Genomic DNA, 55,503 nt, shown 5'->3' with positions numbered 1-55,503 from the left:
GCTGCACAAGACCGCCGTGATGGGCGCTCTCAGCCTCTACCTCGACTTCATCAACCTGTTCCTGATGCTGCTCCGCCTGTTCGGTAACCGGGAATAATCTCAGCAATCAGCAAGTCTGATTGGAAGTTTGAAGGGCCGCGATCTACTAGAGATCGCGGCCCTTTCGTTTGCAGCGAGCTCTCAATGTCCGACGTCGTCTTCCGCCCGTTCGCCTGGTCAGACATCCCGGCGATCACGGCCATCTACCGGCCCTATGTCGAGGAGACGGTGATCACGTTCGAGACGGAGCCGCCTGATGAGACCGAGATGGCGGAGCGCTTCGGCAAGCTGAAGGCGCTGGGCCATCCGCTGATCATCGCCGAACGGGACGGCAAGGTGCTCGGATATGCCTATGCCTCGTTCTACCGGCCGCGCGCCGCGTACCGCTTCACCTGCGAGGACTCGATCTACCTAGCGCAGGATGCGGTGGGGCAGGGGATCGGCGGACGGCTGCTCGACGAGTTGATGGCGCAGAGCCGGGCGGCGGGGTTCAAGCAGATGATCGCGGTGATTACCGCTGAGCGGGCGAACTCGGTGCGGCTGCACGAGAAGGCCGGGTTCCGCCATGTCGGGCGCTACGATGCAGTGGGCTACAAGTTCGACCGCTGGCTGGATATCGTGCACATGCAGAAGGCCCTCTAGAGAGGCTTTTCCATCGGGTAGCACACCATGCCGCGATCGGCCTCGCAGGGGCCGGCTTCGAGCCAGCCGGACGCGAGGTAGAAGCGCCGGGCTGTGCCGGTGCTGGTGAGCTTGCCGCGGGTAGCGCCAGCCTGGCGGATGCGGTCTTCCATGTCGGCCAGGAGGGCCTTGCTGACGCCGGCAAAACGGTGGGATGGGGCGACGTAGTTGAGCGCAATCTCGTCTGTGCCGTTGAGGCAGCCGACGGCTGCGACCTCGCCGTCATGCTCGGCGACCAGCAACTGGGCGTTCGGGTTGTCGAACATCCGCAGCACCATTTCGGGCGTCTTGTTGCGCAGCCAGCCGGCGAGGATTTCGGGGTCGTTGCGGTGATCGGTGGTGCAGAGGTCGCGGATCGAGGCGGTGAGCACGGCGCTCATGGCCGCTGCATCCGCCGGCTCGGCCGGGCGGACGGTGATCATTTGACGAGGGCGAGTTCCAGGACGCGCAGCACCGTCGACAGGTCGTGGCCGCGCTTCAGGACGCGGCCGTCCTGGCTCAGCACCATGTACTGGCCCTGCTTGAGACGGAGCTTTGGGTTCTTCTCGACCACGTAGAGCGGGCGCTCGGAGGCGCGCTTGTAGATCGAGAACAAGGCGCGGTCGCGCAGGAAGTCGATCGCATAGTCGCGCCACTCGCCGTCGACGACCTTGCGGCCATAGAGGTTAAGGATGGTCTGGAGTTCTTTGCGCTCGAAGCTGACCGCTGGAACGAAGCGGTTGTGGTTGGCCGGTTGGGGCTCTGCAGGACCAGGGCTCGCGGCTGCCGCGAAATCGATGAGAAGCCCTGATCCAAGCTGCTCGGGTTCGTCCACCATTCCTCGCCTCGTCACCTCAATGTCATGATCGCGTCATTCGCAACGCTTGGCAAGCCGGTCGGGATACATCGGCGTTACGCCGTGGTGACGACGTAAGCACCTGCCGCAGTGGTTAACGTAGAATCCCCAATTCGGTCACAATCCCTCCCACTTGGCGCCAGATTGGCCCGGCACCTTATCCATATTGCCTCCAGTGGCCGGCAAGCGGGCTGACCGAGCCCCCAAACCACGATGCTCGTTTGCCGGCCGCCTCTTACATGCACAGTCATTCTCCTCCCGCCTGCGCAAGCTGGCGGGAGTTTTGTTATGGCGGCGAGGCGCCGCGGCCCGGGACTGGCTGAAGGCTGACGGGAGGTCGGTGCGGGTCAGCGGGTGAAGCTGGCGGCGCCGAGGATGGGGCCGGGGAGGCCGTCGCGGTCTTCCTGGATGAGGATGACGGCGCCGTTGGAGCGGCCGGTCAACGCTTCGGCGAGCGGTAGCGTCAGCTCGGCGCCGGTCTCGTGGTTCCACATGCCCAGCACCTGGCGGCCGGTGACGATCTGCGAATAGGCGACGTGTTTGCCTTCGTTCTCGCCGCGCTCGATGGCGACATCGGCGCGATCGAGGAAGGTGACAAGCCAGATCATGGCGTCGCCATGCGCCGGGTTGGCCGGCACCGAGACCTGCAGCATATCGTTGGCGGCGGCGACGAGCTTGACGTCGAGCGGCAGGGTGGCGCCACCAAGCGCGGTGTTGACCGCGTCACGCTTCGAGCCGACGAGGCCGCCCTTGCCGTTGATCACCATCTGCGGGGTGAAGATGCGCGAGGAGCCCCAGCTCTCGGCATAGTCGCGCTGGTGCTGCGAGTTCTCCTTGGCGCCGAACGTGTCTTCCCAGCCGATATAGTCCCAGTAGTCGACGTGGTAGGCGAGGGCGACGACATCGGGGCGTTTCGACATCTCGTCGAGCATGGCGTCGGCCTTCGGGCAGGACGAGCAGCCCTGCGAGGTGAACAGCTCGAGCACGGCCTTGGGCGCAAGCTTGATCTCGCCGGCGAGGGCTGGAGCGATCAGGGCAAGCGAAAAGGAGGCGCCGCAAAGTAACTGTCTAAAAAGCATGGGAACGGTTGTAGGCACGCCATTTGTCCCGCGCGAGTCAAATCGGCGCGAGCTTACGTGATGGGGAAAAGTGCCGGAAAGTCCCAGGAACTGGGCGCGCCCAATTGCGTTTGCAGGGTGCAAACCCGATCGCAATCCCCGGCACTGGCGAAAGGGTGGCTTAACGACGCTCGCCGGCGAACCCTGCTAGGATGCCCCGATGGACACGATGATCGATACCGCGGCAAAGCTCCACGGAACGATGCGCGAGACCTGGCCCGCCGAACGGCCCATCCCCGCGCTTGCGGGCGAGGCGGAGGTCGGACGGCCCACCGGCGGACTTGCCGAACTGGTCGAGGCGATCGTCGCCAGCCGGACCGAGCCGATCAAGACCATCGTGGAGGTGGGCGGCGAACTGGGCGGCAGCACGCGCTTTTTCCTGAGGCAGTTTCCCGATGCCCAGGTGATCACCATAGATCCGTGGCCGGCGAACTATCGGCATATCAGCAAGAAATGGCCGCAGATCGCCACCCATGCAGAGGCGGACGGGCTTTCCTACTACCGGGTGTTCATGAGCCTCAACTGGGAATGGCGCGACCGGCTGCTGCCACTGCGCGCCACCTCCGGCGAAGGGCTGCCGCAGCTGTTTGCCATGGGGCTCAAGCCCGACCTGATCTACATCGACGGGATGCACACCTTCCATGGGTGCTATGACGACCTGACGCTGGCCTTCCACCTGTTCCCGGGCGCGACGATTGCCGGCGACGACTGGGAGTTCAACCCCGGCCTCGAGCACCATCAGTTCATGGGATACCTGCTGCCGGTGCGCCGGGCGGTCACCGAATTCGCCTTTGCCCACGGGCGGCTCGAAGTCCGCACCGCGGGCAATTGCTATTTCATCGAAGCGCCGGCAACAGCCTAGGCGGCGACGAGGTTACGCAGCACGTAGTGCAGGATGCCGCCGTGCTGGTAGTACTCGAGTTCGTTGATCGTATCGATGCGGCACCGGGTCGAGATCTCCTCGACGCGGCCGTCGGCGCGGACGATCCTCACCTTGACAGTGGAGCGCGGGGTCAGCGTGGTGAGGCCCTCGATCGAGACGGTCTCGGTGCCGTCGAGATGCAGGGTCTGCCAGCTCTCGCCGTCGGCGAACTGCAGCGGCAACACGCCCATGCCGATGAGGTTGGAGCGGTGGATGCGCTCGAAGCTCTGGGCGATGACGGCGCGGACGCCGAGGAGGCGCGTGCCCTTGGCAGCCCAGTCCCGCGATGAACCGGTGCCGTATTCCTTGCCGGCGAAGATCACCAGCGGGGTATCGGACTTCTGGTAGGCCATGGCGGCGTCGTACATCGCCATGACTTCGCCGGTCGGGCCCTTGGTGAAGCCGCCTTCGACGCCGGGGACCATCTGGTTCTTGATGCGGATGTTGGCGAAGGTGCCGCGCATCATGACTTCGTGGTTGCCGCGGCGGGCGCCGTAGGAGTTGAAGTCCTTGGGCGCCACCTGGCGGTCGACCAGGTACTTGCCGGCCGGGGTGCCTGCCTTGAACGAGCCGGCGGGCGAGATGTGGTCGGTGGTGATCGAGTCGAGGAAGAGGCTGAGAACGCGAGCCTCGTGGATGTCGGTGACCGGCGCCGGCTCCATGGTCAGGCCCTCGAAATACGGGGGGTTCTGCACATAGGTGGAGCTGGAGTTCCAGCGATAGGTCTCGCCGCCGTCGACGGCGATGCCCTGCCAGTTCTCGTCGCCCTTGAATACGTCGGAGTAGCGGCCGAGGAACATCTTGGGGGTGATCACCGTGCGAACGATGTCGGCGATCTCCTGGTTGGTCGGCCAGATGTCCTTGAGATAGACCGGCTGGCCATCCGAACCGGTGCCGAGCGGATCGGTGGTCAGGTTCACATTCATCGAACCGGCGATGGCGTAGGCGACGACCAGCGGCGGGGAGGCCAGGTAGTTGGCGCGCACGTCGGGGTTCACGCGGCCCTCGAAGTTGCGGTTGCCCGAGAGCACTGAGGCCGCGACGAGGTCGTTGGCGTTGATGCACTCGGAGATGGCTTCCGGCAGCGGGCCCGAGTTGCCGATACAGGTGGTGCAGCCATAGCCGACGAGGTTGAAGCCGAGCGCGTCGAGATCGGCCGAAAGGCCGGCAGCGTTGAGGTAGTCGGTGACCACCTGCGAGCCGGGGGCGAGCGAGGTCTTGACCCAGGGCTTGCTGGTGAGGCCCTTGGCGCGGGCCTTGCGGGCGACGAGACCGGCAGCGATCAGCACGTTCGGGTTCGAGGTGTTGGTGCACGAGGTGATGGCGGCGATCACCACATGGCCGTCGTCGATCCCGTAGGAGGCACCCTTCACCGGGAAGGCGGCTTCCTCGGGGATGTCGTCGATGCCGGTGGCGCCTTCATCGACGAAGCGGCTCTCGCCACGCGACTCGGGCAGCGCGGTGCGCTCCTTGCGGCCGCCGGCGAGATCCTTCATCGCCTCGGCGAACTTCGGCGCGGCATCGACCAGCGAGACGCGGTCCTGCGGGCGCTTGGGGCCGGAGAGCGAGGGAACGACGGTCGTGAGGTCGAGCTCAAGCGTATCGGTGAACAGCGGATCGGGCGAGGCCGTGGTGCGGTACATGCCCTGGGCCTCGGAATAGGCCTTCACCAGTGCGACCCGGTCGGCGTCGCGGCCGGAGGTCTCGAGGTAAGTGAGAGTGTCTTCGTCGACCGGGAAGAACCCGCAGGTAGCGCCGTATTCGGGGGCCATGTTGGCGATGGTCGCCTGGTCTTCGAGGCTCAGGTAATCGAGGCCGGGGCCGTAGAACTCGACAAACTTGCCGACGACGCCCTTCTTGCGGAGCATCTCGGTGACGGTGAGGACCAGATCGGTGGCGGTGATGCCCTCGTTGATCTTGCCGGTCATCTTGAAGCCGACGACTTCGGGGATCAGCATGGTGATGGGCTGCCCGAGCATGGCGGCTTCCGCCTCGATGCCGCCGACGCCCCAGCCGAGCACGGCGAGGCCGTTGACCATGGTGGTGTGGCTGTCTGTGCCGACCAATGTGTCAGGGTAGGCGTAGAGTTCGCCCGAGGTCTCGTCCTGGCGGGTCCAGACGGTCTGGGCCAGGTATTCGAGGTTCACCTGGTGGCAGATGCCGGTGCCGGGCGGCACGACGCGGAAGTTGTCGAAGGCTTTCTGGCCCCAGCGCAGGAACTCGTAGCGTTCGCCGTTGCGCTCATATTCGAGATCGACGTTCTGGAGGAAGCTCAGCGGGGTGCCGAAGCTGTCGACCATCACCGAGTGATCGATGACCAGGTCGACGGGAACCAGCGGGTTGATCTTCTGCGGATCGGCGCCGAGCTTGGCGGTGGCATCGCGCATGGCGGCCAGATCGACCACGGCGGGGACGCCGGTGAAATCCTGCATCAGCACGCGGGCCGGGCGGTAGCTGATTTCATGCTCGGAAACGCGGGTGCGGAGCCAATCGGCGACGGCTTCGATATCGGCGCGGGTGACGGTGATGCCATCCTCGAAGCGGAGCAGGTTTTCCAGCACCACCTTCATCGAGTGCGGCAGCTGCGAGACGCCCTTCAGACCGTTTTTCTCCGCCAGCGGGATGGAGAAATAACTGTAGGTCTTGTCCCCGACGGTGATCGTGGTTCTGGACTTGAAACTGTCGAGGGATTTCGAGGTCACGGTATCGCCTTCACGCGCTGGTGTTACAAGGCGCCGCCTGGCTCAACTCGGACCGGAAAGGCCCGTGGGACCGGGGGCAAAGGTCGTCTGACTGGAAGGATTCCAATCTACGGCTGGCTTATAGAGAAACTACATGACGCTTGCCAGTGGTGACTTGGGTTCATTAGGCATGGCGGCCATGAACCAGTCGCCGCCCGTTTCCGAGGCTTTTGCACCGCAGCTGCGGGTGCGCGGGCTCACCGTCAGGCGGGGCGAGCGGTTGCTGTTCGCCGACCTGGCGTTCGAGGTCGGCCCCGGCGGGGTGCTGCTGCTGCGCGGGCCGAACGGGGTGGGCAAGTCGACATTGCTGATGACGTTGGCGGGGATTGTCAGGCCGGATGGGGGGGCGATCGAGGGGATCGAGCGCACTGCGATGCATCTGCTCAACTATCAGAGTGGGTTGAAGCCGCGGCTGACGGTGACCGAGAACCTCAAGTTCTGGCGGGCGATGAACGGGGAAACCGGGCTTGGGGTCGAGGCGGCGCTGGAGGCTGTGGGGATTGGCGGGCTCGGGGTCTTGGAGGCCGGTCACTTGTCATCGGGGCAGTTGCGGCGGCTGGGGCTGGCACGGCTCCTGGTGACAGAGCGGCCGATCTGGCTGCTGGACGAGCCGAGCGCGGCGCTCGACGCCGAGGGCGAGGCGCTACTGGGTCGGCTCATCGATGCGCATCGGGCGCGGAGTGGCATAGCGGTCATCGCGACACACCATGACCTGGCGCTGGCTGATGCGACTGACGTCGAGACGCTGGTGCTCGGGGGTGGCGCATGAGCGCGTTCCGGGCGCTGATCGGGCGGGACCTGAAGCTGGCGTTTCGCGCCGGCGGCGAGGCGCTGACGCTGGTGCTGTTCTTCATCATGGTGGCGGTGATCGTGCCGTTCGCCATCGGACCGGACCGGCCGCAGCTCAGCCGGCTGGCGCCGGGGATAGTGTGGATCGCGGCGTTTCTCTCCATGCTGCTGGGGCTCGACCGGCTGTTTCGCGCCGATGATGAGGATGGCTCGCTGACCTTGCTGCGGCACTCAAGCCTGCCGCTCGAAGCGGTGGTTGCCGCAAAAGTGATCGCGCACTGGCTGGTGACGGCGCTGCCGCTGCTGGTGGCGACGCCGGTGCTGGCGCTGCTGCTGTCGATGTCGTGGGCACAGTGGGGGCAGACCGTGCTCGCGTTGCTGATCGGCACGCCGGCGCTGGTGAGTTTCGGAGCGCTGGGCGCCGCAGTGACCGTGGGGCTCAGGCGCGGCGGGCTGATAGCACCGGTGCTGATCCTGCCGCTGGCCATTCCGGTGATGATCTTCGGGGTGGGGATGATGGACCCGCTGTCCGGGGGTGGCGCGACATTGTTCCTCATTGCGCTCAGCCTCGTGGTGACGGCCTTCTCGCCATTCGCGGCTGCGCTTGCCTTGCGCGTGGCCGGGGAATAGAGCGAAGTTCATGTCCGTCGATACCGTCAAACAACCCAACTGGTTCAGCCGCCTGGCGCATCCGGGGCAGTTCCTTGTCTGGTCGCGCTACCTGATCTGGCCGCTCGCGATTGCCACCGCGCTGAGCTTTGCCATCGGCCTGTGGTTCGCGTTCTTCAACTCGCCCGAGGACTACCAGATGGGGGACATGGTGCGCGTCATGTACGTGCACGTGCCAAACGCCTGGCTGAGCCAGCTGGTCTACGGGGTGATGGCGGTTTCGGCGCTGGGCTCGCTGGTGTGGCGGCATCCGCTCGCCGACGTCGCCAACAAGGCGGCGGCGCCGCTTGGCGCAGTGTTCACGGCGTTGGCGCTCTACACCGGCTCGCTGTGGGGCCGGCCGACCTGGGGCACGTTCTGGGAGTGGGACGGGCGGATGACCTCCACCCTCGTGCTGCTGCTGATCTATCTCGGCATCATCGCACTGTGGCGGGCATTCGACGACCAGCTGAAGGCCGGGCGGGTCGTTGCCATCGTGACGCTGGTCGGGGCGCTGAACATTCCAGTGATCAAGTTCTCGGTCGACTGGTGGAACACACTGCATCAGCCGGCGAGCGTCTTCACCGCGTCCGGCCCGAAGATGCCGGGTTCGATCCTGACGCCGCTGTTGGTGATGATGCTGGCGTTCACGCTGCTGTTCGCGCTGCTGCAGGTGGTGCGGATGCGGACCGAGATCCTGCGCCGCCGGGCCGAGACGCTGAGCCGGCAGGCGGCCTTGCAGGGAGCCGCCAAATGATCGGCGAAGGCGCGCATCTCGAATTCATCGTCTGGGCCTATGCGGGCGTCGCCGTGCTGACGCTGGGGCTCATCGCCTATGTGGCGTGGGACGCACGACGAGTGAAGCAGCGGTTGGCCGATCTCGACAAGGCCGGGATTCGGCGGCGTTCGGCAGGATCGAACACTTGAGGCGCATTCTTCTCGCGGTATTGCCGCTGCTGCTGCTGGTCGGGCTGGTGGCCGTGTTCGCGATGAACATGGACCGCGACCCCAGCCTCGTGCGCTCGGTGCTGATCAACAAGCCGGCGCCGGTGACCACATTGCCGGCCGTCGAGGGGCTCGACCGCAACGGCATCATCCCGTCGCTGCTCGAGGGGCAGGTGACGGTGGTGAACGTATTCGCCAGCTGGTGCATTCCCTGCCGCGACGAGCATCCGGTGCTGATGGAACTGCTGAGGCGCACCGGCGTGCGGTTGGTCGGCATCAACCAGAAGGATGCGCCGGAGAATGCCCGGGCGTTCCTTGCCGAACTCGGCAACCCCTATGAAGCGGTGGGCGCCGACAGGGACGGGCGCGCCTCGATCGATTGGGGTGTCTATGGCGTGCCCGAGACCTTCATCGTCAATGCGGCGGGGATCATCACCTACAAGCACATTGGGCCGATGACACTGGAATCACTGGAGCGGGAAGTGATACCGGCGATCGACAAGGCAAAGGCCGGCTGAGCTTTCGGGAACCCCGACCCCGTCATCCTCATTTGTCTCGCGCGGCTCCGAGCGGCGGAGCCATGAGGAGATAGTGCCATGCAAACCAGTGCCAGCCTGCGTTTTGTCGAGCAGGGGATGCGGGTGTTCGATCGCGAGCACCATGAGATCGGCAAGGTCGAATGGGTGCAGTTCGGTGACGACGACCCGGATACCCTGGAGGTCGAGGCCAGCGGGCCGCGCCGGGACCGCGATGACGTCAACCTGTTCGACGTGATCGCCAAGGCGTTCACCAGCGACAACGTGCCCGAGGAACTGCGCGACCGGCTGGTGCACCAGGGTTTCGTGCGGATCGATGCCGACGGGCTGTTCCAGGCGGATCGCTACGTGATGCCGGATCAGATCGACTCAGTGTCGAGCGACGGCATGACGCTCAATGTCACCAAGGACGAGCTGATCAAGCACTAGCTCTGAGCCAGCAACGCCCCCTCCACCACCCTTCGGGTGGTCCGCCTCCCCCCGCCAGGCGGGGGTGGATTACGGCAGCGGGTCCATCGGGGGGATGACCTCGATGGGCTCCTTGGGATCGGGCGCGTACTTGGTGAGCAGCGGCAGCTGCAGCATCGAGAACACGATGGTGATGGGCATGACGCCCCAGACCTTGAACGCCACCCAGAAATTGGTGTCGAACATGCGCCAGACCACCTCGTTGGCGACAGCGAGGAACAGGAAGAACAGGCCCCAGTTGATGGTGAGCCGGCGCCAGCCTTCGGGCTTCAGCTTGTAGACGTCGCCGAAGACGTATTTCAGCAGCGACTGGCCCCAGATGAGGCCGCCGAGCAGGGTGACGCCGAACAGGGTGTCGACGATGGTCGGCTTCATCTTGATGAAGGTGTCGTCCTTCAACAGCAGCGTGAGCGAGCCGAAGATCAGCACCACGACGCCGGTGACCAGCGGCATGATGGCGACCTTCTTCAGGATCAGCCAGCTGAGCACCAGCGACACCACCATGGCGCCCATGAACCAGGCGGTGGCGGTGAAGATGTCGTAGTTGGCGTTGACGAAGAAGAACACCAGCAGCGGGCCGAGTTCGAGCGCGATCTTGACGATCTGCGGGCGGAGCTCGTGCCAGTTCACTTCGGCTGGCTTGCTGTCGTCGGTCATTGTGCAGTCCTCGCGATCGCGGCGGCGAAGTCGCGGGCCGCGAACGCCTCTAGGTTGTCGACGCCTTCGCCGACGCCGATAAAGTGTACAGGCAGGGCGAACTTGCTGGCGATGGCCACAAGGATGCCGCCGCGCGCCGTGCCATCGAGCTTGGTCATGACCAGCCCGGTAACGCCGGCACGTTTGCCGAAGATTTCGACCTGATTAAGGGCGTTCTGGCCGGTCGTGGCGTCGAGGGTGAGGAGCGTGGCGTGCGGCGCCGACGGCTCGACCTTCTTGATGACGCGGATGATCTTTTCGAGCTCGCTCATCAACTCATCGCGGTTCTGCAGGCGCCCGGCAGTGTCGATAATGAGGATGTCGGCGCCCTCGGCCTTGGCGCGTTCCACCGCCTCGTAGGCGAGGCCGGAAGCGTCGGAGCCGGCGGGCTTGGTGACGACGGGGGCGCCGGTGCGCTGGCCCCAGACCTGCAGCTGCTCGATCGCAGCGGCGCGGAAGGTGTCGCCGGCGGCGAGCATCACTTTCTTGCCTTGCGCGCCGTAGAGGCTCGCGAGCTTGCCGATGGTGGTGGTCTTGCCGGTGCCATTCACCCCGACCATCAGGATGACGTAAGGCTTCTGGCCGGCATCGATGTTGAGCGGCTGGGCGACGGGCTCGAGCACATTGACGATCTCGGTGGCCAGCACCTCGCGGACTTCGTCCGACGAGATGTCGCGGTCGAAGCGGTCGCGGCGCAGTGCCTCGGTGACGGTGGTCGCCATGTCGACGCCGAAATCGGACTGGATCAGGATGTCCTCGAGGTCATCGAGCATCGCCTGATCGAGCTTCTTCTTGGTGAAGACGGCGGCGATCGAGCCGGTGAGCTGGTCGGACGACCGCTTCAGGCCGGAGGCGAGACGCTGCAGCCAGCCCTGCTTCTTCGGCGGCTCGGTGGGGGCGACAGGGGTCGGAACCGGTAGGATCGGTGCAGGTTCGGGGGCCTGCTGTTCCTCGATTTCCTCGATATAGGCGGGCGTCGCCTCGGGCGGGCCGGCGGGCGGCTCGGGGGCGACTTCCTCGACCGGTGCTTCGATCGTCAGGCCTTCATCGTGCAGCGCTTCTTCGAGCGCGATTTCCTGATCGGGCGGCAGCACGAGCGGCGCGGCTTCGACGATGTCGTCGAGGATGATGTCGGCGACGAGTTCGTCTTCGACGGTGGGTTCGGGCTTCGAAGGCGGCTCCGGAGGAGCAGGCGGCGCGGGCGGGGCCGCCGGAGCGGGACCCTCGATGGTCATGCCAGCGTCGTGCATTGCCTCTTCGAGGGCGATCTCCTGGTCGGGCGGCAGGACGAGGGGGGCGGCTTCGACGACCTCGTCGAGGACGATGTCGGCTTCCAGGTCTTCGGCGACCGAGTGCTCGCGGGCCGGCGGCGGGGCGTCGCCGCCGCCGAACAGGCGCTGGAAGAAGCCCTTTTTCTTTTCGGCCATCAGGCAGCGGTCCTCAGTGGTTCGCCGACGAGGTTGCCATCCGCGAAATGGGTAATACGGGCTGTCACAATTTCACCGGCCTGATGACCGGGCAATGAACAGGTAATGAACTGCTCCTGGCGTCCGATCCCGTCCTTTTCGACCAGGATGGACTCGATCTGGCCGATCCGGGAGGCGGCGAGCTTTTCGAACTGGGCTTCGCCGAGGGCGCGGAGGCGCGCGGCGCGCTCCTTGGCCACGCGCTTGTCCACCTGCGGCATACGCGCCGCCGGCGTGCCCGGGCGGGGCGAATAGGGGAAGGCGTGGATGTAGGTGAGATTGGCCGTTTCGATGAACTCGAGCGAGTTCTCGAACATCTCATCGGTCTCAGTGGGGAAGCCGGCAATGATGTCGGCGCCGAAGACGATGTCGGGGCGGAGCGAGCGGAGCTTGTCGACCACGGCAAAGGCATCGTCGCGGAGGTGCCGCCGCTTCATGCGCTTCAGGATCATGTCGTCGCCCGACTGCAGGCTCAAATGCAGATGCGGCATCAGGCGACGGTCGGACGCTATGGCGTCATAGAAGGCCGGATCAGCCTCGATCGAGTCGATCGACGAGATACGCAGCCGCGGCAAGTCGGGGACGTGGCGCAGGATCTGCTGGACCAGCTTGCCGAGCGTCGGCGTGCCGGGCAGGTCGGGGCCGTAGGAGGTGATGTCGACCCCGGTGAGCACGACCTCGCGGTAGCCGTTGCCGACGAGCTTCTTGATCTGCTCGACGACGAGGCCCATTGGCACTGACCGCGACGGCCCGCGGCCGAACGGGATGATGCAGAAGGTGCAGCGGTGATCGCAGCCGTTCTGGACCTGGACGAAGGCGCGGGTGCGGCCGTCCATGGCCTCGATCAGGTGACCGGCGGTCTCCTTGACCGACATGATGTCGTTGACCTGGACCTTGTCGTTGAGGGGCAGGCCGAATGCTATGGGGGCATAGCTTTCCGACTTCAGCTTGTCGGCATTGCCGATGACGAGATCGACTTCGGTCATGTCGCCGAAGGAGCGCGCTTCGGTTTGCGCGGCGCAGCCCGTGACGATGATGCGGCGCTCGGGATTGTCGCGCTTGGCCTTGCGGATGGCTTGCTTGGCCTGCCGGACAGCTTCGGCGGTGACGGCGCAGGTGTTGATGATGATGGTGTTGTCGAGCCCGGCCTTTTCGGCTTCGGCCTTCATCACTTCGCCTTCATAGGCGTTGAGGCGACAGCCGAAGGTCAGCGTTTCGATGGACATCAGGCGTCCACCTGGTCCCGGGTCCAGGTGCCGGTGAAGGGCTCGAAGGTGCCGGAGAACTCGAACTCGGCCGGGCCAGTGAGCAGCACATGGTCGTCGGCGCGCCACTCGATGATGAGATCGCCGCCGGGGAGGGTCACAGTGGCCTTGCGGCCGGTGCGATGGGTGCGGGCGCCATTGACCAGGGCGGCGCAGGCGGCCGTGCCGCAGGCGCGGGTGAGACCGGCGCCACGTTCCCAGGTGCGAAGGATGATGTGATCAGGGGCGACGACCTGGGCGATGGAGATATTGGCGCGCTCGGGGAAGATCGGGTGGTTTTCGAGCAGCGGGCCGAAGCGATCGAGCGCGTAGTTCCAGACGTCGTCCTCGACCCAGAAGGTGGCGTGCGGGTTGCCCATTGAGGCGACCGAGGGGGTGTGCAGTACGGGTGCATCAATCGGCCCGATCTGCAGCTCGATGCCAGTGGTGTCGTAGAACTCCTCGGCCAGCGGGATCTCTTCCCAGCCGAAACGGGGCTTGCCCATGTCGACGGTGATGAGGCCATCCGCGTGCTCATCGCCGGTCAAAATGCCGGCGAGGGTTTCAAAGACGAAGTGCTTCTGGCCGGTCTCGGCCGAGAGCGCCTGCACGACGCAGCGCATGCCGTTGCCGCAGGCCTGGGCCAGCGAGCCATCGGAGTTGATGATCTCGATGTAATGGGCGGTGCCCGGGGTACGCGGATCATGGATGGCCATGATCTGGTCGTAGCGGGTGGCCGGGTCGGCATTGATGGCTACGGCGGCGGCCGGGGTAACGCGATCGGCACGACCACGCATGTCGGCGACGATGATCTCGTTGCCGAGCCCGTTCATCTTGAGGAATGGGGCCGTGGACATATGCGTGACCTGCTGGGTCTCAGTTGTGGGTGTATATGGCGGAAGTGACGCCAAATTGCCAGTGGCGGGGCGCAGACCTTGCCGATCGTTGCCGGGTACGCGTCAACGGATGAAGGCTTCGACCTCGTGCCGCACGTCCTCGAGGTGGGTGAAGAGGGCAAAGTGTTCGCCGCCCTTCAATGTCACCAATCGGGCGTGTGGTGCGCTAAGCAGGGCTTCGCCGTAGCGATGGGCGACGACGGCGTCGGCATCCCCATAGAGACCGAGTACGGGCACGGTGAGCCGCTCGAAGGGGAAGGGCAGCATATCGGCGTTCCCGGCGATGTCGGACAAGGTGCCCGGGATGCGATCGACCAGCCGGTCGGCAATGCTCGCCCGTACAGCCGCCAGCATTGCCATGGCTTCGAAGTTGGCGAGGGTCCGCTGGAGCAGCGCAGGATCGGCAATTGCCCGCCGCGCGGTCCGATCGGGATCGGATCTTGCTGCCCTGCGACGCAGTAGTGCCGCAACGCCGGGGATACGTACGAGGAACGCCATGGTGCGCAACCGTGAGACGGTGTTGACCGGCGGCGCGTGCTGCCCGGTGGGAGCCGACACCATGATGAGGCCGCGGCAGCGATCCGGGTGGTTGAGCGCGAAGGCCAGCGCTGAAGGTCCGCCGCCCGAAATCGCCGCGACCCAGGCCGTATCGATCCCCAGCCCGTCGAGCAGGGCGGCGAAAGCGTCGGCCTGCTGATCTGGCGTCGCGCCCGTAGACAGCGGCGTGCCCAGATAGCCAGGTCGCGACAGCGCGAGGATGCGGAAGCGGTCCGGTCCGGAAAGCAGCGCACGACCGAGCAGCAAGGACTGGTCCCAGCCGCCCATTGCGCCATGCAGGCAGATCATCGCCGGACCGCTGCCGGTGTCGGCGTACTCGACCGGCCCGAGCGCGGTCTCGATACGCCTGGGCTCAGGCCCTGCCGCGAGGGCGGTGTGATTCACGTGAGACATTGCCGTTGCCTCAGCCGGCCGCGCGGGCGGCGAGGTGGGCGAGCAGCGGTTTGAGCTCGGGCGGCGGGGCTTGCTCGATGCGGCGGTAGTCACGGCCGTCGATGGTGCGGTCGACGAGCTTGGCTTCGTACATGGCGCGGCGGAGCAGGGCGTGGTCGCCGAACTCGTGCCAATCGCGCAAGAGGTCGCTGATCTCGCGTTCGGTGTAGCTGGTGTCGGGCGGCAGGCGCGACCACAGCACCCAGAGGCACAGCAGCTGCAGATTGAAGCGGGCCGGCCAGCTTTGCAGCACGCCGCCATCGTCGAAATAGCGCGCCGCCTTCTCGACCTGTGTGAGGTCAGCACGGGGTGCCGCTTCGGCCGCGCTGGCCAGGCGGCCGGCGGTGCCGGCATCGGCGCGCAGGTGCTGGTAGTTTGAGAAGCCGGCGGCTTTCGCCAGCAGGTTCAGCAGTTCGACATGGCTGGGGATGCCTTCGTGTTGTGAGAGGCTCTGGCGGAGCGTCTTGGCGAAGGGCGACAGGTCGTCCACCCGCAGGGGGACAGCAGTTCTGGACATCAACTCATCCTCGTAGTGCCAATCCCCCGGAGGAGATGTCGTGGCCGCCGGCTTGCGAGTTGGCACGGGGATAAGTGCTGGGCTCGGATATGAGGCAGGTTTAGCTCCCCGGATGGGGCGGCGACGCCTGGGTGAACTGCAGACCCAGCCAAGATGTAGCGCTGCTGGGGAAAGCGGGCAACGGCCATGTTCAGGTCACGTTCGGCCGGGTTATTTCGTTGCGAAAAGGGGAGTCGTGCTTGGCGGAGATCGCGAAACGTCATCGCTGGGCGGTGGAATTGCTGGCGCCGAGGCGCGGCGAAAGCGTGCTGGAAATCGGTTGCGGGCACGGCATCGCGACCGGCCTGGTGCTTGCCGCGGGCGCTGACGTCGTGGCGGTCGATCGCTCGGGCAAGATGGTCGAGGCCTGCATCAAGCGGAACGCCGGCCTCGGGCGGCTGACGGCGTTCGAAAGCGAGTTCGAGACGCTGGACCTCGGCACATTCGATGCGGCATTCGCGGTGAACGTCGATTTTCCCCGGCATGCCGACCTTGGCTGGGCGCCCGCGTTCCGCAAAGTGCTGAAGGTAGGTGGGCGGATCGTGCTCGTGCTGGAGGCGCCGGCTATCCGTACTGCGGAGCGATTTGCTATGCAGGCTGCAGCGAGCCTCGTTGGCGTGGGGTTCGAGGTCGATACTCTGCTCGTTGAGGGTATCGTTGCCGTGCAAGGGCGGCGGATCGCTTGAGGGCAGTGCGCCCTCTTCCTTGACTCCGCCCCATTTCCTCTCTATCGACCGCGACAATTCATCAGGTTCGAACGCCTGACTGCCGACCGGGACCCGCAAAGGTATAAAGAGATCCCGGAGGCTAACACCCGACAGCGCGATGCGCCCTCGGGTGGGTTTGGCGTTTGCGCCGATGGCGCCGTCCTCGGATGGCGGGATCGACCAAGACTACCTATCTCCGGGTCCGAGGCATCCATGCTGCGGAACCAAAGGAACAAAAATGTTCGAAAGCCTTAGCGACCGGCTTGGGAAAATCTTCGAGGGCCTCAGGGGCCGCGGCGCTCTTAACGAGAGCGACGTGGATGCGGCGCTGCGCGAAGTGCGCCGGGCGCTGCTCGAGGCCGACGTGTCGCTGGAAGTGGTGCGGGCGTTCGTCGAGCAGGTGCGCGAGCGCGCCGTTGGCGCGGAGGTTACCCGCTCGGTGACGCCGGGCCAGCAGGTGGTCAAGATCGTCCACGACGAGCTGGTCAAGGTGCTCGGCGAAACGCAGGTGCCGATCGACTTCAACACCACGCCGCCGATGACCATGCTGATGGTGGGCCTGCAGGGCGCGGGCAAGACCACGCTTTCGGCCAAGCTGGCGAAGCGGATGAAGGAGCGTCAGGGCAAGAAGGTCCTGATGGCCTCGCTCGACGATCGCCGCCCGGCGGCGAAGGAGCAGCTCAGGGTGCTGGGCGAGCAGATCGGCGTCGATACGCTGCCGATCCAGCAGAACGAAAAGCCGGTCGATATCGCCAGGCGCGCGCAGCGCGAGGGCAAGCTCGGCGGCTATGACGTGCTGATCCTCGATACGGCGGGTCGCACGCATATCGACGAAGAGCTGATGGAAGAGACGGCGGCGGTGAAGGCCGCTACCGATCCGCACGAAATCCTCCTGGTCGCGGACTCGCTGACCGGCCAGGACGCGGTGAACCTGGCGCGTTCGTTCGATGCGCGGGTGGATATCACCGGTATCGTTTTGACGCGTGTCGACGGCGATGGCCGTGGCGGCGCCGCGCTTTCGATGCGGGCGGCGACCGGTAAGCCGATCAAGCTGCTCGGTACCGGCGAAAAGATGGATGCGCTCGAGGATTTCCATCCCTCGCGCATCGCCGACCGCATCCTCGGCATGGGCGACATTGTCAGCCTGGTCGAGAAGGCGGCGCAGAACGTCACTGCCGAAGACGCGCAGAAGATGGCGAAGAAGCTCAAGAAGGGCGTCTTCGACCTGGAGGATCTGCGCGGCCAGCTGCTGCAGATGAAGAAAATGGGCGGCATGGGTTCGCTCATGAACATGATGCCGGGCATGGGCCAGATGAAGAAGGCGATGGCCGGCGCCAATATCGACGAGAAGGTGTTCGACCGGCAGATCGCCGTCATCAACTCGATGACCAAGGCGGAGCGGGCGAACCCGGACCTGCTGAACGCCAAGCGGCGCATCCGCATCGCCAATGGCTCGGGCACCAAGGTCGAAGACGTCAACAAGCTGATGAAGCAGCACCGCCAGATGGCGGACATGATGAAGAAGGTGTCGAAGGGCGGCATGGGCTCGCTCGCCGGCATGTTCGGCGGCAAGATGGGCGGGATGATGCCGGGGCTCGGCAACATGCCGGACCCGTCCACCATGGACCCCAAGGAACTCGAGGCGCTGGCGCGTCGTATGGGCATCGACCCGGCGGCGATTCCGCAGCAGGCGGCTCCGCCGAAGCAACTCACCGAAAACAAGCTGCCGACCGATGTCGGCCAGCTGCTCAAATCCGGCTCGGGACTTCCCGGGCTTGGCGGCGCGCCGCGCTTCCCTGGCCTTCCGGGCCTCGGTGGCGGCTTCGTGCCGAAGAAAAAGTAACAGACGAAATCAACTCAAAGGACTGAACCTATGTCGCTGAAACTCCGCCTTGCCCGCGCCGGCACCAAGAAGCGCCCCTACTACCACGTCGTCGTCGCCGATGCCCGTTCGCCGCGCGATGGCCGCTTCATCGAGAAGATCGGCACCTATGATCCCAAGCTCGCCGACAAGGAAAAGCGCGTAAACCTCGTCACCGAGCGCGCCACCCACTGGCTGAGCGTCGGCGCCCAGCCGACCGACCGCGTCGCCCGTTTCTTCGACGCCGCGGGCCTGCTGAAGCGCGAAGCGCGCAACAACCCCGAGAAGGCCGTGCCGGGCAAGAAGGCGACCGAGCGCGCCGAGGCGAAGGCTGCTGCCGCCGCCGCCGCCGAGGAAGCCAAGAACGCTCCCGCCCCCGCCGCTGAAGAGCCGGCAGCCGAAGCCGCGTCCGAGTAAGCCGTGGCGCAAGCGGGCGACAACAAGCTCCTCATGGGCCGCATTGGCGCGGCCCATGGGATCAAGGGCGAAGTGCGCATCCAGTCCTTCACCGAGGACCCGCTGGCGCTGGTTTCCTATGGCCCGCTGTCGACCGACAAGCCGGGGCTGACGATCAAAATCCTCTCGGCGCGCACCACGACGAATGTGCTCGTGGCGCGTATCGAGGGGGTGAACGACCGGAACGCGGCGGAAAAGCTCAACGGGGTCGAACTCTACGTTGACCGCGCGCTGCTGCCGGAGCCGGACGACGAAGACGATTTCTACCATGCCGACCTGATCGGGCTGAAAGCCCGATTGTCGGACGGCTCGGAGATCGGCGAGGTGATGGCGGTGCCCAATTTCGGCGCCGGCGACCTGCTCGAAATCCGCGATCCGCGCTCGGGCGATACCTATCTCTACCCATTCTCCAAGACCGTTGTGCCGGAGGTGCGGGTCAAGGACGGGTATCTGCTGATCGATCCGCCGATCGAGGCGGATCCGGGCGAAGAAGAACCCGATTGAGCTTTTCAGCTCACATCATCACGCTCTTTCCGGAACTGTTCCCGGGGCCGCTCGGCGCCTCGGTGATCGGCCGTGGCATTGCGGATGGGTTGTGGAGCCTTTCGACCACCCAGCTGCGCGATTTCGCCACCGACCGGCACCGGACGGTGGACGATACCCCATCGGGCGGCGGCGCCGGGATGGTGCTGAAGCCGGACATTCTTGCGAATGCCATCGATGCGGTGTCGCCGGAAGGCGATGCTCGGCCGCGGCTGCTGATGTCGCCGCGCGGCAAGCCGCTGACGCAGGAGCGTGTGCGCGAGCTGGCGGCGGGGCCGGGGGCGGTGATCGTCTGCGGGCGGTTCGAGGGGATCGACCAGCGGGTGATCGAGGCCAGGCAGCTCGAGGAAGTCTCGATCGGCGATTATGTGCTCGCCGGCGGCGAGGTCGCGGCCATGGTGCTGCTCGAGGCGGTGGTGCGGCTGATCCCCGGGGTACTGGGTGCGGCGGAGAGCCATGCCGACGAGAGTTTTGAGAACGGGCTCTTGGAATACCCGCAATATACGCGGCCACAGCTGTTTGAGGGGCGCGAGATCCCGGCGGTGCTGACGTCGGGCGACCACGGCAAGGTGGAGAAGTGGCGGCGCGCCGAGAGCGAGAAGCTCACGCGGGCGCGCCGGCCGGATCTGCTGAAGTAGCGCCGGGCTTACTGCGCCGGGGTCATCTGGTGGTCCGAGTGATCCATCGGCATGCTCATCTCGCCCTCGGGCGCAGCGTCGGCTGCGGCGCCGCCGATGTTGAGCACAACCGGCACCTCGCCGGCCTTCTCGAACTTCAGCGTCAGCTGCAGGCACTGGCCCTCTTCGAACGGCGTGCCGACACCCATGAGCATCAGGTGATAGGCGTCGCCGCCCGGGGAGAGCGCGACAGTGCCGCCGGCGGGGATTTCGAGGCCGCCTTCGACTTCGCCCATCTTCATCATGTCGCCCTCCATCTTCATCTGGTGAACCTGGACGGTTTTGGCGGCTTGGGTGCTGCCGCCGAGCAGGCGATCGGCACTGCTGCCCTTGTTCTCAATGGTGAGATAGCCGCCGGAAACCTGTGCCTTGGGCAGCATGGCGCGGGTGTAGGCGCCGGTGATGGTGAGGTCGCCGGCGGTGAACACCTGGCCGGTGGGGCAACCCTCGTGGATGAGGCCATTGTGAGCAAAGGCCGGGGTGGCGACAAGGGCAAGGCCCAGCAGGGCCGGGATGAGGAGACGGTTCATTGAACTGATCTTTCGAATGGAATTGGGGAATTCGAGGCGAGGAAGATCAGGCGAGAGGTGGTCCGCGGGCGTCGAAGGGGCGGATGGAGGTGGCCGGCTGCACCAGCACCGGCATCGCGCCATAGGCAACCGCGGCGACGAGGGTGGCCGGGAGGGCGAGGGTGCAAGGCGGGGGAAGGTCGGCGCCGCCGCCGATGCGGCAGGCGTGGCAGGGAGCGTGCGACTTGGGCTCGTCCGGGAGGTCGCCGCAATAGCTGAGGTCGAGCGCGGCGGTGAGTACATCGGGGCCGGTGGTAGCCGCGGTGACCGGGGTGTGGGCGAAGCTGAGGAAGATCAGCGCCAGCACGACAGCCGCGCGCAGCACCTCGATTCCCATGTTTCGCGCATTCAGCACTGGCGGCTATCCCGGTTGGACGTTGCTCCTCTAGCGCAGGAGGAGGTGCCGCGTCATGCGGCAAATGCGCGGCTTGCCGTTGATCTCGCTACCCAGACCTGACAGAGATAAGGCGACGGTGCGCATCGGGTGATGCGTGAAACGGGAAGCCGGTGGCCTTCGGGCGATGCCGGCGCCGCCCCCGCGACTGTAACGGGCCTGACTTCCACTCAGCGTGCCACTGGTTTGCGACTGGGAAGGCGGAGTGGGAGATGCCCGGAGCCAGGAGACCGGCCGTCAGTGAAACATACGCGAGCGGGACGGTGGGTCCCGAGATGGAGATATTTATGCGCGCGCTACTGGCTCTTCTGCTCATTGCTGTTCCGACGGCCGCCTTCGCCCATACCGGGCACGGCGACGCCTCCGGGGTCCTGCATGGCTTCATGCACCCGGTGGGTGGCCTCGACCACGTGCTCGCCATGGTGGCGGTGGGCGTGTTCGCCTACGTGCTGGGCGGCAAGGCGCTGTGGCTGGTGCCGCTGAGCTTCGTGGGCATGATGGCGGTAGGCTTCATGCTCGGCGTCGGGCAGATCGACGTGCCGTTCGTGGAGCTGGGAATTGCGCTGTCGAGCGTGGTGATCGGCGGCGTTGCGGCGCTCGGCCGGCCGATGCCGGTGGTGGCGGCTTCGGCCCTGGTCGGGGTGTTTGCGGTCTTCCACGGCCACGCGCATGGCGCCGAAATGCCGGTGGATGCCTCGGGCTTCGAGTATGCAGCGGGCTTTATCGTCGCGACCGCGCTGCTGCACACGGCGGGTATCGGGGCGGCGATGGGCGTATCGAAGCTCGTCGGCAAGTACAGCAAGACGGTTGCGCAGGTGGCGGGCGGCGTGTTCGCGCTGGGCGGTGTCGGGGTGCTGGCTGGCTGGCTCTGAGCCTCGTCCGCAGCGACTAGTGTCGCGCGGCTGACATCGAAGTGACATCAAAGGCCCGCGAGCCCTAGACCTGCTCTAGACTCGCGGGCTTTCTTCATCTATAGCCCCGCTCGCTTGAGCTTCGGCTCGGCCAATAATGCATAAAAATCCGTGCAACCAAGACCGGGCGGTCGGCGAAAGCCGGCGAAACGCTCCTTTGAAAAAGACGAACGGAACATCAGATGTCGAACATCATCGAACAGCTCAATCAGGAGCAGCACGAGAAGCTGCTCGCCAAGGGCGCCCATCCGGAATTTACCCACGGCGATACCGTCAAGGTTTGGGTGAAGATCCGCGAAGGCGACAAGGAACGCCTGCAGGCCTACGAGGGCGTGGTTATCGCCCGCTCCGGCACCGGCATCATGGAAAGCTTCACCGTGCGCAAGATTTCGTACGGCGAAGGCGTGGAACGCGTGTTCCCGGTGCTCTCGCCGAACATCGACCGCGTCGAAGTGATCAAGCGCGGCAAGGTGCGTCGCGCCAAGCTCTACTACCTGCGCGACCGTCGCGGTAAGGCCGCCCGTATCTTCGAGAACGTCGGCGCCCGTACCAAGAAGATCGAGGCCGGTGAGCGCGAAGCCGCCATCGAAGCCAAGAACGCCCGCGAGGCTGAGAAGATCGCCGCCGCCGAGGCGCTGGCGAAGGAACTCGCCGAGAAGGACGCTGCCGAGGCCGCCGCTGCTGCTGCCGCCGAGGCCGCTGCCGCGACCGAGGCTGCCGCCGAGCCCAAGGCCGAGTAAGCCGCCACAGTTTCGGCGCTTACGTCACTAGATTTTCAGCCCGGCTCACGAGCCGGGCTTTTGATTCCGGGGTCGGGATGCCCCGGGACGGATTCCAAAGAGGGACATTTGGAATGGACGCAGCTCTTCAGGACGCAGAAGAGAGGGCGCGGCTGGCCGCCGAACTCCGCAACGAGACCCGCAATGTGCTGGTTGAGACCGGCCTGCTCGAATTGCTCAATGCCCGCTTCGGCGAGGCGGTGGTGACCGGCAGTGCCGGCTATGACCTGATGGTGTGGCGCGACATCGACATCCACATGCCGTGCGAGGCGGAACGCTGGGCCGAGTGGGCCGGGCTCGCCGCGGACATCGCCATCCAGTTCGACCGGGCCGGGCTGCAGCTGCACAAGGCGAGCTTCCTCAACGACTATGTTGACCCGCATCCGCTCGGCGCCGGGCTCTACTGGGGCATCGAGTTCAAGGATTTCGCCGGCAATGAATGGAAGTGCGACATCTGGGGCTGGGAGCCTTTCGATTTCGCGGTGCGCCAGGCGCGAGATGCGAATTTGCGTGCGGATCTGTCGAACTGCGACCGGGACTTGATCCTGCGGCTCAAGCACGAGGCACGCGAGCGGCCGGGGTATTACGGCGTGATGGTGGGAAGCTTCGACATCTACCAGTTCGCGCTGGCGGGAGCGGGCGAGACGCTGGACGAGCTTGAGGTGTGGAAGGGGCTGGTGGCCTAGAGGCCACATACTGGCTCCGCGCACCCCCTCCGAGCTACGCTAGTTCGCTTCGCTCACAAGCTGCGCTTGCCTCCCCCGTCGAGGGGGAGGTGGTGGCTGTGGCGATCGGGTGCCCAAGCTGCTTCGACTCCGCTATCAATCACTCCGGCAGCACCACTCGACCGGAGATTTCCGATGCAATCCTTCATCTGCGTCACCTGTGGCGTTGGCCATGCACCGTCCGAGGCGCCGCCGGAGCGGTGCGCGATCTGTGATGACGAGCGGCAGTATGTGACGGCGGCCGGGCAGCGGTGGACGACGCTGGCGGAGCTGCAAGCCAAGCACACGATCGAGTTCAAGGAACAGGAGCCGGGGCTCGTCGGTATCGGGGCGACGCCGCAGATTGCCATCGGGCAGCGGATGTTGCTGATCCGGCAGCCGGGCGGGGGCATCCTGTGGGATTGTACGCCGCTGGTGACTGATGAGGCGGTTTCCCGGATAAAGGAGCTGGGCGGGGTGCGGGCGATGGCGATTTCGCATCCGCATTTCTATTCCTCGATGGTCGATTGGTCGGAGGCGCTGGGTGGGGTGCCGATCCATATCCATGAGGCGAACCGGCAGTATGTGATGCGGACGTCGGAGCGGGTGAAGTACTGGAACGGCGAGCGGCTGGACCTGGGGCAGGGGGTGACGCTGGTGCGTTGCGGCGGGCATTTCGAGGGCTCGACGGCGCTGCACTGGCCGGGCGAGGACGGCAAGGGCGTGCTGATGACCGGCGACACCATCATGGTGGTGCCGGACACGCGCTGGGTGAGCTTCATGTACTCCTATCCCAACCTGATCCCGCTGCCGGCGCGCGAGGTGAACCGAATCGTCGGCTGCGTTGAGGGGTTTGCGTATGACCGCATCTACTCGGCGTGGTGGGATCGGGTAATGACGACGGATGCGAAGGCGCGGGTGCATGCTTCGGCGGAGCGGTATGTGAAGGCGATCGCGGGGTAGCTCGCTTCGTGCTTGTGGCCGCCCCCTCCGCCGCCACGCGGAGGAGGATCAAGGCAGTATCGCTGACTTAAGATATATCTTGAGAGCTATCTTGAACGCTCCGTGGTCGAGGCATATCTTGCGGCTATCGTAAGATATATCTTGGAGTGCAGTCATGCATGATCACGACCATAGGTGGGACCGGAACTGGCGGCGCATGGAGGCCATGGCGCGGCGCGGGTTTCGCAAATTCGGCAACTTCGAAGGCGGCATCAATCCCGGCGACTGGGGCGGGTTCGGAGGCAATTTCCGCATCGGGCGGATGCTGGCCTCGGGTGACCTGCGGCTCGTGGCGCTGTTCCTGATCGAACAGCAGCCACGGCACGGCTACGACCTGATCAAGGCGATCGAGGAGCATTCGCACGGCTTCTATTCGCCGAGCCCGGGCATCGTCTATCCGGCGCTGACCTATCTCGAGGAGGCGGGGTATGTGACCTCGGCCGCCGAGGGCAACAAGAAGCTCTACACCATCACCGACGAGGGTCGGGCGCACCTCAACGACAATCGCGAGGCGATCGCGTCGACACTGGATTTTCTCGCGAAGGCCGGCTCGGGCATGGAGCATCTGCGCGAGCGGATGGCGAGCCAGGACTTTCCCTTCACCCCGGAGGAGGCGGAACAATTCCGCAGCCGATTTCGCGGCATGGGGCGGGAGTTTGGCCGGGGCGGCTGGTTCGGCGATCGCGGCGGCCCGCCGCCGCATCCGGAGCATCCGGCACGACCCGACCGGCCCGAGCGCCCAGCCCGGTCCGACCGTGATATCGACGACGTGGCGCCGGAAGTGAACGAAGCGCGCAAGGCGCTGAAGAAGGCGATCAAGGAAGCGATCCGGCGCGGGCCCGAGGACGACCGTCGAGTGGCGGAGATTCTTCGCCGCGCTGCGCAGGAAATTCGTGGCGGCTTTGATGAGGACGCGACGGATATCGACCTCGGCTAAGATATTGCCGTGATTGACAAGAACTCCCGCCTGCTCCGATGCTTGAGGCAGAATGAGCGGCGGGAGTTTTTACTATGGCGGACCGGTCCGAGCGTGATCGTGAACTGGGGATGGACCGGCTGATCAGCCGGCGGGATTTCCTCAACGGAGTGGCGCTGACCGTAGGCGGTGTTGCGGCGGCGCAGCTGGGCCTCGGCGCCGACGCTGCGCAGGCCGCCGCTCCCTCGGCCTATCCGCCGGCGATGGGGCAACTGCGCGGACACTCCGAAACGGCAATGGGCGTGGCGCACTCACTGCGCGACGGCACGTTCTGGGATAGTGCCGGAGCACCCGAGGCAACCGGTGAAAACTACGACCTGGTGGTGGTTGGCGGCGGCATTTCGGGGCTGGCCGCGGCGCAGCTCTATCAGAAGCACAAGCCGGGCAGGGTGCTGATCCTCGAGAACAATGCCGATTTCGGCGGGCATGCGCAGCGCAACGAGTTCACCACGGCGAATGGCAGGACGGTGATCGGCTACGGCGGCAGCCAGTCGCTGCAGACACCGAGCTTCTTTTCGCCGCTGGTCATGGAAGTGCTGGCCGATGTGGGGGTCGAGCTCGACAAGTTCGAGAGCTACTACGACAGCGGCTGGTATGAGCGGCATGGCCTCGGCGATGCGACGTTCTTCCGCAAGGAGGTGTTCGGCGAAGACAGGCTAGTGGTGCAGACCGAGGTCGCCGCCGACTGGGTGCCGCAGACGCCATTGAACGCCAAGGCGCAGACGAACCTGATCGAACTGATCGACGCCCCAAAGGACTACCTCGAGGGCAAGACGCGGGAAGAAAAGTTCAAGATCCTCGCCGAGACCACCTATGCGGATTTCCTCACCAGGATCTGCGGGTACGATCCGCAACTGGTGGCCTATTTCCAGGAGTCGACGCACGAGTATTTCGGCATGGGGATCGACGGCGTGACTGCGCTCGATGCCTGGGGCAACTGGAACCCCGGGTTCGGCGGCATGGACCTGGGCGAGCACCCGTTCAAGACGATGAGCCCGTCGGGGCGGCTCGTGCTGGTCGACCCGGACGACTACATCTACCACTTCCCCGACGGGAACGCCGGCGTGGCACGGGCGCTGGTGCGAAAGCTGATCCCCCAGGCGCTTGCGGGCACGGGCATGGAAGAGCTGGTCAACGGCCGGCTCGACTATGATGCGCTCGACGCGGCGGAGAACGACACGCGCCTGCGGCTCAATGCCAGCGTGGTGAAGGTGAAGCACGATGGCGATCCGGCTTCGGCTGAGAGCGTCACCGTGACCTATGTCGAGGACGGAAAGCTCAAGACCGTGCGAACCAAGCAGGTCGTGCTCGCGTGCTGGCACCGGATCATCCGCTATCTCAGCGACGAGGTCGGCGAGGCGCAGATCGAAGCGCTGGACGACCAGGTGAAGATCCCGCTGATCTACACCAATGTGCTGGTCAACAACTGGCAGGCCTTCGCCGATGCCGGGATTTCCGGCTTCGAGGCGCCGGGCGGGTTCTGGCTGGGCGCCTCGATCGATTTTCCGGTGAGCGTCGGCGACTACAAGTTCGCGGAGGGGCCGGCCGATCCGGTGCTGCTGCATGTGGCGAAGATCGTGGTGGCCGGGGAGCCGGGAAGCTCGGCCCGCGAGCAGGCGGCGATGGGACGGCAGACGCTTACGGCGATCAGCTTCGAGGATATGGAGCGCGAGGTGCGCGACATGCTGAACCGCGCGCTGGGCGACAAGGGGTTCGACGCGGCGCGGGATATCGGGGCGATCACCTGCAACCGCTGGAGTCACGGCTACGCGCTCGAGTACATGCGGCCGTGGGACCAGTTCTGGCCGGATGGGCCGCTGCCGATCGAGACGGCGCGCAAAGGCTGGGGGCGGATCGCCATCGCCAACTCGGATTCGGGCGCCTACGCCTACGCGCATTCGGCTATCGACCAGGCGGGGCGGGCGGTCGACGAACTACTCGGCGGCGGGGTGATCACCGGCTTTGCCACCTTCCCCGGCCCGCCGGCCGATAAGGTCGAAATCGTCTCGTAGCGTACCGCGCGGCGCGGGCCCGACTATCTCGCCCCGGCGAATGGCACTAACATGCCAGGGCAAGACAGTAGGGCGGGTAGGGACGTGAACGAGATGGCCCCGATCGGGGTGAACCGGGCTGCGGCGACGCGAGGGGTGGTGGCGCGGCTGCGGGAGGTGATCCGCCAGGACCGGATCATGACCGACCCGGTGATGACCTACGCCTATTCCGGCGATGCGAGCCACTATCGGCTGGTGCCCGCGGTGGTGGTGATCGTCAACACCGAGGACGAGGTGCGCGCAGTGATCGAGGCGGCGCGGGCCGAAGGATTGCCGCTGACGTTCCGGGCCGCCGGGACCTCGCTCTCGGGCCAGTCGATCACCGACGGGATACTGGCGGTGCTCGGCGACGGCTGGCGGAAGCTCACCGTGCATGAGGGCGGCGAGCAGGTGACGCTGGGGCCGGCTAACATCGTCGCCAACGTCAACAAGGCGCTGAAGCCGTTCAATCGCAAGCTCGGGCCCGATCCGGCGAGCCAGGCCACCTGCAAGATCGGCGGGGTGGTCAACAACAACTCGTCCGGTATGTGCTGCGGGGTCGCCTACAACACCTACCACACGATGGCCCGGCTGAGGGTGATGCTGGTCGACGGAACGGTGCTGGACTCGGGGGATCCGGCCTCGATCGAGGCGTTCCGCCGCTCGCACGCAGAACTGCTGGAGGGGCTGCAGCGGCTGCATCACGAGGTGATGGCCGATGCCGAGCTGGTGGCGCTGATCAGGAAGAAATACCGGATCAAGAACACCGTCGGCTATTCGATCAACGCGCTGGTCGATTTCCACGATCCCATCGACATCCTGATCCACCTGATCGTCGGGTCCGAGGGGACGCTCGGGTTCGTTTCCGAGGTGACCTACAACACCATTCCGGAGCACCCGTTCAAAGTGACCGGGCTGATCCCGTTTCCCGATCCCTATTCCTGTGGGCGGGCGATTTCGCGCCTCGCCAATGGCGGTATCCAGCAGACGCATGGGGTGACGGCGGCGGAGTATCTGGAACGGCGGGCGCTCGAGGCGGTGACGCATTTGCCGGTGATGCAGCCCTATCTCAGGTTCTTCACCGAGAGCTCGCCGGCGATGCTGATCGATATTTCGGCGGAGAGCCCCGAGGCGCTGGAGCGGGAAATCGCGGCGGCGGTCGCGGTGTTGAGCGAGGAGGGCGCTACCGACATCGATTTTGCCGACGACACGGAACGGGCGCACCTGCTGTGGGACATGCGCAAGGGCTTCATTCCGATGTTTGGGGCAACGCGGCCCAAGGGCACGACGATGCTCACCGAGGACGTCGCGGCGCCGGTCGACCAGCTGGCCGATTTCGTCATCGACATGCGGAAGCTTCTCGACGAGTACGGCTATGTCGATGGCGTGCTGTTCGGGCATGCGCTGGCGGGCAACCTGCATTTCCAGATGGCGGCGGATTTCTCCAACCCGGAGGAGGCGGACCGGTTCGACCGGTTCTCGGTGGCGCTGGGTGAACTCGTCTCGGTGACCTATGGCGGCAGCCTCAAGGCGGAGCACGGCACGGGGCGGGCGATTGCTTCCTTCGTCGAGCTGGAATGGGGGCAGAGCGCCTATCGCGTGATGTACCGGATCAAGGCGCTGTTCGATCCCGAGGGGCTGCTCAATCCCGGCGTGCTGCTCAATCCCGACCCGCAGCTGCATGTGCGCGACCTGAAGCTGATGCCGCTGGCCGACGACGTGGTCGACATGTGCATCGAGTGCGGCTTCTGCGAGCCGGCCTGTCCGAGCCATCACATGACGATGAGCCCGCGACAGCGCATCGTAGTGACGCGCGAGCGGGCGCGACTGCACGCGACCGGTGAGGACCCGGCGCGGCTCAAGGCGTTGGACGAGGGTTTTGAGTATGCCGGGCTCGCCACCTGCGCGGCGGGCAATGTCTGTGCGCTGCGCTGCCCGGTGGGGATCGAGACCGGCAGGATGGTGATCGGCGAACGGGCGCGGCGGCGGACCGACGCAGAGCGGAAGACAGCGCACCTGGTCGGCGGGCACACGCTGGCGGTGGAGCGCGGCATGAAGCTGGCAGTGGGGGCGCAGGCGTTCTCGCGCACCATTATCGGCGATGGCGCGACCGATGCGCTGGCCGGGTTGGCGCGCAAGATGACGGGTGGGGCGATCCCGCGACTGTCGCCGGCGCTGCGGGTGGGACCGGGGGCGCCGAAGCCGGTGCACGTGCCGGACGCGCCGCGTGGGCAGGTGGTGTATTTCCCCTCCTGCGCGACGCGCATGTTCGGGGCGCCGACGCGTGAGAACGGGCTGCTGCCGACGACGGATGCGATGCTCGAGCTGATGCGGCGGGCGGGGTTCGATCCTGTGGTGCCGGAAAAACTCGATGGGCAGTGCTGCGGGCAGCCGTTCTTGTCGAAGGGGTTTCCGGCGGAGGCAGAGCGGGTTGGCGGGTCGACCCGGGCAGCCCTTGATGGGCTGAGCAAGGCCGGAGCGCTGCCGGTGGTGACCGATGCCTCGACCTGCGCCAAGCATATGCGCGAGCATCCGGGCGAAGCGGCGGTGATGGATTCGGCGGAGTTCCTGCTCAAGGAAATCCTGCCGCGGCTGAAGATCACGCGGCCGCTGCCGGCAGTGGCGGTGCACCACAACTGCTCGGCGCAGCGGCTCAAGGAGCAAGACGCGATCAACGTGCTGGCGGCGGTGATCGCCGGGAAAGTGGTGGTGCTCGATGCCATCAGCTGCTGCGGCTATGCCGGGGACAAGGGGCTGTTCGTGCCGGAGCTCAATGAACATGGCACGCGGTTCGGCAAGGCGCAGATCCCGGATGGGTGCGAGATCGGCCTGTCGACGGTGTCGACGTGCGCGACTGGGTTGAGCGAGCGGATGGGAATACCGTTCGTGTCGATTGCGAGCTTGCTGGAGAGGGTGAGCCAGCCGGTGGGCTGAGGGGGCTGCCATGTTCAGTAGCCCAAAAGCCTGCTAGAGCGCCCCCATGACAGAAGTTCTTATCGATAGCATCGGGCAGCACGGCGACGGCGTGGCGGAGATCGGCGGGGAACGGGTGTATGTGCCGTTCACGCTGCCAGGCGAGCGGGTGGAGATTTCGCGCGACGGGGAGCGCGGGACGCTGCTGCGCGTTATCGAGCCCAGCGATGCGCGGGCGGAGCCGATCAGCCCGTATTTCGGGGTTTGCGGCGGGTGTTCGCTGCAGCACATGAACCGTGAGACTTACGCCAGCTTCAAGCGGAGCCTGGTCGAGATCGCGCTGCAGCATGCCGAGGTCGAGACGGTGGTGAAGCCGTTGGTGGATGCGACCGGCACCGGACGGCGGCGGGCGACGCTGCATGTGCGGAAGGCCGGCGCGGGCTATATGCGGGCGAAAAGCCACGAGGTGCTCGACATCGATGCGTGCCCGATCCTCGTGCCGACGCTGTCCAAGCACGCGCCGCGGATCGCGCGGGCGCTGCAGCCGCTCGCCGGGGATTGCGACGTGAGCTTCACGCTCAGCGACACCGGCATCGACCTCTCGGTGAAGTCGGAGCGGAAGCTGAAGCCGGCGCAGCTGGCCGAGTTTGCGCGGACGCACCGGCTGGCGCGGCTGACCTTCAATGGCGACCCGGTGTTCATGGCGCATCCGCCATCCATCCGGATGGGCAAGGCCATGGTTGAGATCCCGCCCGCGAGCTTCCTGCAGGCGACGGCGGCGGCGGAGGAGACGCTGGCGCAGTTGGTGGTCGAGGGTGTCGGCAAGGTGAAATCGGTGGCCGACCTGTTCTCGGGGGTCGGGCCGTTCGCGCTGCGGCTGGCCGAGGGCGCGCGGGTCTATGCCGCGGACAGCGACCGGCTGGGTATTGCGGCACTGGTCAAGGCCTTCAACCACGTGCAGGGGCTGAAGCCAGTAGAGGCCAAGGTGCGCGACCTGTTCCGCGACCCGCTGGCGCCGATCGAGCTCAACCCGTTCGACGCGGTGGTGTTCGATCCGCCGCGCGCCGGCGCCGAGGCGCAGGCGAGGGAGTTGGCGCGGAGCAAGGTGAAGACGGTGGTAGCGGTGTCGTGCGAGCCGAAGACGTTTGCGCGTGACGCGGCGATCTTGATCGATGGCGGATATCGGATCGAAAGCGTGACGCCGGTCGATCAGTTCGCCTGGTCGACCCATGTGGAGGTCGTCGGAGTGTTTCGGCGGTGAGGGCTGCCACAGTGACGCCATTCAAGCCCCGCACCACCCATGCCGAACTCGGCGAGGGCTACTTCGACAAGGTGAGAGCCGCCGAGTTTCCGCAGCATATCCTGCGCTACCGCAACCAGCGGGCGGCGGCTTCGGTGGGGCTGGATGGGCTGACGGACGTGGAGTGGGTGAACCATTTCGGCAAGTTTGAGCCCTTGCCGGGGTCGTTCCGCGAGCCGTTGGCGCTGCGCTATCACGGGCATCAGTTCCAGACCTACAATCCGGAGCTCGGCGACGGCCGGGGCTTCCTCTATGCGCAGCTCGAGGATCTGAATGACGGGCGGCTGATGGACCTGGGGACCAAGGGGTCGGGGCGGACGCCGTGGTCGCGGGGTGGGGACGGGCGGCTGACCCTCAAGGGCGGGGTGCGCGAGGTGCTGGCGACGGCGATGCTCGAGGCGCTGGGGGTGAATACCTCGAAATCGCTGAGCCTGATCGAGACCGGCGAGGAGCTGCAGCGCGGTGATGAGCCGTCGCCGACGCGGTCATCAGTGCTGGTCCGGCTCTCACATGGGCATACGCGGATCGGCTCGTTCCAAAGGCTGAGCTACCTGAAGGAAGAGGAACGGCTCCGGGGGCTGCTCGACCATTCGGTGCGGGCTTACTACCCGGAACTGTGGGTCGAGGGCGACAACGGGCGGGCTGCGAAGTTCCTGGGTGCAGTGAGCGAGGCAGTGGCGGAGACGGGCGCGCGGTGGATCGCGGCGGGGTTCGTGCACGGGGTGCTCAACACCGACAACATCAACATCACCGGCGAGAGCTTCGATTACGGGCCGTGGCGGTTCCTGCCGACCTATGATCCGGCGTTCACGGCGGCATATTTCGACGAGTGGGGGCTGTATGCATTCGGCAAGCAACCCGACACATTGGCGTGGAACCTGACGCGGCTGGCCGAGGTGCTGCTGCCGCTGGGCGAGCATGACGAGCTGGAAGCGGCGCTGAACCGCTTCTGGCCGGCGTTCCAGCGCTCGATCTGGCAGGCGATGCTGGAGCGGCTGGGGCTAGAGTCGCTCGGGGTGGAGGCGGATTCGGCGCTGGTGCAGGAAGTGTTCGCGGCGCTGCATGCGACGCAGGCACCGTATGAGCAGTTCTTCTTCGACTGGCGCGGCGGGGACGAGGCGAGGGCGTTCGCCAGCCCGTCGGCGGAGCACTATCGGAGCGAGGCGTTCGAGAAGTTGCGGGGGCTGATCGCGGCACATCCGCGGGCGGCAGACGCCAATCTCGAGCATCCGTATTTCAAGCGGGCGACGCCGCGGACCATGCTGATCGACGAGATGGAGGCGCTGTGGGCGCCGATCGCCGAGGAGGACAACTGGCGGCCGCTGTATGAGACGCTGGGGGAGATCGAGGAGATGCGCGAGGCGTATTCGGGCAGCTGAGGGTCAGCCCTCGGCGCGGGCGGATACGTCGTTGGCGGGGGCTCCGATGATCTCGGGGGTGAGCGGCACGGTGGTCAGCGTCGACAGGAAGTCGGTGCGGCGAGTCGGCAGCTGCTCGTAGAACCTCTTCAGCCCAGGCTCGACTTTGGCCGATAGCGCGATGCATTCGGCCAGCGCGCCGCGGGTATCCTTGCCGGTGCGGAGCGCCTCGAGGGCATCGGCATGGGTGGTCTTCAGCAGGCTGAAGGCGCCGGACTTGGCGAGGTCGGCATCGCCCACGAGCAGGTAGATGACGACGCGCTCGGTCTTGCCCTTCAGCGCCAGGGCGCCGGCTTCGAGCATGGCGAAATCGGAGGCGGCGAGGCGGACGGGCTCGGTAACGAGGATGTCGTAGGCGACCTCCTTGCAGGCGCTTTCGACGCGGCTCGCGACGTTGACGGTGTCGCCGAGCGCCGAATAGTCGAAGCGGGTCTCGAGGCCCATGTTGCCAACCAGCGCCTCCCCGGTGGAGATGCCGATACCGATGCCCAGCTCCTGCACGCCGTTGCCGCCCCTCAGGTGGAAGGCGTCGTGGCGGTTGAGCTCGGCGAGTTTCTGGCGCATGCCGAGAGCGGCGCGCAGCGCCTTGCGCTCATGGTCGGGCACATCGACCGGCGCGTTCCAGAACGCCATGATGGCGTCGCCGATGAACTTGTCGATGGTGCCTAGCCGGCCGGTGATCTCGGCGCCGAGCGCGCCGAACAGCGTGTTGATGATGGCGAGCAGGCGGGCTGGCTCGAACCGCTCGCTGAGCGAGGTGAAGCCGCGCGTATCCGAGAACAGCACGGTGATGCGGCGCAGGTCGCCGCCGAGCTTCAGCCGGTCGCCGTTCTTTTCGATTTCGCTGAGCAGCGACGGCGCGACGTAGTAGCCGAAGGCGCGGCGGATCTGCTTTTTGGCGCGCTCGGTGGTGACGAAGCGGAAGAAGACCAGGGCGAGGTAGAGCAGGGTCAGCCCGACCAGCGGGAAGCTCGGATCGAGCATGATGCCGTCGGTGAGGAACAGCCACCAGGAGACGCCGATGGCGCCGGCAAGGCAGAGCGCGCCGGCGGCGAGGCCGGCGACCGGCCCGAGCAGCAGCACCACGGTAACCAGCAGTGCGCCGAGAGCGAGGAAGCCGACGATCTCGAGGCCGGCAACCCAGTCGGGACGGCTGAGATAGGTGCCGGAGAGGATCTGCTCGATGGCCTGGGCGTGGATGGTGACGCCGGCGACGTTGTCGCCCAGCGTGGTGTTGTGGATGTCGAGGAGGCCGGAGGCGGAAGTGCCGATCAGCACGATATTGCCGGCGATGCGATCGCTCAGCTGCCGATAGTTGCGGCCGAGCAGGTCGGCGGCGGAGACCATCATGTCCGGGTTCGGGCGGCTGTAGTAGAGCCAGAGGTCACCCTCGGAGGTCAGCGGGATGTTGAAATCGCCGACCTTCAGGCCTTCGACATAGCCCTCCGCAGCGGTATCGCCGAAGACGACGACCGCGCCGACCCCCATGGCGATGCGCAACGCTTCGAGCGACAGCGTCGGGAACAGCTGCGAGCCGTTGGTCCACAGCATCGGCAGGCGGCGGACGGCGGTGGTCGAGAGGGTGGAATTGAGGCTGAGGGCGGCAAGGCCGGGGGCGGCGTCGCGCAGGATCGGGATCGGAGCGGCGGTGCCGCTGAGATAGGGGATGCGCTCGCTCGGATCGGGGCCGGAAATGGCAAAGCCACCCTTGGGGCCGCCAGTCATCGGCTTGCCCGCGGGGGTGAGCGAGAAGCCGAGAATGGCCGGGGCGCGCGAGAGCGACGCGGCGAAGATGGCGTCATAGTCGGGCAGGGTCGCGGCATCGACGCCGGGCAGGGTGGCGGCGATGCGGCTCGGCGACATGCGGTCGGGCTCGGGGAACAGCACGTCGAAGCCGATGGCGGCGGCGCCGAGTTCGGTCAGCCGGTCGGAGAGGGTGGCGAGCCGATCGCGGGGCCAAGGCCACTGGCCGAGCTCGGCGAGAGACCTCTCGTCGATGTCGATGACGCGGACCGGGAATTCGCCCTGCGGACGGGGGTGGAGCCGCTGGTAGAAATCGAAGGCGATTTCGCGGAGCACCTGTACCGGGAACGGGTCGGCAATGCGCAGCAGCGTCAGCAGGACGACGACGACGAGACCGGCGAAGATAGGAATGAGGCGCCGGAGCATGGGGTTGCGTAAGTCCCTGGATTGATCAATCGCCCCGCTTCGGCGGCGGCGCTTCGTTGTCGGATTTGACGAGGCTGTCCGGGGCGCCGGTAGTGGAGTGGAGGAAGCATTCGCGGGCCTGGGCGACCCAGAAGATGCTCAGCAGGTCGCTCTCGGAGATGGCCCAGGGGAACATGCCGCGCATGGTGTTGCGCTCCTGGCCGGTGAAATCGTGGGTGTTGCCGAGCAGCTTGGCCTGGCTCAGGTCGAACATGCCGACGTCGCAGACATCGCTGACGTCGATGCACTGGTTGGCGAGGGTGCACATGATGACGGTGCCGTGGAACAGCAGCAGCGATGAATGGTCCTGATGGACGTTCATGTCGAAGGCGGTGCCGCGCACGCCGACGGTGCCGGTAGGCGTCTTGATGATGTAGCGGTCCTTGGGGGCGCCGCCGGTAACGAAGCGGAAGGTGCCGCTCAGCGCGTTGATGGCGAACTTGCCGCCCGAGCCATCCTCGCGCAGCAGGTAATCCTCGATGACGAGGGATGAGCGTGGCCCGACGACGAGTTCGGTCCGATCGGAGAACTTGATCTGCACGAGGCCCTTGGCATCGGTGACCACACGATCGCCGATGAAGACGTCGGTGCCGACGACGAGGGTCTTGGTGCCGGCCTTGTCTTCGAGTCTTGCGGCGGGATCGACCCCGAGTGCCGTGCCGGAGGCAGCGAAAGCGGGCTGCAGCGCCAGCAACAACAGAACAATCGAGGTAACCAGCCTACGCATCGAAACCTCCAAGCGGACAAACGTCCGGCGCGGACGAACTGCCATGCCGTCCATGAACGCCGGCTGAACGGCGCTCCACTGAACCTAACACAGGACTAAACTCTGTGCTTGCCTCAAACAACGGAGCTTGCAAGCATCTGTTCTCGGGGTAGGCCGTGGGGGCGCTGTCCCGCAAGGACAAGACCGAATGGTCGGGCTATTTTTTCTGTTGTTCATAGGGCTGGAGTTCAAGCATTACATCGCCGACTATTTTCTGCAGCCGGGATGGATGCTGGGCGGCAAGGGCGATTTCCGCCAATTGGGCGGTTACGCGCATGCGGGCGTGCATGCCGCGCTGACCGCGCTGATACTGCTGTTGGCGGGCACGCCGCTGCCGTGGCTGGCGGGCATCGTGGTGGCCGAGTTCGTGGTGCACTACCTGCTCGACTATTCCAAGATCCACTATTCGCGCGGCGTGCATGTCGACACGCAGCCGCGGCGATTCTGGAGCCTGCACGGGCTCGACCAGATCACGCACCAGCTGACTTATGCGGCGATTATTTATGGTGTGCTGGTGAGCAAGGGGCTGACTTAGTCTGGCTTTGGGCCGGGCTTAGGTCATGAGCTTCTGCCTGAGCAGTGGGCGGAGTGCATGACTCCACCAACTTACTTGCGCGTGCGGCGGGCGTGCTTGGCTTCGTCGGGTTTTTCGACGAGCTGGGCGAGGATCTTGTCGACGAGGTCGAGGTCTTCGCGCTTGCCTTCGGACTGCTGCTGCAGGTCGACCAGGTAAGAGGTCGTATAGTAGAGGCGGCGGGCCAAGAGAGTCGCGACGTAGAGCGCGATCTCGGGGTTGCCGCCGAGGAAACTGATGGCGTCGTCGATGGCGTAGGCCTTGACGTTCGATAGCGCTTTGACCGTGGCGCTCGAGGGCATGTCGAGCAGCACCGCCATCTCGCCGAAGATCGAGCCGGGCTCGTCGATATAGCTGACCTGGGTGTCCTTGCGCAGCACCTCGACCTGACCGTCGATCAGGACGAAGAGCTTGCCCTCCTGGCCGCCTTCCTTGATCAGGATATGGCCGGGGCGGAAGCTCTGTGCTTCTCGCCCTTTGCAATAGTCCAGAATATCCGACATCGAGCCCTCACCCGCCTGCAGCGCCGGCAATAGTGCGCTAACGCCATCTAGTTCGTCAAACATTGCGGCGGCTTGTTGGCTCATTGCTGTGGGCCGCGCAAGAAGAAAGGGCCGGTAAAACCGGCCCTTTCACACGTCTTTAGTGGTTGTCGCGGGGCAGCCCGGCGGTCTGTGCCAGGCGCTGGTAGTTGACCGCGTTCTTGAGCACCGCGCCGGAGCCGAGCTGGTCGACAACGCCGCGCTGGATTTCCTGCCACGGGGTCTGGTGGGCCGGGTACTTGTAGCCGCCGGCCGCATGCAGTTCGGCGCGGCGCTGCTCGATTTCCTCGGCCGAGATCAGGATGTCGGCTTCGCCCTTGTTGAGGTCGATGCGTACCCGGTCGCCGGTCTTCAAAATGGCGAGGTTGCCGCCCGCGGCTGCTTCCGGCGAGGCGTTGAGGATCGAGGGCGAGCCCGAGGTGCCCGACTGGCGTCCGTCGCCGATGCAGGCGAGCGAGGTGATGCCCTTCTTGATCAGGTAATCAGGCGGCCGCATGTTGACGACTTCGGCAGCACCCGGATAGCCGATCGGACCGGCGCCGCGCATGAACAGCAGGGTGTGCTCGTCGATGGCCAGCGAGGGGTCGTCGATGCGCTTGTGGTAATCCTCCGGACCGTCGAACACCACGGCCTTGCCCTCGAACATGTTCGGGTGCTCGGGGTTGTTGAGGTAGCGCTCTTTGAACTCCTCGGAGATCACCGAGGTCTTCATGATGGCCGAATCGAACAGGTTGCCTGAGAGCACCAGGAAGCCGGCTTCCTTCTTCAACGGATTGTCGAAGTGGCGGATGACCTTGTCGTCCTGGATGGTGGTCGACCGGCAGTTCTCGCCGATGGTCTTGCCGTTGACGGTGGGGGCGTTCTCGCGGATCAGCCCCTGAGTCATCAACTCGTTGACCACCGCCGGCACGCCGCCGGCATGGTAGTAGTCCTCGCCGAGGTACTCGCCGGCCGGCTGCAGGTTGACCAAGAGCGGCACCTTGTGGCCGTAGGTCTCGAACTCCTTCAGCTCAAGCTCGACGCCGATATGCTTGGCGATGGCCTGGATGTGGATCGGAGCATTGGTCGAACCACCGATCGCCGAGTTCACGACGATGGTGTTGATGAAGTTGTCCTTGGTCAGGATGTCGGAGGGCTTGAGGTCCTCGTGCACCATCTCGACGATGCGCATGCCGGTGCGCCAGGCCATTTCCTGCCGATCGCGATAGGGCGCCGGGATGGCGGCGGAGCCAGGCAGCTGCATGCCGAGCGACTCGGCCAGTGAGTTCATGGTCGAGGCCGTGCCCATGGTGTTGCAGTAGCCGGTCGAGGGGGCGGAGGACGCCACCAGTTCGATGAACTGCTCGTAGCCGATTTCGCCGGCGGCCATCATCTGGCGGGCCTTCCAGACGATGGTGCCCGAGCCGGTACGCTCGCCGCGGAACCAGCCGTTCAGCATCGGGCCGACGCTGAGCGCGATCGCCGGGATGTTCACCGTGGCGGCGCCCATCAGCATGGCGGGGGTGGTCTTGTCGCAGCCGATGGTCAGCACCACGCCGTCGAGCGGGTAGCCGTACAGCACTTCGACGAGGCTGAGATAGGCGAGGTTGCGGTCGAGCCCCGCGGTCGGGCGCTTGCCGGTTTCCTGGATCGGGTGGACCGGGAATTCCATGGCAATGCCGCCGGCATCGCGGATGCCGTCGCGGACGCGCTTGGCGAGCTCGAGGTGATGGCGGTTGCAGGGCGAGATATCGGAGCCGGTCTGCGCGATACCGATGATCGGCTTGCCGGACTGCAGCTCTTCGCGCGAGATGCCGTAGTTGAGATAGCGCTCGAGGTAGAGCGCAGTCATGTCCGGGTTTTCCGGATTATCGAACCAGGCGCGCGACCGGAGCTTCTTGCCCTGCGTGGTCTCGCCTTTACCCGAACTCATAGTGATCTCCTCAAATCAACAGGCTGTTTCGACGATCCATAGCCCAATCCAGACGGACTGGGCAGGCATTCCTTCGATTGAGGGAGGATCGTACCGGCGGCGATGATAAACATCGGAATATCAGGTGGCAATGGGCCGTTGGGAGTGGTTGTCGCCCCGTAGATGACACGGGCGCATGGATCATCCGATGATACGAATGATAACCACAACGAACTGCTTGCACTCCTCGCGAGCGTCCGGTCGGGACGTCGCCTCTATAGCATTTATGGTCGGCTGTCGCTCGAGCGCCGCCAGATGCTGCTCTATCTCGGCCATAGCCTGACTACTGCTCCAATCCGCAAACGAAAGCGGGAGGAGGTAGCCAATGGATACCTCGTATCCGAGGGGAAAGTGGATACCCTCCTGACTAATGAAAGTCTTGTAATCCCAGCTGGCGTGCGCCCCGTGGCCGCCGTGCTGGTCATCCAAACAACGCCCAGCTGCCGCGTCCCATGTTGGCGAGATCCTGTCGGATGCAGTCGTCACAATGGCGTCAATTCTCTCCCCGTTGCGTGCGATGAAACTGCCCACTCCAACCGAAGCCAACAGGGCCGAAAATGCCACCACGACGGCAGCCACAACCCCCAGGGCTGTCGCCGCGATGATCGGCATCAGTATCGACCTGCGGCTCAAGAGAGGGCGTTTCATTAGGTGCTCAACGGTCGCGAAATGGCAGGCGTTCATGCGTGGCGCCGGACCAGATCGGCGGTTCGGTCTACCGACGGGTGCTGTCGCGGGCTTCGAGGCTGATGGGTTGCAGCACGATGGGGTCGTCGATGGTCTCGCCGTTGAGGCGGTCGAGCAGCATGCGGCCGGCATCGCGGCCCATCTGGTAGCTCGAGACGTGGAGCGTGGTGAGCGAGGGGCGCACGTGCGGGGTGAAATCGAGGTCGCCATAGCCGGCAATGGCCACCTGGCCCGGCACAGCGATGCCGCGATCGGTAGCGCGAACGATGGCGCCGGAGGCGAGGACATCGGTGCCGAAGAAGATGGCGTCGCAGTCGGGCAGTTGCTCGAGAATCTGGTCGAAGGCGTGCATGCCGTCGGCGAAATTGCGGGTGCCGTCCATGGGGTAGATCAAGTCGAGCTTCAGGTCGTGCTTGGCGAGCCCGTGGCGGAAGCCTTCGATGCGCTGGATGGTGCGATCGATGGTGTGGCCGCTATAGGCGATGCGGCTGAACCCCTGCTCGCCGAAGTGCTCGCCCATCAGGCGGCCGGCATCGTAGCTCGAGGACCCGACGAGCATGTCGATGGGGTCGGGGCGGTTGCCCCACATCTCCATCACCGGAATGCCGAGCTTCTGCAGCGCCTGCCGGGTCTGGTCGGCGCGGACCACACCGGTGAAGACGACACCCGCGGGGCGGAACGGCAGCACCGACTCGACGACGTCGATCTCGAGCATTTCCGAGTAGCCGGTCTGCGCGAACATCAGGTGGTAGCCGCTGCCTTCGACCGAATCGACGATACCCTGCACCGAGGTGGCGAAGTGCGGGTTGAGGAGGCTCGAGACGAAGACGGTGATGACGTTGGAACGGCCGGAGCGGAGCGAGGAGGCGAAGCGATTGACCACGTAGCCGGTCTGCGCGACGGCTTCGAGGATGCGCGCCCGCGTGTCGTCCTTGACCTTGTCGGGGTACGACAGGGCGCGTGACACGGTGATCGGCGAGACGCCGGCTACACGTGCTACATCCTCGACGCGAACCGGCCGGCCCGCGCGCTTGCGTATGTCTCCGTCCCCCAACTCACTTCCCCCAAATAACCCACCATGCGCCTAGAGACGCGGGATGGTAAAGCGCCAGTAGTGCGGCGCAGTGCAATGACCCTCGATCCTGATCACTTCGTTCCACTTCGCAGTCCGTTCCGACCGCGTCATCGAGCCGACCTTGATCTGATCGGACATCAGGCCGACGGCCAGATGACTGAGCGTCACGTCTTCGCTTTCCCCGGACCGTCCCGACTGGATGGTATTCCAACCAAGAGATCGAGCGCGCGTGCTTGCCGCAATCAATTCGGTGAGGGTGCCGCACTGGTTCGATTTGAGCAACACCGAATTGCAGCAACTCAGTTCTGCCGCAAGGGCAACACGGGACTCCGAGCTGGTTAAGTAATCGTCGCCGATGATCTGGATGGACTTTCCGAGGCGCCGAGTGATTTCGGCGAAGCCCTCGTCGTCGTCTTCGGCGAGCGGATCTTCGAGCGAGACGATCGGGTAGGCGGCGACCCAGGACTCGAGCAGCTCGATCATCTCGAGGGTGGAAAGGTCCCGGCCCTCGAGGGCCAGGCGATAAGCGCCATCGGCGTAGAACGAGGTGGCGGCGACGTCGAGGGCGATGCCGATATCGGTGCCGGGGCGGAGGCCGGCGTCTTCGATGGCGCGCGTGAGGAGTTCGAGGCCATCCTCGTTGGCGGTGAAATCGGGCCAGACGCCGCCCTCGTCGGCGACGCCGTTGAGCTTTCCCTTTTGCGCCATGGCCTTGGCAGCCGCCATGTAGACTTCGGCGATCTGCTCGGTGGCTTCGGCGAAGCTTCGGGCGCCGACGGCGAGGATGAGGAAGTCCTGGATATCGATGCGGTTGCCGGCGTGGCGGCCGCCGCCGAAGATCTGGATCATCGGGGCGGGGATGTGCTCGATGGCGGGGTCGAGGCCGCTGAGCTGCCTGAGGTGGCGCCAGAGCGGGACTTTCTGCTCGGCGGCGGCGGCCCAGGCGATGGCGGAGGAGGTGGCGACGATGGCGTTGCCGCCGAGGCGGGTCTTCTGTGGAGTGCCGTCGAGCGCGATCATCGCGTGATCGGCGAGGGCCTGGTCGAGGGCGTCGAAGCCATTGAGGCGGCTCGCGATTTCGCCGTTCACTGCAGCCAATGCACCGTTGACGCCGTAGCCGCCGAGGCGCTTGCCGCCGTCGCGCTTGTCGAGCGCTTCACGGCTGCCGGTGGAGGCGCCGGAGGGGGCGATGGCCCGGCCTGTGGCGCCGGAGGCGAGGGTGACTTCGACCTCGACCGTGGGGCGGCCGCGGGAATCCCAGACCTGCCGGCCGAGAATGGTCTTGATGGCTGACATAACGAGGTGGGTTTCCTGAACGGTTATGAACGGAGGCTGTCGAGCAGATGAACGATGCCCGACGCCGGATTGCGGATGAACGGGATGGCCTTGTCGCGAACGGCTTGCCGTTCGCCCTCATCGAGATATTCGACCGGTGATTTGCCATCGACACGTGCCAGCATCAGGCACGGAAGAAGCGCGGCGACGCGCTGCTCGAGGCCGACGCGATGGGCGATGGGGAAATGGGCAATCCAGGTAGTCGCGAAACCCTTCGCCTGATTGATCAGTGTACCACCGAGCGCCGGCAGGTGGATGGATTTGAGCACAAGGTGGTTGAGGCAGAAGGCGGCGTCGAAGGCCGGGTCGCCACACCATGCGCACTCGGCATCGAGTAACACGGGGTGGCCATCGTGACGGTTGACCAGGATGTTCTTTGGGCTGACGTCGCCATGCACCAGCGCGACCCTGGTGCCCGCGGTGATCTTCAGCACGGTCAGGAATTGCTCGCTCAGTTCTGGATGGCGACCGGCGGTGTACCGAAGATAGGGATCGAGCCTGAGGGCGTCGAACATGACGTCGGTTCGGAACTCTGCCTTGGGCCACACCTGCAGGAAGCTGGCCGCATGGATGCTGCCCAGAGCATCGGCGACGGCCACCGGCACGGCGGGGTCGGCGCGGCCCGCGAGGAGTTCGGACTTCCACAGCACGTAGTCTTCGGGCGGCAAGTATTCGAGCAGCGCGACGCCGTGCTCGCGGTCCTCGCCGATCACTTGGGGCGCGGCGCCGGGGACGATGGCGTTGGCGCGACGGAGCCAGGCGACTTCGTAATGGTTGCGCTCGAGTGGCGCCTGCCAGTCGGTCGCGACTTTCAGCTTTTGCAGGGCCCGCTTGGCGCAGTATTGGCGGCCGTCGTCGAGGCGGATGCGGACGATATCGGAGGAGACCCCGCCGGTCAGCGGCTCGACGGTGACAGTCTTGCCGGGGTCGATGCCGGCGGCAGCAAAAATCGGGGGGAGCAGCGCTTCCCAGGTTAGGTCTTTCGTCTCGCTCGGCATCCTATCCTTCCCCCATCCCTTGACTGGTATGGTAGCGGATGGGAGGCATTGGAACAATCGACCGGCTGATCAGGCTTTGGTCGGACGAAGCGCTGGAGGAGCGGGAAAGATGGGACGGCTCGAGGGGAAAGTAGTGTTCATGACGGCGGCGGCTGCCGGCATCGGCGGGGCGGCGGCGACGGCGTTCGCGCGCGAGGGGGCGCGGGTGATCGCCACGGATCGCGACGCCGCGGGGATTGCGCTGAAGGGCGAGGAACTCAAGGCGATTTCGGCCGGGCACGAGGCCTATGCGCTCGACGTCACCGACCACCTGGCGTTGCGCGAGGCGGCAGCGCGGCATCACGACGTCAACGTGCTCTATAACGGCGCCGGCTGGGTGCACCAGGGCATGCTGGGGACCACGACGCTGGAGGAGTGGCAGCTCAGCTTCGATATCAACGTGACGCCGATGTTCGTCTTGACCCAGGCGTTCCTGCCGGCCTTCATCGCGCAGGGCGGGGCCAACATCATCAATGTCGCTTCGGTCGCCTCCTCGATGAAGGCGGTGCCGAACCGGGTCAGCTACATGTCGAGCAAGGCGGCGGTGATCGGGTTCACCAAGTCGGTGGCGTTCGACTACATGAAGAACGGAATCCGGGCGAACACCATCTGCCCCGGCAGCGTCGACTCGCCGTCGCTGCACGAGCGGGCGAACGCGCTGGGCAACCATGACGAGGTGTGGAAGACGTTCGTGGCGCGCCAGCCCATGGGCCGCATGGCGCAGCCCGAGGAGATGGCGCATCTGCTGGTGTATCTGGCCAGCGACGAGAGCGCCTATGCCACCGGCTCGAACTTCGTGGTGGATGGCGGAATCACGATGTAGGCGCGCGCTACGTGCTTGGCGCGTAGGTGGCGAGCAGCCAGGCGACGATCGCGGTGCGATCGAGCAGCTGATCGGCGGGTGGGGTCGAGACCGGCCTGATGGCGTGGCGCTGCAGTGCGGCGTTGAGGGCCAGCGGACGGTTCTGCGGATTGACCACCGCGAGGGTGCGGTCGGCAATCTCGGTCGCCAGCGTTTTGGACATGGGTTTGGTCAAGTTGGGATCATCCGTTTTGTCTTCCTCCTCCAGCCGGCGTTCGAGGCGATTGACGAAAGCATCGCTGGTCGTGTGATCGCCGCTCTTGGCCGCGGCCGCAACCAGTCTTTCTCCCACCTTCCTCGCGTCCTCGAGCGGCCAGGTCTCGGCGATCCGGAGATAGGCGCCGCGGAACCTGGCGTCGTTCAGATGCTCCAGCCAAAGCTTGGGCTCCAGCCTGAAGGCCGCGGCGATGAAGAAATCCCACACACGGTCGTGGCGAAACTGGAGTCGTTGCACCTCACCGTCGGCGGTGTAGGCGCTGCGCTCGACGACCAGTCGCCATTTGCGCAGGCTGCGGATCTCATCGACGAACTCATCCTTTCCGAACCAGTTGCGGTCTTCGAGGCGCATCTTGATTGCACTGTCGCCAAAGGCCAGCAGCGGGAACTGCTGGCCGGCATGCAGCACCCGAAAGCCGTCGTCCTCGTCGGTATCGGCCAGGTGGAAGGCCTCGTCGATAAGCGCCGTCGCCTTCGGCATCGTACCGTTGGCGAGGAGATCTGCGGCGAGGGACAGGTCGAAGGGGTTCGACAGCATCAGGGCGGCGGCCTGCGACTCATCGGTGGGCACCAGATCCAGCGCCTCACGCAGGAATTCGTCGACGGCCTCCCCGTAACGCTTGCCGTGGCGCGGCGATTCAGAGTCGGCGCCTACTGGTCGCGACTTCAGGAACTCGGCAGCCAACTCCCGGCGCAAGGGCTGTAGCGTAAGGCGTGTGGAGCCGGCGGGCTCGGTCCAGTCGATGGGCTGGGTTCCGACGAAGATGTCGCCCCGCGCCCCCTCGCGGGCAAATGTCCCGATGTTCTCGCGGGTGCCGGCCGAGACCTCGTTGAGGCCGTCGATGATGACGGTCAGGGCCCGGATATGGACGAGGCTCTTGATGAAGTCTGCTTCCTGAAGCCGGTGGATGCGCTCGGCGATGGCGACATCAACCCCCGCGGCGCAGTCGCGCGCATTGAGGAAGGCCACATGCGGCCGGTTGATGGCTAGCCATCTGAGGGCGCTGGATTTCCCGAGCCCGGCTTCGCCGCGGACAACGACGATGCCGTGCAGGTTGGGCAGGATGTTCTTGAGGGGTGCGGGTTTGGCTTCTCCCAGTTCCGCTTCGCCGCTGTCGAAATAGCCGAGCCTTTGGACGAAGCCCTCGGGGTTGGCATCGCGGATGAGGTCCTCACGGAAGGTGTCGAGGATTCGCCCGCGGAAGTATGGCACCGCGAACAGCAGCAGCGGCACGGTCCAGACGCTCAGGTATTCGCGCAGCTTGGGATTGTAGAAGAAAGCGGCCTGCACCACCGGCGAATAGGGGAAGACAAGCAAGAGCGCCGCCCAGAAGGCGATCCAGCCAACGACGCCGTAGCTCAGGGAATTGAAGATGGGGACCCGGCTCTCCGCCGCCAGGTGATCGCCAAGCGGCTGCTGGTAACTGGAGCCGGCCTGGATGAAGCTGGCGTGGACCTGCTCGATGGTGGCCCGCTGTGCCGGCGTCCAGCAGGTCCGGAAGCTGCCGGTGGTGGCTATGTCGACGACCGCGCCGATCGCGCCATTGAAGAGCTGCTGGAGGAAATTGGTTCCGGCGGGTTTGCCGCAGGCGGCATAGATGATGCGCATGATCACCTCCTCTGCCTCCTTGCGAGCCGAGGATTCCGCGGCCAGCGCTTGCCAGTTGGAATGGATCAGCCGGATGGCCGCGCTGGCCTTGACGGGATCGGCGGAGACAGCCGCAATCGCAGGCTCCATGGGCGCTCCCAGGAGGGAGAGCAGCAGGGTGCTGTCAGGGTCGTCGCCAATCGCGATGTGAGCGGCGGCGCGGAACTTGGGCACCGATTTGTCGCTGCGCGTCTGGATCAGCTTGATCGCCGCGATCGTCCCGGGCACCCCTACGGGGCCGAAGCTGGCGATGCCGTTGAGGGCGGCTGAGTTCGCCGATTTCAGGCTCGATTCGCGCAGGCCCAAAATGGCGCCGATGACTTCGGCGAACTTGTACTTGGAGGGAGCCGCGCTCAGGACATGGGTGGTTGCCAAACCGCCTGGTGATGCACCGATCTGCGGCAGCAGTGCGTCGACCATCTTGTCTGGTGCAACGTCGAACTTGAGCGCGCCGATCGCATCGATGATCGAGGCGCGAGAACCGGGGAGCAGCGGAAGGAGAGCGTCCAACACCTCATCCTTGTCCAACTCGCGTCCAAGGGTCGCCAACCCATCGATCGCCGCGTCCCGAATGTCGGTGTTTTCGGACTTGAGCAGCACGAGAAGGCGGTCCGCTACGTCTTTGCGCGCTTCGCCGGCGGCCAGTGTTGCCAGGGTTGCGAGCATCTCTGGTTGGCCCGGGTTGGCCGGATCCGCCAGCGGCAGAAACCGGTCGATCACCTGAGCCTTGCGTGTCCCCAGTGGCAGTTTCTCAAACAGGTATGCCACCTCGCGTTGCAGTGGGAGGTTCTCAGTCGCGAGCAAAGGCAGCGCGACGTCGATCACCCGGTCCCGCTGCGCAGGATCATGCGTTGCAAGTTCGGCGAGGGCCTCGGCGGCGATGCTACCGTTCCCCTCGCTCAGGACAGCAAGAATTTCGGGGTAGAGTTGGGCGGTGCGATCGCCCAGCGGCATGGTCGCCAATGCGGTCGCCGCTGCGGCCCGGGCGTCGTACTCCTCCTCCTGCTCGATCACCGCCTGGAGAGACGTGATGATCGCGTCGGCCTTTGAACCCAGATCTGTGGTGCCCAGAGCGGCGGCTGCCGCGACCCGTCGGGTTCCCTTGAGTTGGAGCCGCAGGGCTTCAACCACCCGTGGCGCATCGTCACCCAAGGGCATCTTGCCCACGGTCGCCATCGCGGCGGCGGCAAGCTCGGCGTTGGCGCCGCCGAAGAGTTTCAGCAGTGCCGACACGGCCGCCTTTCTCGACGAACCATCGGGCGGGATGTCCGCCAGCGCGTTGGCGGCGACCCGCGCGACGATGGGATCGGGCTGCTGAAGATGCTTGATGAGTGTGTCGACGATAACCGGCCGCCGATCCCCCAGATCGTGCCTAGCAAGCCCCTTGGCCGCGGTTATCCAAGCGATCGGATGCTTGTCCGCGGCGGAAATTAGCCGATCGGCGACGATGCGGGCCAGGTCCGGAGAGGGCACGGCATCAACTGGTTCGGGACCAACGATTACATCAGGGTCAATGACGTCGTCGCGATCAGGCAAGATCGACACCACAGCATCGGCGAAGCTCGCCTTCTGCTGCGCGTTCAGAGGCAGCTTGGCGAGCGCGATCAGGATGTCGGACTTGATACCGTTGCTGGTCTCTGCGTCGAGTTGCTCGAACAGTGCGGCAATGATGCGCGCGCCTTGAGTGCCGTGCTCCATCGTCCCCAGGGCCGATATCGCGTCGACGTCGCCTTTTGCTGCAGCCTCGATCAGGCTGTCGACGATCCGGTGGGTGTCGGCCCCCGAGGGCACGACGGCAAGGGCTTCGAGGGTGGCGCGCCGTGCCGATGAGGTTTCCAGGAGCTTGAGCAGCCGGTCAACGACATGCGTGCTTCTTTCGCCAAGGGGTACGTCTGCCACCAGGTGGCCGGCGAAGATCACGGCTTCTGCTGCGACCTGTTCGGAAGGATCGGCGAGCGCGGCCTCGAAGCCCTTCACCATCCAATCCTTGCTTGGCAGCGAAGTCGACTGGGCGAATACAGATGAAACGAGGCACAATGAGCCGAAAATCACGCAAAGGATCGTACGCATTGTGCTTCCCCCCAAAGAAGTACAGGCTACGGTGGTGATAGACTGCCATGTTCTATGCGGCCTCGAACAACGTCAAGTCCGACGGGGGCAAATAACTTCACAGCCCGAAGGTCAGCTGTTTGTCAGCCGCGCGCCGATAAGCTCCTGCGATCGGATCGCAGGTCGGTGCGGGGACGATGCCTCGGTATGAAGTGACGCTCTACGATTTCCTGGCCACGCCGCCGAGCGCCAGCGCGCCGGAAACAGTGGACGCTCCGGATGCGATGGCGGCGGCGCGGCGGTTGGTCGACGTGCCGCTGGAACGGACGGGGTATTTTGCGAACCTGGCGGCCGAGGTGAAGCGGTTCGAGGGCGTGAGGGTGACCGAACGGGTGATGCTGTACCGCAAGCTGGCGTGATCGGGGCTGTTGCCCCACGCAGGCAGCGATCGCTCCGCCCGCCCGTCAGCGCAGGACGCGATAGCGCAGGTGGACCATGCCAGCTTCGCCTTCGAGCACCCGGCGTGACGATCCCGGTTGACTCGGCCCTTGGGGCCGCTCCGATAAGGGAGGCGGTCAAGCAAATGAAGGGTGATTCCATGGGGTCCTCGACTGAGTTTCTGAACGCCTCCGATGCCGCCGGCCGGCTCGGAGTTTCCGCCAAGGCGCTACGGCTTTACGAGCAGCGCGGGTTGATCGTGCCGGTGCGCACGGCGGCCGGGTGGCGCACATATGGGCCGGAGCAGATGGCCAGGGCCGGCGAGATCGCGGCGATGCGGGCGCTCGGCCTGAGCCTTGCGCAGGTGGCGCGGGTGCTTGGGGGAGATGCACGGGAGCTGGAAGCATCGCTGGCGGCGCATCAAGGCGTGCTCGAAGGCCGGATGCAGCAGCTGTCCGGAATGATGGAGCGGCTGCGGCAGCTGCGCGAGCGGCTGAGGCGCGGCGAGGCGCCGGTGAGCGGCGAACTGGCGAGGCTGATGACGGAGCCGGCGCGGAGCGTCGGGTTCGAGCTGCCGTGGCCGTGGGGCGGCGAGCGGTTCGAGCTGGGCCAGATCCGCGCGATCAACTACATCATCGGGCCGCTGGGGAGCGGCAAGACCAAGCTGGCGCGGAAGCTTGCGGAGGCGGTGCCGGGGGCGATGTTCCTGGGGTTGGACCGGCTGGTGGATGGCAGCGCGGCGGAAAGCCGGATGGCGGGGGATGCCGGGCTGAAGCAGCGGGTCGCGGCGACGCTGGGTTGGCTGGTAGATGATGGCGCGACGGAGTCCGAGGCGCTGACGGCGCTGGTGGCGGGGCTGGAGACGGATGGGCCGGACGTGCTGGTGATCGACATGATCGAGCAGGGGCTGGACCAGGCGTCGCAGGAAGCGGTGATCGCGCACATGCGGCGGCGGGGCGAGGGGGCACGGCCGCTGTTCGTAATGACGCGGTCGAACGCGATCCTCGACCTGGGGGCCGTGGGGGCGGATGAGGCGATCATCCTTTGCCCGGCCAATCACAGCCCGCCCACGGTGGTGGCGCCCTATCCGGGCGCCGCGGGATATGAGGCGGTGGCGACGTGCCTCGCCTCGCCCGAGGTGCGGGCGCGGACCGAGGGGGTTATCGCCTGGCGGCCGCAGGTGGCTTGAGGGGAGAGGACGGGGTGAGGTGATCACCCCGCCCGTATCTGAGGTTGTGGCCATGCGGGGGAGGACCGGGCCTCCCCTTACGCCTTCCAGGCGCCGGCGATCTGGCGGGTGGCGGCGTTGAGGCGGTTCCACAGGTTGATGCTGGCGATGGAGAGAACGAGGGCGCCCAGCGCCGCTTCGTCGTAGTGCTCCTTGGCTTCGTCCCACACGGCATCGGGGACCGGGTCGGGACGGTCGCTGATGCGGGTCACGGCTTCGGCGAGCGCCAGGGCGGCGCGTTCCGGGGCGGTGAACCACGGCGCCTCGCGCCAGGCCGAGACGGCAATGATGCGGCGGTCGGTGTCGCCGAGCTTCTTCAGGTCCGCCGCATGCATGTCGACGCAGACGCTGCAGCCGTTGATCTGGCTGGCGCGCAGGTGAACGAGGGCGTGGATCAGGTGTGAGACGCCGTCATTGGCCATGGCGGCGCGGCTGATGGCCTGCAGGGCCGGCATGGCGTCGGGGACGGCGAAGGCGGGGTTGGTCATACGGGCTTGCATGTCGGTTCTCCGGTTTTCTCGTGTGACGGAGCGGATTCTCGGCCGGTGCTGTCACACCCGGGCGATGACGTTCGTCAGTGCTATGACGGAGCGCGATCGAGGAATGTGACGATGGACGAAGAGAAAATCCTGGCCGGCCGGTTCGAGGCGGATCGCGGGCACCTGAGGCGCGTGGCCTACCGGATGCTGGGCTCGGCGACGGAGGCCGAGGATGCGGTGCAGGAGGCGTGGCTGCGGCTCAGCCGTTCGGACACGAGTGGGGTCGGCAATCTCTCGGGCTGGCTGACCACGGTGGTGGCGCGGGTTTGCCTCGATATGCTCAGGGCGCGGAAGTCACTGCGCGAGGAGCCGCTGGATCTGCCGACGGCGGCGGAGACGCTGGCCGACGGGAACGATCCCGAGCGCGAGCTGGCGATGGCCGACTCGCTGGGGGTGGCGCTGCTGGTGGTGCTGGAGACGCTGCCGCCGCCGGAGCGGGTGGCGTTCGTGTTGCACGACATGTTCGACCTGCCATTCGAGGAGATCGCGCCGATCGTCGGCAAATCCACGGAGGCGGCGCGACAGCTGGCGAGCCGGGCACGGCGGCGGGTGAAAGGTGGATCGGAGAGCGTCGAGCCGAGCCGCGAACGGCATCGCGAGGTGGTGGAGGCCTATCTCAGGGCATCGCGGGGCGGGGATCTCGCGGCGCTGCTGGCGGTGCTCGATCCGCAGGTGGTGCTGCGGGCCGACCGGCTGGCCGTGCCGGCTGGGGTGGCGTTGGTGGCGGCGGGCGCCGAGAGTGTCGCGCCGCGCGCACTCGCCGGCTTCATGCCGCAGGCGCAGCTGGCGCTGGTCGATGGCCAGGCGGGCATTGTGGTGATGCGGGATGGGCACCTGTTCCGCGCGCTGCGCTTTACGGTGGTCGGGGCGCGGGTGACGCAGATCGAGGTTGTCGCCGACCCCGAGCGGCTGGCGGGCTTGGAGGTCGAGGCGCTGCAGTAGCGGGCGCTCAGCTTGCGGCGGGGGCGAAGGCTTCAATCTGCTCAATCACCTCGTCGCGGGCGCGGATGGCGCGCTGGCGCCAGTCGGCCGGCGAGACGCCGCCCAGACCGAGCAGGACGCGCAGCATATCGGCGCCGAACAGGCGGTCGATGAACAGGGCGCCGAGGCGCTTGTGCTCGGCTGTGCCGAGGTCGCGCGACTCCGGCTTTTCGGCAAGGACCACTTCGGCGAACTGCTCGAGGTGGCCGACGAAGCCGCTATAGGCGGTCTCGCCCAGCTGCGGGAAGCGTGCGGTTTCGGCCATCACGGCCCGCATCAGCGCCACCGTCTCGTGATTGGCGAGCCGCGCCTGGGCGATCATGCCGACCTCGACCAGCACCTCGGCCAGCGGCCGCTTCATCAGCTCGATGAACCCGGCCTGCTCCTCTTCGTCATTGGGATCGCAGGCGCTGGCGATGACGGCGGCGAACAGGTCGTCCTTGCTCTCGGCATGGCGATAAAGGGTCATGATCGACACGTCGGCTGCCGCCGCGATCGATTCCATGCTGGCGCCCTCGAAGCCCTGCTCGAGGAAAATATCCTTTGCCGCCGCGAGGATAGCCGCGCGCTTGCGCGCCATCAGCTTCGCCTTGGGGTGATCGGCAGCCCAATCCTTCATGCCCGCTTGACCTTCAAACGATAATGCTCCATATCGTATCGCGAAACGATAGTGTACCCTATCGTATCTAGTGATGAACAAACCCTGGAGCAAGTCCTATCATGAAAGCGGTCCGTCTGCAGTCCTATGGCGATGTCGATCAGTTGCAGCTTGAAGACGTCCCGGTGCCCACTCCCGGCGCCGGCGAAGTGCTCGTCAAGCTCGAGGCATCGGCCGTCAATCATTTCGATCTCTTCGTCCGGCAGGGCTATATGGCCCAGATGATCCCGCTGGCGCTGCCGGCGATCCTGGGCGGTGACGGCGCCGGCACGATCGCGGCGGTCGGGCCTGATGTGAGCGGCTTTGTGGTGGGCGATCGGGTGATCGCCAATTTCCCGGTCAACGGGGCGGGGGCGCATGCCGAATACGGGGTGGCCTCGATCAATGGCGTCGCGAAGCTCCCCGCCAACGTGAACTACGAGACCGGCGTGACGCTGCCGCTGGTGGGGCTCACCGGACGGCAGGTGGTTGACGTGCTGGGCGTCAAGGCTGGCGATCGCGTGCTGGTCGCCGGCGCGCTGAGCGCGGTCGGGCGCGTCGCGGTCCACTATCTGAAGCAACTGGGCGCCAAGCCCGTGGCGGGCGTGTTGCCCGATGAGTTGGCCGAAGGCGAAAAGCTCGCTGGCGAGGCGCTGGATATCACCGTGGCGCCGGGCAAGGCCGAGTTCGACTTTGCGGTTGCCGCAGTGCAGCCGGCGGCGGCCAACGCGGTCAAGCATGTGCGCGACGGCGGCAAGGTCGGCTCCTCGGTGCAGGCGCCGGAGGGTGCCAACCCGAATGTCACATTCCAGACCGTCTATCACCAGCAGGACGGCAAGCAGTTGCAGCAGATCGCCGACGCGGCGGGCCGTGGCGAGCTGACGATCCCGGTGGCAAAGACGTTCGCCCTCGCCGAACTCGGCAAGGCGCACCAGGCGCTCGCCGCCGGCCCGCGCGGCAAGATCGTCGTCACGCACTGAGAAAATCCAGACCTCCGAGGACAATGAGATGACTGTCGAAGCCGGCGCCGTGCGGCGCACGAACTGGTTGAATATCGGACTGTGGGTGGCGCAAGTGCTGCTCGCCGTCATGTACGTGATGGCGGGCTGGATGAAGCTCAGCCAGCCGATGGCGGGACTTGCCGCCATGGGCATGGGCTATGCGACGACGCTGCCGGAACTCTTCGTCCGCTTCGTCGGGCTGATGGAAGTGCTGGGCGCGATCGGGCTGATCCTGCCGGCGGCAACCCGCATCCTGCCGTTCCTCACGCCGTTGGCGGCGCTGGGGCTGACGATCGTGCAGGTGGCGGCGATTATTCTCCACGCCACACGCGGGGAAACGGCGATGACGCTGCCGATCAACCTGGTGCTGCTGGCGCTGTCGCTCTTCGTGCTGTGGGGCCGGACCCGCAAGCGGGTGATTTCGCCGCGCTAGGATCGCGAGGGGAGCGGGCGTGCCGTTCCCCCCTTTCGCCCCGGTGATGCAGCCGCTACAGAGGCTCCGCCATTTATTGAGGAGCATCCGATGAGCATCACCCGTTACCAGCCCGGCAAGCGCATGAGCCAGGCCGTCGTCCACGGCAACACCGTCTATCTCGCCGGGCAGGTCGCGACCGACTACAACGGCACGATCGAGAAGCAGACCGGCGAAGTGCTGGCGGCGATCGACAAGCTCCTCGCCGACGCTGGCTCGAGCAAGTCCAAGGTGCTGTTCTGCCAGGTGGTGCTCAACAACATCGCCGATTTCGCGGCGATGAACACGGTCTACGACGCGTGGATCGATCCGGCCAACCCGCCGGCCCGCGCGGCGATCGAGGCGCGCCTGGCGCACCCGGCGCTGAAGGTCGAGATCATCGCGATCGCGGCGCTGGACTAAAGGTTAGTGGCCGCCCGTGCCTAGGGCCGCCCCCGCCACCATGCTTCGCATGATCTCCCTCCCCCGCCACGCGGGGGAGGATCACCGATAGGCTGGTGCCGACTACTTCGTCTTCTTGGCAGGGACGGCGGCTCTTGGCTTGGTCGCGGCTTTCTTGGCGGGTTTGGCTTCCGCCTTGGCCTTCACGGGCTTTGCGTCCTTTGCCAGCTTTGGCGATTTGACGGCGGCCGGCATGGCGCTGGGGTTTTTGCCCTTGGTGGCCTTGGCGACACCGTTGGCGGTGGCTTCGGCGAAGGCATGGGTCGCCTCTTGGTGAGCGAGGCGCCAGTAGTGATCGTGCTTGCCGTCAGGGCGGCCGTCAGCTTCCCACATGTAGTAGGCGCGCTGGCGGATGGCGTCGTCGTTGACCATGGCAGCGGCGTCGGCTGCCTTCGATTTACCGGGCAATTGTCATTCCCCCGAAGTGAGGGGCGCGACCGGGATGGCGCGCCAACCCTAATGCAGACCACATCAGCCTAGCAGCGACGGCGCGCGACGCGAAGAGGCGTTGCTGCAGGCGAGCTATGAACGGCGCGTACAGGGCGCCAGTTCCCAAGCGACCCGTGTCGGGCCGCTTTCGAGATTGACGGTGGGCGGCTAAGGTTTGCGCGCCGGGATAGGAGAGCACGCATGAGCCGATCGTTCGACGCCATCGTCATCGGGGGCGGGCAGGCCGGCCCGTTTCTCGCAGCGCGGCTGGCCGACGCGGGACGGCAGGTGGCGCTGGTCGAACGGCGGTTCATGGGCGGCACCTGCGTCAACAATGGCTGCCAGCCGACCAAGACCCTGGTGGCGAGCGCGCGGGTGGCGTGGCTGGCGCGGCGGGCGGCGGATTTCGGGATTTCGACCGGGCCAGTGAGCGTCGACATGGCGGCGGTGAAGGCGCGCAAGGAGAAGATCGTGCTGGCCTCGCGCCAGGGGCTCGACGACTGGATGGAGTCGACGCCGAACATCACGGTGTTCCGCGGCTCGGCGGCGTTCGTTTCGCCGCACGCGGTGGAGGTGAATGGCGAAGTGCTCGAGGGGGCCGAGATCTTCCTCAATACCGGCGCAAGGCCGGTGGTGCCGGACTGGGCCGAAGGCGTCCCCCACCTCACCAACATCTCGGTGCTGGAGCTCGATATCCTGCCCAGGCATTTGGTGATTGTCGGCGGGTCGTATATCGGGCTCGAGTTTGCGCAGATGTATCGCCGCTTCGGGGCCGAGGTGACGGTGCTGGCGCGCAGTCCGCGGCTCGCGGCCAAGGAGGATGAGGATGTGTCGGCGGCGATCCGCGACATTCTCGAGGGGGAGGGGATCCGGGTCATCACCAATGCGGGCTGCATGGCGGCCGAGCGGCGGGGCGACGGCGTGGCGGTTCGCTATGCGGCGGGCAGCCAGGAAGTCGAGGGCAGTCACCTGCTGCTGGCGGTGGGGCGGGTGCCCAATGTCGAGGATCTGCGGCTCGAGAGGGCCGGCGTGGCGCTGGACGACGAGGGGTTCATCGCGGTCGACGACAAGCTACGGACCAACCGGCCGCATATCTATGCGCTGGGTGATGTGAACGGGCGCGGGGCGTTCACCCACACCTCGTACAACGACTTCGAGATCGTGTCGCAGAACCTGCTCGACGGGGCGGACCGCAAGGTGAGCGAGCGGGTGCCGGCCTATGCGCTCTATATCGACCCGCCGCTGGGGCGGGCGGGGATGAGCGAGGTGGAGGTGCGGAACTCCGGGCGGCCGGCGCTGGTCGCGGTGCGGCCGATGACGCGGGTGAGCCGGGCCAACGAGCGGGCGGAGAACCTGGGGTTCATGAAGGTGTTCGCCGATGCGGAGACCCGGCAGATCCTCGGGGTGGCGCTGCTGGGGATCGAAGGCGACGAGGTGATGCAGTCGCTGCTCGAGGCGATGGCGGCGGGGGTGAGTGTCGACACCATCATCCGCACCATGCATGTGCACCCGACGGTGAGTGAACTGGTGCCGACGTTGCTGGGTGACCTCAAGCCACTAGTTTAGTGACGGCCGCC

General features: G+C 65.9%; 56 protein-coding genes and 1 riboswitch (1 of these 57 running past the window's edge). Of the genes, 32 read left to right on the top strand and 24 right to left on the bottom strand.

Annotated features, from left to right (window positions below; translation table 11 throughout):
• Both AC1DWU_RS02830 and AC1DWU_RS02825 read left to right on the top strand, forming a co-directional pair.
• Nucleotides 1–97, top strand: the 3' end of a protein-coding gene (locus AC1DWU_RS02830) for a Bax inhibitor-1/YccA family protein (RefSeq protein ID WP_477148435.1). 677 nt of this gene lie to the left of the window's left edge; the window shows 97 of its 774 coding nt (coding positions 678–774); its start codon lies beyond the left edge, outside the window; the stop codon is at nt 95–97.
• An 86-nt stretch (nt 98–183) separates the two neighbouring features.
• Nucleotides 184–681 (top strand): N-acetyltransferase family protein, encoded by a 498-nt coding sequence (locus AC1DWU_RS02825; protein WP_477148434.1) that lies wholly within the window; start codon nt 184–186, stop codon nt 679–681.
• Here AC1DWU_RS02825 and AC1DWU_RS02820 read toward each other — a convergent pair.
• The 3 genes from AC1DWU_RS02820 to AC1DWU_RS02810 all read right to left on the bottom strand — a co-directional run bounded on the left by AC1DWU_RS02820 (nt 678) and on the right by AC1DWU_RS02810 (nt 2,634).
• Nucleotides 678–1,100, bottom strand: coding sequence for a GNAT family N-acetyltransferase (locus AC1DWU_RS02820; RefSeq protein WP_477148433.1), 423 nt, complete (start codon nt 1,098–1,100; stop codon nt 678–680). The two genes, AC1DWU_RS02825 and AC1DWU_RS02820, sit on opposite strands and share 4 nt — an antisense overlap.
• A 38-nt stretch (nt 1,101–1,138) precedes the next feature.
• Nucleotides 1,139–1,537, bottom strand: a complete 399-nt coding sequence (locus AC1DWU_RS02815) for a DUF2794 domain-containing protein (protein ID WP_477148432.1) — start codon at nt 1,535–1,537, stop codon at nt 1,139–1,141.
• 365 nt (nt 1,538–1,902) lie between these two features.
• Nucleotides 1,903–2,634: a DUF1223 domain-containing protein gene (locus AC1DWU_RS02810; RefSeq protein WP_477148431.1), complete on the bottom strand. Its 732-nt coding sequence runs from the start codon at nt 2,632–2,634 to the stop codon at nt 1,903–1,905.
• 199 nt (nt 2,635–2,833) lie between these two features.
• On the opposite strand from AC1DWU_RS02810, the gene AC1DWU_RS02805 reads away from it, so the two are divergent.
• Nucleotides 2,834–3,535 carry a class I SAM-dependent methyltransferase gene (locus AC1DWU_RS02805; protein WP_477148430.1) on the top strand — a complete coding sequence of 234 codons (702 nt, stop codon included), beginning with the start codon at nt 2,834–2,836 and terminating at the stop codon, nt 3,533–3,535.
• On the opposite strand, the gene acnA is transcribed toward AC1DWU_RS02805, so the two are convergent.
• Nucleotides 3,532–6,297 (bottom strand): aconitate hydratase AcnA, encoded by a 2,766-nt coding sequence (acnA, locus tag AC1DWU_RS02800; protein ID WP_477148429.1) that lies wholly within the window; start codon nt 6,295–6,297, stop codon nt 3,532–3,534. The two genes, AC1DWU_RS02805 and acnA, sit on opposite strands and share 4 nt — an antisense overlap.
• Before the next feature lie 169 nt (nt 6,298–6,466).
• On the opposite strand from acnA, the gene ccmA reads away from it, so the two are divergent.
• From ccmA to AC1DWU_RS02770, 6 genes are all read left to right on the top strand, one after another.
• Entirely contained in the window at nt 6,467–7,105 is a 639-nt protein-coding gene (ccmA, locus tag AC1DWU_RS02795; protein WP_477148428.1) for a heme ABC exporter ATP-binding protein CcmA, read from the top strand.
• Entirely contained in the window at nt 7,102–7,755 is a 654-nt protein-coding gene (ccmB, locus tag AC1DWU_RS02790) for a heme exporter protein CcmB (protein WP_477148427.1), read from the top strand. Before ccmA ends, ccmB begins: the two co-directional genes overlap by 4 nt.
• A gap of 10 nt (nt 7,756–7,765) precedes the next feature.
• Nucleotides 7,766–8,530, top strand: coding sequence for a heme ABC transporter permease (locus AC1DWU_RS02785; protein ID WP_477148426.1), 765 nt, complete (start codon nt 7,766–7,768; stop codon nt 8,528–8,530).
• Nucleotides 8,527–8,700, top strand: a complete 174-nt coding sequence (gene ccmD, locus AC1DWU_RS02780; protein WP_477148425.1) for a heme exporter protein CcmD — start codon at nt 8,527–8,529, stop codon at nt 8,698–8,700. The genes AC1DWU_RS02785 and ccmD overlap by 4 nt, the downstream gene beginning before the upstream one ends.
• Complete coding sequence (locus AC1DWU_RS02775) at nt 8,688–9,236, top strand: DsbE family thiol:disulfide interchange protein (protein ID WP_477148509.1); 549 nt, start codon at nt 8,688–8,690, stop codon at nt 9,234–9,236. The genes ccmD and AC1DWU_RS02775 overlap by 13 nt, the downstream gene beginning before the upstream one ends.
• Nucleotides 9,237–9,314: 78 nt before the next feature.
• Nucleotides 9,315–9,683, top strand: a complete 369-nt coding sequence (locus AC1DWU_RS02770) for a hypothetical protein (RefSeq protein ID WP_477148424.1) — start codon at nt 9,315–9,317, stop codon at nt 9,681–9,683.
• A 69-nt stretch (nt 9,684–9,752) separates the two neighbouring features.
• Here the strand turns inward: AC1DWU_RS02770 and AC1DWU_RS02765 are convergent, their stop codons facing one another.
• From AC1DWU_RS02765 to AC1DWU_RS02740, 6 genes are all read right to left on the bottom strand, one after another.
• Nucleotides 9,753–10,379: a septation protein A gene (locus tag AC1DWU_RS02765; protein WP_477148423.1), complete on the bottom strand. Its 627-nt coding sequence runs from the start codon at nt 10,377–10,379 to the stop codon at nt 9,753–9,755.
• Nucleotides 10,376–11,845, bottom strand: a complete 1,470-nt coding sequence (ftsY, locus tag AC1DWU_RS02760) for a signal recognition particle-docking protein FtsY (protein ID WP_477148422.1) — start codon at nt 11,843–11,845, stop codon at nt 10,376–10,378. The genes AC1DWU_RS02765 and ftsY overlap by 4 nt, the downstream gene beginning before the upstream one ends.
• Nucleotides 11,845–13,110 (bottom strand): tRNA (N(6)-L-threonylcarbamoyladenosine(37)-C(2))-methylthiotransferase MtaB, encoded by a 1,266-nt coding sequence (gene mtaB, locus AC1DWU_RS02755; protein WP_477148421.1) that lies wholly within the window; start codon nt 13,108–13,110, stop codon nt 11,845–11,847. The genes ftsY and mtaB overlap by 1 nt, the downstream gene beginning before the upstream one ends.
• Nucleotides 13,110–13,985 carry a diaminopimelate epimerase gene (dapF, locus tag AC1DWU_RS02750; RefSeq protein ID WP_477148420.1) on the bottom strand — a complete coding sequence of 292 codons (876 nt, stop codon included), beginning with the start codon at nt 13,983–13,985 and terminating at the stop codon, nt 13,110–13,112. The genes mtaB and dapF overlap by 1 nt, the downstream gene beginning before the upstream one ends.
• 102 nt (nt 13,986–14,087) lie before the next feature.
• Complete coding sequence (locus AC1DWU_RS02745) at nt 14,088–14,975, bottom strand: alpha/beta fold hydrolase (RefSeq protein ID WP_477148419.1); 888 nt, start codon at nt 14,973–14,975, stop codon at nt 14,088–14,090.
• A 10-nt stretch (nt 14,976–14,985) separates the two neighbouring features.
• The gene (locus AC1DWU_RS02740) at nt 14,986–15,531 is read right to left on the bottom strand and encodes a DUF2087 domain-containing protein (RefSeq protein ID WP_477148418.1); all 546 of its coding nucleotides are present in this window, start codon (nt 15,529–15,531) and stop codon (nt 14,986–14,988) included.
• A 239-nt stretch (nt 15,532–15,770) separates the two neighbouring features.
• Here AC1DWU_RS02740 and AC1DWU_RS02735 point away from each other — a divergent pair, with 239 nt between their 5' ends.
• From AC1DWU_RS02735 to trmD, 5 genes are all read left to right on the top strand, one after another.
• On the top strand, nt 15,771–16,256 hold the full coding sequence (locus tag AC1DWU_RS02735) for a class I SAM-dependent methyltransferase (protein WP_477148417.1): 486 nt from the start codon (nt 15,771–15,773) through the stop codon (nt 16,254–16,256).
• 259 nt (nt 16,257–16,515) lie between these two features.
• The gene (gene ffh, locus AC1DWU_RS02730; protein ID WP_477148416.1) at nt 16,516–18,120 is read left to right on the top strand and encodes a signal recognition particle protein; all 1,605 of its coding nucleotides are present in this window, start codon (nt 16,516–16,518) and stop codon (nt 18,118–18,120) included.
• A 30-nt stretch (nt 18,121–18,150) separates the two neighbouring features.
• Nucleotides 18,151–18,555, top strand: a complete 405-nt coding sequence (rpsP, locus tag AC1DWU_RS02725) for a 30S ribosomal protein S16 (RefSeq protein WP_477148415.1) — start codon at nt 18,151–18,153, stop codon at nt 18,553–18,555.
• 3 nt (nt 18,556–18,558) lie between these two features.
• Nucleotides 18,559–19,098 carry a ribosome maturation factor RimM gene (gene rimM, locus AC1DWU_RS02720; RefSeq protein ID WP_477148414.1) on the top strand — a complete coding sequence of 180 codons (540 nt, stop codon included), beginning with the start codon at nt 18,559–18,561 and terminating at the stop codon, nt 19,096–19,098.
• Nucleotides 19,095–19,775, top strand: coding sequence for a tRNA (guanosine(37)-N1)-methyltransferase TrmD (trmD, locus tag AC1DWU_RS02715; protein ID WP_477148413.1), 681 nt, complete (start codon nt 19,095–19,097; stop codon nt 19,773–19,775). Before rimM ends, trmD begins: the two co-directional genes overlap by 4 nt.
• Nucleotides 19,776–19,783: 8 nt before the next feature.
• On the opposite strand, the gene AC1DWU_RS02710 is transcribed toward trmD, so the two are convergent.
• Together AC1DWU_RS02710 and AC1DWU_RS02705 are read right to left on the bottom strand one after the other, a co-directional pair.
• Nucleotides 19,784–20,344, bottom strand: coding sequence for a copper chaperone PCu(A)C (locus AC1DWU_RS02710; protein ID WP_477148412.1), 561 nt, complete (start codon nt 20,342–20,344; stop codon nt 19,784–19,786).
• A gap of 46 nt (nt 20,345–20,390) precedes the next feature.
• Nucleotides 20,391–20,738, bottom strand: coding sequence for a hypothetical protein (locus tag AC1DWU_RS02705; protein WP_477148411.1), 348 nt, complete (start codon nt 20,736–20,738; stop codon nt 20,391–20,393).
• 99 nt (nt 20,739–20,837) lie between these two features.
• Nucleotides 20,838–21,030: riboswitch (cobalamin riboswitch) on the top strand.
• A 34-nt stretch (nt 21,031–21,064) separates the two neighbouring features.
• On the opposite strand from AC1DWU_RS02705, the gene AC1DWU_RS02700 reads away from it, so the two are divergent.
• From AC1DWU_RS02700 to AC1DWU_RS02660, 9 genes are all read left to right on the top strand, one after another.
• Nucleotides 21,065–21,649 carry a HupE/UreJ family protein gene (locus AC1DWU_RS02700; RefSeq protein ID WP_477148410.1) on the top strand — a complete coding sequence of 195 codons (585 nt, stop codon included), beginning with the start codon at nt 21,065–21,067 and terminating at the stop codon, nt 21,647–21,649.
• 221 nt (nt 21,650–21,870) lie between these two features.
• Entirely contained in the window at nt 21,871–22,428 is a 558-nt protein-coding gene (gene rplS, locus AC1DWU_RS02695; protein ID WP_477148409.1) for a 50S ribosomal protein L19, read from the top strand.
• A gap of 113 nt (nt 22,429–22,541) precedes the next feature.
• Nucleotides 22,542–23,153, top strand: a complete 612-nt coding sequence (locus tag AC1DWU_RS02690; RefSeq protein WP_477148408.1) for a hypothetical protein — start codon at nt 22,542–22,544, stop codon at nt 23,151–23,153.
• Nucleotides 23,154–23,327: 174 nt separating this feature from the next.
• On the top strand, nt 23,328–24,134 hold the full coding sequence (locus AC1DWU_RS02685) for an MBL fold metallo-hydrolase (RefSeq protein WP_477148407.1): 807 nt from the start codon (nt 23,328–23,330) through the stop codon (nt 24,132–24,134).
• Nucleotides 24,135–24,288: 154 nt separating this feature from the next.
• Complete coding sequence (locus AC1DWU_RS02680; RefSeq protein WP_477148406.1) at nt 24,289–25,110, top strand: PadR family transcriptional regulator; 822 nt, start codon at nt 24,289–24,291, stop codon at nt 25,108–25,110.
• A gap of 74 nt (nt 25,111–25,184) precedes the next feature.
• Entirely contained in the window at nt 25,185–27,161 is a 1,977-nt protein-coding gene (locus AC1DWU_RS02675) for an NAD(P)-binding protein (protein ID WP_477148405.1), read from the top strand.
• A 93-nt stretch (nt 27,162–27,254) separates the two neighbouring features.
• Complete coding sequence (locus AC1DWU_RS02670) at nt 27,255–30,113, top strand: FAD-binding and (Fe-S)-binding domain-containing protein (RefSeq protein WP_477148508.1); 2,859 nt, start codon at nt 27,255–27,257, stop codon at nt 30,111–30,113.
• 46 nt (nt 30,114–30,159) lie between these two features.
• Nucleotides 30,160–31,353 (top strand): class I SAM-dependent RNA methyltransferase, encoded by a 1,194-nt coding sequence (locus AC1DWU_RS02665; protein ID WP_477148404.1) that lies wholly within the window; start codon nt 30,160–30,162, stop codon nt 31,351–31,353.
• Nucleotides 31,350–32,771, top strand: coding sequence for a protein adenylyltransferase SelO (locus AC1DWU_RS02660; RefSeq protein ID WP_477148403.1), 1,422 nt, complete (start codon nt 31,350–31,352; stop codon nt 32,769–32,771). The genes AC1DWU_RS02665 and AC1DWU_RS02660 overlap by 4 nt, the downstream gene beginning before the upstream one ends.
• 3 nt (nt 32,772–32,774) lie before the next feature.
• On the opposite strand, the gene AC1DWU_RS02655 is transcribed toward AC1DWU_RS02660, so the two are convergent.
• Nucleotides 32,775–34,979, bottom strand: coding sequence for a CHASE2 domain-containing protein (locus AC1DWU_RS02655; RefSeq protein WP_477148402.1), 2,205 nt, complete (start codon nt 34,977–34,979; stop codon nt 32,775–32,777).
• Nucleotides 34,980–35,004: 25 nt separating this feature from the next.
• Nucleotides 35,005–35,745, bottom strand: coding sequence for a FecR family protein (locus AC1DWU_RS02650; RefSeq protein ID WP_477148401.1), 741 nt, complete (start codon nt 35,743–35,745; stop codon nt 35,005–35,007).
• Between the two features lie 187 nt (nt 35,746–35,932).
• Between AC1DWU_RS02650 and AC1DWU_RS02645 the strand changes: the two genes are divergently transcribed.
• Complete coding sequence (locus AC1DWU_RS02645; protein ID WP_477148400.1) at nt 35,933–36,319, top strand: DUF3307 domain-containing protein; 387 nt, start codon at nt 35,933–35,935, stop codon at nt 36,317–36,319.
• A 71-nt stretch (nt 36,320–36,390) separates the two neighbouring features.
• Here the strand turns inward: AC1DWU_RS02645 and AC1DWU_RS02640 are convergent, their stop codons facing one another.
• The 6 genes from AC1DWU_RS02640 to AC1DWU_RS02615 all read right to left on the bottom strand — a co-directional run bounded on the left by AC1DWU_RS02640 (nt 36,391) and on the right by AC1DWU_RS02615 (nt 42,946).
• On the bottom strand, nt 36,391–36,861 hold the full coding sequence (locus tag AC1DWU_RS02640) for a Crp/Fnr family transcriptional regulator (RefSeq protein ID WP_477148399.1): 471 nt from the start codon (nt 36,859–36,861) through the stop codon (nt 36,391–36,393).
• A gap of 139 nt (nt 36,862–37,000) precedes the next feature.
• Nucleotides 37,001–38,812: an IlvD/Edd family dehydratase gene (locus AC1DWU_RS02635; RefSeq protein WP_477148398.1), complete on the bottom strand. Its 1,812-nt coding sequence runs from the start codon at nt 38,810–38,812 to the stop codon at nt 37,001–37,003.
• A gap of 180 nt (nt 38,813–38,992) precedes the next feature.
• Nucleotides 38,993–39,463 carry a hypothetical protein gene (locus AC1DWU_RS02630; RefSeq protein WP_477148397.1) on the bottom strand — a complete coding sequence of 157 codons (471 nt, stop codon included), beginning with the start codon at nt 39,461–39,463 and terminating at the stop codon, nt 38,993–38,995.
• A gap of 103 nt (nt 39,464–39,566) precedes the next feature.
• Nucleotides 39,567–40,592 carry a LacI family DNA-binding transcriptional regulator gene (locus AC1DWU_RS02625; protein ID WP_477148396.1) on the bottom strand — a complete coding sequence of 342 codons (1,026 nt, stop codon included), beginning with the start codon at nt 40,590–40,592 and terminating at the stop codon, nt 39,567–39,569.
• Between the two features lie 30 nt (nt 40,593–40,622).
• A complete protein-coding gene (gene eno, locus AC1DWU_RS02620) occupies nt 40,623–41,909 on the bottom strand; it encodes a phosphopyruvate hydratase (protein ID WP_477148395.1) in 1,287 nt (428 codons plus the stop codon).
• A gap of 23 nt (nt 41,910–41,932) precedes the next feature.
• On the bottom strand, nt 41,933–42,946 hold the full coding sequence (locus AC1DWU_RS02615) for a phosphotransferase family protein (protein WP_477148394.1): 1,014 nt from the start codon (nt 42,944–42,946) through the stop codon (nt 41,933–41,935).
• 109 nt (nt 42,947–43,055) lie between these two features.
• Here AC1DWU_RS02615 and AC1DWU_RS02610 point away from each other — a divergent pair, with 109 nt between their 5' ends.
• Nucleotides 43,056–43,808, top strand: coding sequence for an SDR family oxidoreductase (locus AC1DWU_RS02610; RefSeq protein WP_477148393.1), 753 nt, complete (start codon nt 43,056–43,058; stop codon nt 43,806–43,808).
• Nucleotides 43,809–43,815: 7 nt separating this feature from the next.
• On the opposite strand, the gene AC1DWU_RS02605 is transcribed toward AC1DWU_RS02610, so the two are convergent.
• On the bottom strand, nt 43,816–47,781 hold the full coding sequence (locus tag AC1DWU_RS02605; protein WP_477148392.1) for an NACHT domain-containing protein: 3,966 nt from the start codon (nt 47,779–47,781) through the stop codon (nt 43,816–43,818).
• Nucleotides 47,782–47,957: 176 nt separating this feature from the next.
• Between AC1DWU_RS02605 and AC1DWU_RS02600 the strand changes: the two genes are divergently transcribed.
• Nucleotides 47,958–48,179 (top strand): hypothetical protein, encoded by a 222-nt coding sequence (locus AC1DWU_RS02600; RefSeq protein WP_477148391.1) that lies wholly within the window; start codon nt 47,958–47,960, stop codon nt 48,177–48,179.
• 179 nt (nt 48,180–48,358) lie between these two features.
• Nucleotides 48,359–49,387: a MerR family transcriptional regulator gene (locus AC1DWU_RS02595; RefSeq protein WP_477148390.1), complete on the top strand. Its 1,029-nt coding sequence runs from the start codon at nt 48,359–48,361 to the stop codon at nt 49,385–49,387.
• Between the two features lie 77 nt (nt 49,388–49,464).
• On the opposite strand, the gene AC1DWU_RS02590 is transcribed toward AC1DWU_RS02595, so the two are convergent.
• The gene (locus AC1DWU_RS02590; protein ID WP_477148389.1) at nt 49,465–49,926 is read right to left on the bottom strand and encodes a carboxymuconolactone decarboxylase family protein; all 462 of its coding nucleotides are present in this window, start codon (nt 49,924–49,926) and stop codon (nt 49,465–49,467) included.
• Between the two features lie 111 nt (nt 49,927–50,037).
• On the opposite strand from AC1DWU_RS02590, the gene AC1DWU_RS02585 reads away from it, so the two are divergent.
• Nucleotides 50,038–50,907, top strand: a complete 870-nt coding sequence (locus AC1DWU_RS02585; protein ID WP_477148388.1) for a sigma-70 family RNA polymerase sigma factor — start codon at nt 50,038–50,040, stop codon at nt 50,905–50,907.
• 7 nt (nt 50,908–50,914) lie between these two features.
• Here AC1DWU_RS02585 and AC1DWU_RS02580 read toward each other — a convergent pair whose 3' ends face one another.
• Complete coding sequence (locus tag AC1DWU_RS02580) at nt 50,915–51,565, bottom strand: TetR/AcrR family transcriptional regulator (protein WP_477148387.1); 651 nt, start codon at nt 51,563–51,565, stop codon at nt 50,915–50,917.
• A 101-nt stretch (nt 51,566–51,666) separates the two neighbouring features.
• Between AC1DWU_RS02580 and AC1DWU_RS02575 the strand changes: the two genes are divergently transcribed.
• The 3 genes from AC1DWU_RS02575 to AC1DWU_RS02565 all read left to right on the top strand — a co-directional run bounded on the left by AC1DWU_RS02575 (nt 51,667) and on the right by AC1DWU_RS02565 (nt 53,458).
• On the top strand, nt 51,667–52,563 hold the full coding sequence (locus tag AC1DWU_RS02575) for an NADP-dependent oxidoreductase (protein WP_477148386.1): 897 nt from the start codon (nt 51,667–51,669) through the stop codon (nt 52,561–52,563).
• Between the two features lie 28 nt (nt 52,564–52,591).
• On the top strand, nt 52,592–53,017 hold the full coding sequence (locus tag AC1DWU_RS02570) for a DoxX family protein (RefSeq protein WP_477148385.1): 426 nt from the start codon (nt 52,592–52,594) through the stop codon (nt 53,015–53,017).
• 90 nt (nt 53,018–53,107) lie between these two features.
• Complete coding sequence (locus AC1DWU_RS02565) at nt 53,108–53,458, top strand: RidA family protein (protein WP_477148384.1); 351 nt, start codon at nt 53,108–53,110, stop codon at nt 53,456–53,458.
• A 102-nt stretch (nt 53,459–53,560) separates the two neighbouring features.
• On the opposite strand, the gene AC1DWU_RS02560 is transcribed toward AC1DWU_RS02565, so the two are convergent.
• Nucleotides 53,561–53,905, bottom strand: coding sequence for a DUF2934 domain-containing protein (locus AC1DWU_RS02560; protein ID WP_477148383.1), 345 nt, complete (start codon nt 53,903–53,905; stop codon nt 53,561–53,563).
• 222 nt (nt 53,906–54,127) lie between these two features.
• Here AC1DWU_RS02560 and AC1DWU_RS02555 point away from each other — a divergent pair, with 222 nt between their 5' ends.
• A complete protein-coding gene (locus AC1DWU_RS02555) occupies nt 54,128–55,492 on the top strand; it encodes an FAD-containing oxidoreductase (protein WP_477148382.1) in 1,365 nt (454 codons plus the stop codon).
• Nucleotides 55,493–55,503 lie beyond the last annotated feature (11 nt).

The organism is Devosia sp. P2_G7, assembly GCF_056403495.1.
This window is presented reverse-complemented; position numbering and strand designations above follow the sequence as displayed.

Coding starts and splice junctions, on each gene's coding strand:
- AC1DWU_RS02575 (WP_477148386.1), top strand. CDS start 51,667: ATGAAAGCGGTCCGTCTGCAGTCCTATGGCGATGTCGATCAGTTGCAG.
- AC1DWU_RS02615 (WP_477148394.1), bottom strand. CDS start 42,946: ATGCCGAGCGAGACGAAAGACCTAACCTGGGAAGCGCTGCTCCCCCCG.
- AC1DWU_RS02675 (WP_477148405.1), top strand. CDS start 25,185: ATGGCGGACCGGTCCGAGCGTGATCGTGAACTGGGGATGGACCGGCTG.
- AC1DWU_RS02665 (WP_477148404.1), top strand. CDS start 30,160: ATGACAGAAGTTCTTATCGATAGCATCGGGCAGCACGGCGACGGCGTG.
- AC1DWU_RS02785 (WP_477148426.1), top strand. CDS start 7,766: ATGTCCGTCGATACCGTCAAACAACCCAACTGGTTCAGCCGCCTGGCG.
- AC1DWU_RS02595 (WP_477148390.1), top strand. CDS start 48,359: ATGGGGTCCTCGACTGAGTTTCTGAACGCCTCCGATGCCGCCGGCCGG.
- rpsP (WP_477148415.1), top strand. CDS start 18,151: ATGTCGCTGAAACTCCGCCTTGCCCGCGCCGGCACCAAGAAGCGCCCC.
- rplS (WP_477148409.1), top strand. CDS start 21,871: ATGTCGAACATCATCGAACAGCTCAATCAGGAGCAGCACGAGAAGCTG.
- AC1DWU_RS02700 (WP_477148410.1), top strand. CDS start 21,065: ATGCGCGCGCTACTGGCTCTTCTGCTCATTGCTGTTCCGACGGCCGCC.
- ccmA (WP_477148428.1), top strand. CDS start 6,467: ATGGCGGCCATGAACCAGTCGCCGCCCGTTTCCGAGGCTTTTGCACCG.
- ffh (WP_477148416.1), top strand. CDS start 16,516: ATGTTCGAAAGCCTTAGCGACCGGCTTGGGAAAATCTTCGAGGGCCTC.
- AC1DWU_RS02645 (WP_477148400.1), top strand. CDS start 35,933: ATGGTCGGGCTATTTTTTCTGTTGTTCATAGGGCTGGAGTTCAAGCAT.
- AC1DWU_RS02640 (WP_477148399.1), bottom strand. CDS start 36,861: ATGTCGGATATTCTGGACTATTGCAAAGGGCGAGAAGCACAGAGCTTC.
- AC1DWU_RS02765 (WP_477148423.1), bottom strand. CDS start 10,379: ATGACCGACGACAGCAAGCCAGCCGAAGTGAACTGGCACGAGCTCCGC.
- AC1DWU_RS02610 (WP_477148393.1), top strand. CDS start 43,056: ATGGGACGGCTCGAGGGGAAAGTAGTGTTCATGACGGCGGCGGCTGCC.
- dapF (WP_477148420.1), bottom strand. CDS start 13,985: ATGTCCACGGCCCCATTCCTCAAGATGAACGGGCTCGGCAACGAGATC.
- AC1DWU_RS02740 (WP_477148418.1), bottom strand. CDS start 15,531: ATGTCCAGAACTGCTGTCCCCCTGCGGGTGGACGACCTGTCGCCCTTC.
- mtaB (WP_477148421.1), bottom strand. CDS start 13,110: ATGTCCATCGAAACGCTGACCTTCGGCTGTCGCCTCAACGCCTATGAA.
- AC1DWU_RS02770 (WP_477148424.1), top strand. CDS start 9,315: ATGCAAACCAGTGCCAGCCTGCGTTTTGTCGAGCAGGGGATGCGGGTG.
- AC1DWU_RS02820 (WP_477148433.1), bottom strand. CDS start 1,100: ATGAGCGCCGTGCTCACCGCCTCGATCCGCGACCTCTGCACCACCGAT.
- ccmB (WP_477148427.1), top strand. CDS start 7,102: ATGAGCGCGTTCCGGGCGCTGATCGGGCGGGACCTGAAGCTGGCGTTT.
- AC1DWU_RS02655 (WP_477148402.1), bottom strand. CDS start 34,979: ATGCTCCGGCGCCTCATTCCTATCTTCGCCGGTCTCGTCGTCGTCGTC.
- AC1DWU_RS02630 (WP_477148397.1), bottom strand. CDS start 39,463: ATGCCGATCATCGCGGCGACAGCCCTGGGGGTTGTGGCTGCCGTCGTG.
- AC1DWU_RS02555 (WP_477148382.1), top strand. CDS start 54,128: ATGAGCCGATCGTTCGACGCCATCGTCATCGGGGGCGGGCAGGCCGGC.
- eno (WP_477148395.1), bottom strand. CDS start 41,909: ATGTCAGCCATCAAGACCATTCTCGGCCGGCAGGTCTGGGATTCCCGC.
- AC1DWU_RS02815 (WP_477148432.1), bottom strand. CDS start 1,537: ATGGTGGACGAACCCGAGCAGCTTGGATCAGGGCTTCTCATCGATTTC.
- AC1DWU_RS02580 (WP_477148387.1), bottom strand. CDS start 51,565: ATGAAGGATTGGGCTGCCGATCACCCCAAGGCGAAGCTGATGGCGCGC.
- AC1DWU_RS02805 (WP_477148430.1), top strand. CDS start 2,834: ATGGACACGATGATCGATACCGCGGCAAAGCTCCACGGAACGATGCGC.
- AC1DWU_RS02680 (WP_477148406.1), top strand. CDS start 24,289: ATGCATGATCACGACCATAGGTGGGACCGGAACTGGCGGCGCATGGAG.
- AC1DWU_RS02590 (WP_477148389.1), bottom strand. CDS start 49,926: ATGCAAGCCCGTATGACCAACCCCGCCTTCGCCGTCCCCGACGCCATG.
- AC1DWU_RS02570 (WP_477148385.1), top strand. CDS start 52,592: ATGACTGTCGAAGCCGGCGCCGTGCGGCGCACGAACTGGTTGAATATC.
- AC1DWU_RS02825 (WP_477148434.1), top strand. CDS start 184: ATGTCCGACGTCGTCTTCCGCCCGTTCGCCTGGTCAGACATCCCGGCG.
- AC1DWU_RS02745 (WP_477148419.1), bottom strand. CDS start 14,975: ATGTCTCACGTGAATCACACCGCCCTCGCGGCAGGGCCTGAGCCCAGG.
- AC1DWU_RS02605 (WP_477148392.1), bottom strand. CDS start 47,781: ATGCGTACGATCCTTTGCGTGATTTTCGGCTCATTGTGCCTCGTTTCA.
- ftsY (WP_477148422.1), bottom strand. CDS start 11,845: ATGGCCGAAAAGAAAAAGGGCTTCTTCCAGCGCCTGTTCGGCGGCGGC.
- AC1DWU_RS02810 (WP_477148431.1), bottom strand. CDS start 2,634: ATGCTTTTTAGACAGTTACTTTGCGGCGCCTCCTTTTCGCTTGCCCTG.
- AC1DWU_RS02585 (WP_477148388.1), top strand. CDS start 50,038: ATGGACGAAGAGAAAATCCTGGCCGGCCGGTTCGAGGCGGATCGCGGG.
- AC1DWU_RS02600 (WP_477148391.1), top strand. CDS start 47,958: ATGCCTCGGTATGAAGTGACGCTCTACGATTTCCTGGCCACGCCGCCG.
- AC1DWU_RS02650 (WP_477148401.1), bottom strand. CDS start 35,745: ATGCGTAGGCTGGTTACCTCGATTGTTCTGTTGTTGCTGGCGCTGCAG.
- ccmD (WP_477148425.1), top strand. CDS start 8,527: ATGATCGGCGAAGGCGCGCATCTCGAATTCATCGTCTGGGCCTATGCG.
- AC1DWU_RS02565 (WP_477148384.1), top strand. CDS start 53,108: ATGAGCATCACCCGTTACCAGCCCGGCAAGCGCATGAGCCAGGCCGTC.
- AC1DWU_RS02710 (WP_477148412.1), bottom strand. CDS start 20,344: ATGAACCGTCTCCTCATCCCGGCCCTGCTGGGCCTTGCCCTTGTCGCC.
- AC1DWU_RS02670 (WP_477148508.1), top strand. CDS start 27,255: ATGGCCCCGATCGGGGTGAACCGGGCTGCGGCGACGCGAGGGGTGGTG.
- AC1DWU_RS02635 (WP_477148398.1), bottom strand. CDS start 38,812: ATGAGTTCGGGTAAAGGCGAGACCACGCAGGGCAAGAAGCTCCGGTCG.
- AC1DWU_RS02685 (WP_477148407.1), top strand. CDS start 23,328: ATGCAATCCTTCATCTGCGTCACCTGTGGCGTTGGCCATGCACCGTCC.
- AC1DWU_RS02690 (WP_477148408.1), top strand. CDS start 22,542: ATGGACGCAGCTCTTCAGGACGCAGAAGAGAGGGCGCGGCTGGCCGCC.